Here is a 55,628-nt window from a genome sequence, read left to right as displayed (position 1 = left end):
TCCCAGATCAATGTCTGGTGTGCCCGGGCGACGACCTTGACCGCCTCGGCGATGTCGGAGTCCGCAGCGACCTGCCGCAGATGGTGCCGGCGGGTCCGCACCATGTCTGCGAGGGTGTGCGCGTCGGCCTTGTCGCTCTTGGCACCGGAGATCGACACGAGCTCCCGATGCCGGGCGGCCTGCTTCGGGTTGACCCCATACACCTGGTAGCCGGCCGCGACCAGGGCACGGACCCACGGCCCGCGATCGGTCTCGATACACACCAGCACCTGCGCCGGCGTGGCATCCTCGGGCAGGAACCCGGCCACGAGGTCATGGAAACGGGCCATACCCTCCACACCCTCAGGCAGCCGGACGGTCCGCAGCGTCCGACCGTGCTGGTCCTGCACCTCCACATCGTGATGATCTTCTGCCCAGTCGTCACCGACGAACAGCACACCCGCCTCCGCTCTACCACAGGGACACCGTCGGCAGCCCGCGGAAGAGCCCGGCGGCCTAATGGACCAGTGCTCACGCAACGTCAGCGGGCACGACACCCCATCAGCGGTTCCTCTCCCGACCACGGGCGGGGGCACGTTCTGACCCCAGGACTCACCAAGTCCAGGCGGGGAGAGTGCTCACCCGCCCGCGGCTACCGCTGTCGAGGCTGCCAACGGCTCACCCGACAGCTCCCATTAGGCGGGGGTCAGCCGGGCGTCGGTCAGCATCACGACCCCGGCCGGTTCGCCACAGTCCACCCGTATGGTCAGCTTTTCGGCCTTCTCCACGACGGCGGTGAGCGTGCGGGGTGCACCTGGCCGCGACCGCTGCTGCGCGCCGGCCTCGATGGTGGTCAGGCTCCCGTCCCGCTGCCGATCGCCACGGATCGCGGTGACATAGGTGGCCGCTTGGACGTCAGAGTCGGGCGGGTAATAGGGGTGCACGGTCGCGTCGAACTGCTGGTAGTGCCGGGAGAGCAGGTAGGTCACCTCCGTGACCGGCTCGTCGCTGGCGTTGCTCGGGCACCGGATCGCGATGGCGTGGCTGTTGTAGTCGGGGCGACCCCGGACCGCGCGTGGGATCTCTACCAGCTTGTCGCCGCCGGCCTCGGGGGTGAGGTCGTCGGTCAGGAATACCCCCGGCCCGGCGGGGGCGCTCGGCGTCGGCTGCGGCGTGCTCGTCGGGCCGTTCGGCGGGCTGGCCATCGTCTCGGCCGGCGGGCTGGTGTTGGCGCTCGGTGGGGCCGGCGTGGCATCGGTCGCAGGGTCCCTGGGCCACTGCCACGCCAGGATCGACACCAACAGCCCCGCCGCACCGATGATCGTGCCGACCGTGGTCGCGCGGTCACCCCGGCGTCGACCGTCGGACACCGCGCCGGAACCGGCCGGATCGTGTTGGGACGATGTGCTCACCGCTCGCCACCTGAGTCAACGAAGCGCCGTTGCGCGGCGACATTCTGCCGGACCATGACAAGGTACAAGGGACGTTCGACCTCCGGATCTCGCACAACCTATCGGATGCTCCCGTGCGATACGGTGTCGGGCGACCACAGTGGATGATCCAAAGGATACGGATAGGCGATGAGCACACCGGATTCCTTCGCCGCGCCGAACGACGGCGCTGCGGGCCCGTCGACCAGCGGCGGCCCGGGCCGGCCCCACTCCGGTGCCGGCCTGGTGGCCATGGCGGCCGCCGGGGTGGCGCTGGTGCTCGCCGTCATCTCGATGCTGCTGTCCTGGCGGGCCGCGGACCGGGCGAACGAGGCGCTCGACAAGCTTTCCGCCGTGGCGTCGCCACCCGGCGCGGGGGCCGCGCCGAGCCAGCCGACGACGTCGGACTCGCCCAGCGCGGACCAGACGGCCGATGCGCCGGCGCCCACCGAGTCCGGTGCCGTGCCCGAGCTGAACGACCGCACCCGGTACGAGGACAAGTACACGGGGGAGACCCTGCGGGTGCCCGTCGGTTCCAGCTGTAGCGACACGGTCTACATCGACCTGGACGAGCCGCGTGTGCAGACCGCGGCGGGCGTCGCGGAGTTGGAGTTCCACCGGCCGTGCGGTTCGGGATCCCCGTACCTCAACCTCACGTCCGGCGTCGACGCCAGCGAGGTGAGTTCGACGACCGTGAAGCCGAGCGAGTGCGCGGACCAGATCCGCACCAGCCCCATCGCGGGCGAGGAGCAGCCGCTGCGGCGTGGCCAGGTCTACTGCATCACCACCTCGTACGACGACGCGCGTTCCTCGGCTAACACCTGGAAGATGGTGGTCCTCTCGGTGACCGCCACCCCCCAGGACGGTTCGGTCACCTTCACCGCGTCCGCCTGGAACATCCCAGACTGACCCTCACCGGGCCGGGAACGGCTCGTCAGGGCTGCGGGGCGGCGTCGCGCCGGACCCGGTAGCGCAGGTGGGTGACGTACGGCGAGTCCACCGTGGCGAGCCGCTCCAGCTCGATGGGCGCGTCGCCGAGGTGCTCGAACAGGCGGCGGCCGGTGCCGAGCAGCACGGGGGCGAGCTGGACGCGGATCTCGTCGACCAGGCCTGCGGCCAGGAACTGCTGGCCGACCTCCGCGCCCATGAGGCGTACGTCGCGGTCGCCGGCGGCGGCGGTGGCCCGGGCGCAGGCGTCCCGGACGTCGGTGACGAAGGTGAAGGTGCCGCTCTTCTCGACCCGCTTGGCCAGGGGGGCGTGGGTCAGCACGAAGCAGGGCGCCGGGAACGGGGTGTCGTTCCAGACGTCGATGCCGACGTCGAACGTCCGCCGGCCGAGCACCACCGCGCCCGTGCCCGCCTGCATCCCGCGGAGGATTTCCGCGTCTACCTCGTGGGACGAGGCGTTGAAGATCCACTCGTGTAGGCGGAGCCCACCCACGCCCATCGGGTGGGCAACGCTGACGTCAGGGCCGGCCATGAAGCCGTCCAGCGACATGGTGACATCCAGCAACACTCTCGCCATTCCAGCCCTTTCTGCGTGGTGGCGTGTGGGCACCGGCATGTGGTGGAACCGTACCCTGCACGCGCCTACGAACTTGATGACGTGGATGGATCGCGGATGCCGTCGCCAGGGCGGTGCGATCAAGGTGAATCGTTCACGTCATCAAGTTCGTAGCGGTCGGCAAGCTACCTGGGTCACGTCAGGGCGGCGGGGTCGAAGCGGTGGCGTTCCACCAGGACCAGCCAGTTGCCGGAGTTGTCGCGGGCGACCGCCTCCACCCCGTACGGTCGCTCGGCCGGCTCCTGGATGAACTCGACGCCCTTGGCGCGCAGCTCCTCGTGGGTCTTGCGGCAGTCGTCCACGTCCAGCCCGAGGCCGAACAGGCTGGCCTCGTCCTGAGCGCGCCGCAGGGTGGCCGCCACCTCCGGCGAGTACGGCGGCCCGGGCAGGGTCAGTTGCACCTGCAACTCCGGCTGGTTCGGATGCGTGATCGTGCACCAGCGGTAGGAGCCGTCACCGACGGTGATGTCGGTGTGCTCGACGAACCCGAGCACGTCGAGGTAGAACGCCTTGGCCACGTCGATGTCCTTGACCAGCACGCTGATGATCGAGATGTTGGTAATCATGCGACCAGGCTAGAAACTGGCTGGTCAGCCGGCCTTCTCCTCGCTTGCGGAGCGGCGTCGCTCGGTGAGCCCCCACATCAGCAGGAAGCATCCCGGGATGTGCGGTGCCCCGGTCTCCGCCCAGCGGCGCTGGAACTCGCTCGGCGCCTCCCCGACCAGATCACGGAACCGGCTGCTGAACGAGCCGAGGCTGGTGAAGCCGACGGCGTGGCACACCTCGGTGACCGTGAGGTTGGTGCTGCGCAGCAGGTCCTGGGCCCGTTCGATCCGTCGCTGGGACAGGTGCGCGGCGGGGGACAGACCGTACGTGACGGTGAAGAGCCGGTGGAAGTGGTACTTGCTTACCCCGGCCACCGCGGCGACCGCCGCCAGGTCCAGCGGCTCGGCGTAGTGCCGGTCCATGTGATCGCGCGCGCGGCGCAGGTGGACCAGCAGGTCGGCCGGGGCCCGACGGGGCGCGTTGCTCATCAGGACCGAGGGTAGGCGGTCCGACGGCCGAGGGCGCCGGGTCCGCCCCCTCAGTCGACCGCGGGCGGGGTCGGCGGCACAGCCAGGGCCAGCATGAGGTCGAGGACGGTGGCCGGGTGGTGGAGTCGCTCGCCGTACAGCTCGCGCAGCTTGCCCATCCGGTAGCGGACGGTCTGCGGGTGCACGAACAGGTCGGCTGCCACGTCGTCGCGCCGGCCCTGGTGCAGCAGCCAGGAGCGCAGCGTCTCGGCGAGCCGGTGCGCGGTGGCCGGGGGCAGCGCGGCCAGCGGGCGCAGTGCCTGGGCGCGCAGGTCCGCCAGCCCCTCCGGGTCCATGCTGAGCAGCAGTTCGGCCAGGTGCTGTTCGGTGTCGACCGGGCCGGCGTCCGGCTCGCCGAGGCCGAGGGCGAGCGCCCGGGTGGCCCGCTGGTAGGAGGCGGCGACCCGGTGCCAGGGCCGGGCCGGCCCGAGCACCGCCCGGTGGCCGGGCAGCAGCCGGGCGAGCTGGCGGCGTCGGCCGCCGTGCATGTCCGGCACCAGCAGCACGGCCAGTTCCTCGGCCGGGTCCATCCCGGGCAGGTCCTCGCCGCTCTCCAGGGTGTGCGGGCTGAGCAGGGCGAGCACCGCGCGCAGGTCGCGGCGGGGCAGCAGGACGACGGTGAGGGTCTGTGGCAGCGGCCAGTCGGCCCGCTCGGCGCTGCGGCGCAGGATCTCCTCCGGCTCCCCGGCCAGGAGTTGCTGGGTGAGGCGTTCCAGGTTGCGGCGGCGGGCCCGGCCGGCGCTGGCCAGCTCGTCGGCGTGCCCAGCCACGCTGGCCGCCGACAGCTCGTCGATGTACGCGAACATCAGCTCGGCGAACTCGGCCACCGTCTCGGCGGCCAGCCCGCTGCGTACGGTGGTGGCGGACACCTCCCGCCAGGCCACCCGGGCGCCCACCCGGTACGCGGCCAGCAGCGCGTCCATGCTCCGCCCGGAGCGGGCCTCGCCGCTGCCCAGCGCGTACGCGGCTTCCAGCGCGGGGGCGAGTGGGGTGCTCGGGTCGGCGGCCTGCGCCCCCTCGATGAGCTGCAGGAACGTGCCCAGCGCGATGCGTACCGCGTTCTCGATCTTCGCCCGCATCGTGCCGGTGAGGGCGCCGGAGTAGGCGGTCACCTCGGCGGTGATCGCGCTGACCGTCCGCTCGGCCACCACGGGCAGACGGTCGCGGAGTCGGGAGGCGACCCGTTCGTCCAGTTCGAGGTGGGTGGCGTGGCGCGCCTCGTCCGACATCTTGTTCACCCCGCACAAAAACCCGTGGTCAATTCACCTTTGTCGGACAAGATGTTATGCGATCGGGTAGCCACCCTGGTCACATGACCACAATCGCCCGCCCGAAGGCCAGCTTCCGGCACCGGCTGCTGCGGCTGGCCGAGACGGTCACCACCCCGCTGCTGCCGGCGGACTACCTCGACCTGGTCGCGCCGCTGCGGGCCGGCGCCGCCCTGCGCGGCCGGATCGTCGAGGTGCGTCCCGAGACCCCGGACGCGGCGACCGTGGTCATCCAGCCGGGTCGGGGCTGGCGTGGCCACCTGCCCGGACAGTACGTGCGCCTCGGGGTGGACGTCGACGGGGTGCGTCAGTGGCGGGCGTACTCGCTCACCTCGGTGCCGGGCGGCGCCGATCGCCGGATCACGGTCACCGTGAAGGCGATCCCGGACGGCAAGGTCAGCAACCATCTCGTCCGCCGGGTTAGGCCCGGCACGATCGTCCAGCTCGACCAGGCGCAGGGCGACTTCGTGCTGCCCGCGGCGACCCCCGAGCGGGTTCTCTTCCTCACCGCCGGCAGTGGCATCACCCCGGTCATGGCGATGCTCCGCGCCGGCCTGCCAGCCTGGGCCGACGTCGTGCTGGTGCACTCGGCGCCCCGCCGGGACGACGTCATCTTCGGCGCCGAACTGCGGGCGCTCGCCGCCACCGGCGCGCTGCGGCTCATCGAGCGGCACACCGAGACCGACGGGCTGCTCGGCATACCCGAGCTGGACGAGCTCGTGCCCGACCACGCCGAGCGGCAGACCTGGGCCTGCGGCCCGGTCGGCCTGCTCGACGCCGTCGAGCGGCACTGGGCCGACCGCGGTGTGGCCGACCGGTTGCACACCGAGCGGTTCCGGCCCACGGTGATCGCCCCTGGGCAGGGCGGGGCGGTGACCTTCACCGGCGCCGGCGTGACGGTCGAGGCGGACGGGGCCACCCCGATCCTGGACGCCGGTGAGAACGCGGGGGTGCTCATGCCATCGGGCTGCCGGATGGGGATCTGCTTCGGCTGCGTGGTGCCGCTGCGGCAGGGCGCGGTCCGGGACCTGCGCAACGGCGACCTCACCACCGCCGTCCCCGGGGACGGCGTGCTCATCCAGACCTGCGTGTCGGCGGCCGCCGGTACCTGCGACATCGAACTCTGACAGGAGGCCCCCGACGTGACCGCGATCCAGAAGAAGGCCGTCAACCCGATCGCCCACCTCACCGCCGAGGACATCGAGATCCTCGGCAAGGAGCTGGACGCCATCCGGGACCGGGTGATCGCCGACCGGGGGGAGCGGGACGCCCGCTACATCCGGCGGGTGGTCAAGACCCAGCGGACGCTGGAGATGAGCAGCCGCGCCGTGCTGCTCTTCTCGCTGTTCCCGCCGGCCTGGATCGTCGGTACCGCAGGCCTGGCGGTGGCCAAGATCCTGGAGAACATGGAGATCGGCCACAACGTCCTGCACGGCCAGTGGGACTGGATGCGCGACCCCAAGATCCACTCGACCACCTGGGAGTGGGACCACGTCACCCCGGCCGAGCAGTGGAAGCATTCGCACAACGAGCTGCACCACCGGTACACCAACGTGCTGGGCAAGGACAACGACCTCGGCTACGGCATCATGCGGGTCGACGAGGACCAGCCGTGGAGCAAGGGCCACCTGGGCCAGCCGTTCTACAACCTCATCAACGCCTGCTTCTTCGAGTACGGCATCGCCGCGTACGACCTGGAGCTGGGGAAGAATCTGAGCGACGGCGGGCACAAGACCCCCGAGTTCCGGGCCCGGGCCCGGGCGGTCGGCCGCAAGATCCGCCGCCAGGTGCTCAAGGACTACGTGGTGCACCCGCTGCTGTCCGGCCCGTCGTTCCTGAGCACTTTGGCCGCCACGTTCACCGCGAACCTGATCCGCAACGTGTGGAGCCACTCGGTGATCATGTGCGGCCACTTCCCCAGTGGGGTGGAGACCTTCGAGAAGACCTCCATCGAGGGCGAGACGAAGGGCGAGTGGTACCTGCGGCAGATGCTCGGCTCGGCCAACATCAGCGGCAGCCGGCTGCTGCACATCATGACCGGCAACCTGTCACACCAGATCGAGCACCACCTCTTCCCCGACCTGCCGAGCAACCGCTACGGAGAGATCGCCCCCCAGGTCCGGGCGCTGTTCGACCGGTACGGGCTGAAGTACACCACCGGGTCGATGCCCAAGCAGGTGGCCTCCGCGTGGTGGAAGGTCATCCGGCTGTCGTTCCCCAACCGGCGCCGCAAGAGTGTCGAGCCCGTGGTGCCGGCGTCGCTCGTCTCCGCCAGCGCCTGACGAATCCGTCTGACGGCCTCACGACCCGACCCGCGTAGCGCCGGCGGAACGGCCGGAGCGCGCCTCGTCGTACAGCTCCTCCAGCAGCCGGGTCTGCCGTTGCAGGTCGAAGTGCGCCTCGACGTGCGTGCGGGCGGCGGCGCCGAGGCGGGACCGCAGCACCTCGTCGCCGAGCAGCGTATCGAGGTGCGCGGCGAGCGCGGCCCGGTCCCGTTCGGCGCTGAGCAGCCCGGTCTCGCCGTGCCGCACCGCCTCCGGGATGCCGCTGTGGTAGGTCGCCACCGCCGGCAGGCCGGCGCTGCCCGCCTCCAGGATGGTGGTGGGCAGCCCCTCGCAGTCGCCGTCCGGGGCGGTCCGCGACGGCGCCGCCAGGATCCGCGACTCGGCGAGGTGACGGCGGACCACGTCGGGGCTCTGCGCGCCGAGGAAGGTGGCGTCCAGGCCGAGTTCGGCGGCCCGGCGCCGGACCGGCGCCTCGAGCGGACCGCTGCCCACGAGGAGCAGCCGGGGCCGGCGCGCGGCGGGCAGCATCCCCACCGCCTCCACCAGGTCGTCGACGCCCTTCTTGGCCACGAACCGGCCGACGAAGATGACGTCCCACCGCTTCGGCGTCGCCGCCGGCGGGGGCGGGATCGGCACGCCGATGTGGTGCACCCGGACCTTCGCCGGGTCGGCGCCGAGGGCGACCGCCCGGTCGCGGATGAACTCCGACACCGCGATGACCAGCGCCGCCCGGTCGAACGCCTGGCGCAGGTGGCGCCGGTTGCGGGCGCCGCGCGCCCCGGGCAGCGCGGGCTGCCGGGTCACGTCCTGCCCGTGCAGGGTCACCACCAGGGGTACGCCGAGCCGCCGCGTGCTGCCGCTGACCAGCCAGCCGTCGCCGCCGAAGTGGGCGTGCACCAGATCCGGCGCGAGTCGCGCCAGCGCCGCGTCGAGCCGGGCCGACCGGCCGGTGAGCTTGAGCCGCAGCAGTTCGGCCCGGCCGCGCGGGTCGTCCGGAAACGCGATGGCGTCGCCGTCCCGGGCCAGCGGGGAAGCCACCTTGACCGCGCCCAGGTAGTGGGGCGCCCAGCGGGTCAGCGCGTCACCCTGGTTGCGGACGAAGGTCTCCGATCCGGGCAGCAGGTGACTGCGCCAGATCACCGCCGTGGACTGGGACATGACCGCGACCCTACTGCCGTCCGCCGCCACCGGACCCGGCCACCGGCGCCGGTTCGCCGACCTCCGACGGCGTCGGCTCGGCGTGGCCGGCGCGAGGGCCGGGCACGCCGCTGTCCGGGCTCTGCGGTGCCGGCTGCGCGGTGCGGCGACGGTTGAGCACCCGGTCGCGCAGCTGGTGCCGCAGGTCCGGCGGGATCAGCCAGATCTGCAGGTAGGTCACGTAGTCGATGAGGCTCGGGCGGCCGTGCCGGCGGGCCTCGGCGAGCAGCAGCCGGAACACCCGGAAGCTGCGGGTGGTCGCCGCCATCGAGCTGATCACGCTCATCGCCAGGGCCGCGTACGCCCGAGGGGTGAGCAGCGGGCGGATCTCCTGGAGCCACTCGAACTGGGCCGCCCACGGCGACTGCAGGCTGATCCGCGGCCGGTCCTCGTCCTGGTGCCAGACGACCAGCGCCTCCTCGGTCATGACGAGGTCGACGTCCGGGTGGCTGACCGCCCGCAGGGTCCAGTCCAGCTCCTGCTGCCGGCGCAGGCCCACGGTGAACGGGACCCGGCGCAGCAGCTCGGTCGGCGCCATGATGGTCGAGGTCTGGATGAACCCGTCGCCGTGAAACAGCCCGCGCCGCACGGTGAGGTACTCGCTGATCGGCTCGCCCGGTTCGGGCAGCCGGCGGGGCAGCACGAACTCGGCCCGCGGGGTCCGGTTGAGCAGCCGGCTGGCCACGACCGGCAGGGGCGCCTCGGCGCTGCGGGCCGCCGCCAGCTGCACCGCGAGCTTCTCCGGCAGCCACTCGTCGTCGTCGTCCAGGAAGGCGGTCCACTCCGCCCGGGCCTCCTGGGCCCCGACGTTGCGGGCGTTCGGGGCGCCGCCGCGCTCGGCCAGCGGCACCACCCGTAGCCGGTCGTCCGGCACCGCGGCGAGGGCCTTCAGGGTCGCCTCGTCGGCGCCGTCGACCACGACGATGACCTCGATGGTGTCGACGGTCTGGGCCAGTGCGCTGCGGACGGCGCGGAGCACCAGGTCCGGCCGGTCGCAGGTGGGAATGACCACGCTGACGTCAGGTGTACGGGTCATGAATACCTGCCCACTCGTACGTGACTTCGGGATGTATTCGCCGCCGTCGAACCAGGCGGGGTCGGTGAATTCGCGGGACTGGCGCGCCCCGAATGGTCCTGAGCACGCTAATTGGCGCTACCTGTGCACCGGGTTAACAACGAGTGCCAATCGGCTTCCGAAACGGACTATCTTTGGTGTCTTCCCAGGTGAGAGCCCTACGGATTGGCCGGTACGGCGGCCGGCCGCATCGCAATTCGACCGGCCCCGGCCCGTCGCCTCGCCGGGCGTCGAACCTGCCGTACACTCGCCGGGCACCGGCCGGACGGAGAATGGGAGCGATCGTTCATGCAGCTCGACGCCGCAGCGCCGTCCGTCCCCCGGGGCCGGGTGGTCATGCTCGTCGACAACGCCGTCGAGGGAGACTCCCGGGTGCAGAAGGCCGCCCGGTCGGCGGCCGACGCGGGGTGGGACGTGACCCTGCTCGGCTGCGCCCGGACCGACGACGAGCGGGACTGGCGGCTCGGCCGGGCGCACGTCCGGGTGCTGCCGATGGGCGGGCCGACCGGCGACCCGGCCGGACCCCGGGGGCTGCGCCAGCGGCTGGTCAGCCGCGGCGGGCTCCCCCTGCGCGCCGCCCGGCTGGCCCGCCGGCCGGTCGAACACGGCCAGGTCCTGCTCTGGCGCACGCTGCAGGGCGACCGGGCCTGGCGGCGGCTGGAGCCCGGCCTCTGGGGGTACGAGCGGCTCTTCGGCCCGGTCATCGACGAGCTGCGGCCCGACCTGATCCACGCGCACGACTTCCGGATGCTCGGGGTGGCCGCCCGCGCCGTGCTGCGCGCCCGGGCCGCCGGCCGCCCGGTGAAGCTGGTCTGGGACGCGCACGAGTGGCTCCCCGGCGCCAAGCCCCGGCGGGACAACGCCCGCTGGCTCCCCGCCCACCTGGCGTACGTGCGGGAGTACGTCGGGCACGCCGACGCGGTGGTCACCGTCTCGGACACGCTCGCCGAGCTGCTGCAGCGCGACCACGGTCTGACCGAGCGCCCGACCGTCCTGCTCAACGCGCCGGCGACCGCCGACGAGCCGGCCGGCGACACCGAGCCCGCCCCTGACCTGCGGCGGCTCTGCGGCGTCGACCGGGACACCCCGCTGCTCGTCTACAGCGGCGCGATGGCCGTGCAGCGCGGCCTGGACACCGTGGTCGACGCGCTGCCCCGGCTGCCCGGCGTGCACCTGGCGCTGGTCGTGGGCGATCCCACGGCGGCGTACGTGCGCCAGCTCGCGGCCCGGGCCGCCCGGCTCGGCGTGGCCGACCGGGTGCACCCGGTGCCGTACGTGCCGCACCGGCAGTTGGTGGCGTTCCTGAGCGGCGCCGACGTGGGGCTGATCCCGCTGCACCACTGGCCGAACCACGAGATCGCCCTGATCACCAAGTTCTTCGAGTACTCGCACGCCCAGCTGCCGATCGTGGTCAGCGACGTGCGGACGATGGCCGACACGGTCCGGGCCACCGGCCAGGGCGAGGTGTTCCGAGCCCGCGACAGCGCCGACCTGGTCCGCGCCGTCCGCGCCGTGCTCGCCGACCCGGACCGCTACCGGGCCCCCTACGCGGCGCCGGACTCGCCGCTGCCCGGCTGGACCTGGGAGGCGCAGGCGCAAAAGCTGGACGCCCTCTACCGGCGGCTGCTGTCCCCCGAGGAGTCGACCGTGCAGGCGCAGGCGCGGTGAACGCCCCCGACGTGAGCGTGGTGGTGGCGGTCTACAACACCATGCCTTACCTGACCCGCTGCCTGGACTCGCTGGTGGCGCAGACGATCGGCCCGGACCGGCTGCAAATCGTCGCGGTGGACGACGGGTCGACCGACGCCAGCGGCGCCGAACTGGACCGGTACGCCGCCCGCCACCCCGGCCTGTTCACCGTCATCCACCAGGCCAACTCCGGCGGCCCCGCCGCCCCGTTCAACCGGGGCCTGGACGCGGCCACCGGCCGGTACGTCTTCTTCGTCGGCGCCGACGACCACCTCGGCCCCGACGCCCTGCGCCGGCTGGTCGAGGCGGCCGACGCGTGGGAATCCGACGTCGTGCTGGGCCGGGTGGTGGGGGTCAACAGCCGCCACATCTACCAGGACATCTTCGCCCGTACCCAGGTCGACGTGGACCTGTTCGACTCGCCGCTGCCGCGCTCGCTGGCCAACACGAAGCTGTTCCGGCGGGAGCTGCTGGAGAAGTACGGCATCCGCTACCGGGAGGACCTGCCGCTCGGCAGCGACCTGCCGTTCACGCTGGAGGCCTGCTACCGGGCCCGGCGCATCTCGGTGCTGGCCGACTACGACTTCTACTACGCGGTCCGCCGGCACAGCGCCACCAACATCACCTACCTGAGCCGGCACGCCGACCGGCTGCGCACGGTCGAGGCGACCACCACCTTCGTCGCCGAGCTGATCCCGGCCGGCCGGCAGCGCGACGCCGTCCTCGCCCGCCGATTCGACCACGAGATCGCCAAGCTGCTGGAGGACGACCTCCTCGGCCTCGACCGGGAGACCCAGCAGCTCGTGCACGACGGCATCGGACGGCTGGTCCGCGCCCACCTCACCGAGGGGATCGCCGCCCAGCTCAACGCCGAGACCCGGATCCGCCTGGCGCTGACCCGCGACGGGGCGCTCGACGACCTGCTCGCGGTGATCCGGCAGGACGCGCGTGCCGGCGTGCCGGCGACCGTCGTCGAGGGCGACCGGCGGTACGCCGCCTATCCCGGCTTCCGCGACCCGGCCCGCAGCCTGCCGGACGCCTGCTTCGACGTGACCACGATCCCCGACTGGTACGCCAAGCTCGACGCGACGGCGCTGGCCTGGGAGACCGACGAGCGCGGCGAGAAGGTGCTGACCGTCACCGCGGTCAGCCCGGTGCCGGACCTGGCCGCGGCGGGCGCGGAGCCGGTGACGGTCAGCGCCGAGGAGATCCCGGGCGAGGTCACCACGGTCGACCAGGGCGCGCGGGGCACCACGGTGCGGATCCGGTTCCGCGCCACCGACCTGCTCGCCGGCACCGGGTCGACCGGGCAGCGGCGGGCGGTCTCCGCCCAGGTCGGCGGCTTCGACCCGGGCCGGGCGGCGGGCGCGGCGACGGCCACCGGCGCGGCCGGCTCGGCCGCCGTGCGCGCCCCTCGGGCGAGGGTGACGATGCCGCTGGTGCGGCGGCGCGGCGCCCGGCTGTACGTGGTCACGCCGGTGCTCGACGCGTCCGGCCGGCTGATGATCTCGGTGGTGCCGGTGACCGCCGCCCGGGTGGCCGCGCAGCTGCGCCGGGTGCTGAACCGGACCAGGTAGCGCGTGCGTCAGCGGTGCTGCCGGGCAACCGCCTCCCGGCTCGCCCGGCTGGACGGCGCGGGGGCCACGCCCGGCGGGCAGTCGTCGCACTTCTCGTACGAGGTCCAGCTGTTACCGCCCGGGCCGACGTAGAAGAAGAGGAGACGGACGTGGTCGCCCTGGCGTAGGGCGGAGAGCTCGAACGACCCCTTGCCGTGCCTCGTGCCGGCCAGTTCTTCGACCGTCAACGCCACCGTAGAGCTGGGCCCCTCCGGATTCGCGAAGGACGCCCGCACCGCCCAGGTGCCCGAGCCGGTGATGTTCGCGTCCCGGCCGACGTCGACAGGCAGGAACTCGTCGAACACGTCGTAGGGCAGCCACTCCGCGGTGAAGCCGCCGTGGTCGTCGAAGGTGATGACGCGCTTTGAGCCGCTGCGCCAGGTGCCCACCACGTCCGCCGCGCGCAGGTCCACCGGGTCGCCGTAGTCGGCCAGCACCTCGCCGAGGGAACAGCCGGCGGCGACGACCGCGGCCACGAGCAGCGCGAGCACCCGTCGCATCGATACCCTCCTCGGCCGCGGATTGGAATCGACCGATCATCGCAGAGCTGCCCCCGGCCCGTCGGCCCGCCGGCGCGTCAGTTGCTGTTCACGCCCTGTTGACGCGGGTGGGGCTCTCGCAAGATCGACTGAGTTGCAATGAAATGATAAGCGCATCCTTATGTGGGTATGGTGGCGGCGGCAACACCGCGCCGTGTACCAGAACCACGTCGTCGAGATCTACAACCGCTCCTCCGCCAGCGTCAGCCTCACCGGCTGGAGCGTCCAGTACGCCTCGGTGGCCGGCCGCAACTTCCCGCATCACTTGTTCGAGGTATTGCAGGTGTTCGTTGGTGAAGACCGGCGCCTGGTGCTTCGTGACGAAATCAAATGGGCGTGAAGCAGGAAAAGCCAAGCGATGTTCCGGTGCGGGTCCTGCGGACACCAGGCCAACGCTGACGTGAACGCCGCGATCAACATCAGGGACGCCGCCGAGGCGCCGTCCTCATTCACCGGGCGGGCAGTCCGGGACAGGAGCCACTTGGCGTCCTGTCGACCACCCACCCAACGCCGGAGACGTACGGCGCTGTAAACGGGAATCTTCCGCCCTTAGGCGGAAGAGGATGTCAAGTTTACGAGGGCAACTCGCAGGTCCTCGACCACGTCCTGCTCTCCTCCTGGCTGGCCGCCCAGCCGTGCGTTTATGACGTGGTGCACGTCGACAGCGAGTTCCCGACGCAGCTCTCCGACCACGAACCCCAGGTGGTCCGGCTGACCTTCTGACCGGACAGCGCCGCCGCCCACCGCAATATCGGGTGGGCGGCGGCGCCACTGACGGGCTACCGTCGGGGCATGCAGATCAGGCGCAGCACCGTCGCGGCCGCGCGAGCTTCCCGCTCGCCGGTTGCCGCCGCCTGACCGACTCTTTCTCGCCGGCGACCGGAAACGGTCCGCCGGCGTCGTCGTGTCACACCACCGCCCGCGCGGCGGACCCTTCCGGTCGCTCCGACCCGGAAGGCCCATGCCATGACACCCGACGAGATCGTCCGCATCTTTCTCGACCACTACCACCGCCGAGATCACCGGGACGCGCCGGAGAGTTCCCTGATTCCGCCGCCCGGCGACCCGGTGCTGTTCACCACCTCCGGCATGCACCCGCTCACCCCGTACCTCCTGGGCCGGCCGCACCCGGGCGGCACGCGGCTGGTCGACGTGCAGCGCTGCCTGCGCACCACCGACCTGGACGAGGTCGGCGACCGCACCCACCTGACCGTCTTCGACATGCTCGGCTCCTGGTCGCTCGGCGACTACGACATCGCGAACAGCCTCCGCTGGGGGTATGAGCTGCTCACCGGGGGCTTCGGCATCGATCCCGGACGGCTGCACGCGACCGTCTTCGGCGGCGACGAGCAGGTCGGGCCGGACGAGACGGCCTGGGCGACCTGGACGGAGCTGGGCGTACCGGTCGAGGCGACCGGCGCGGACAACTGGTGGGACAACGGCCCGACCGGCCCGTGCGGGCCCGACTCGGAGATCTTCGTGTGGACCGGCGACGGGCCACCCATCGGCACGCCCACCACCGACGACCGGTGGCTGGAGGTCTGGAACCACGTCCAGATGCGCTACCACCGGCACGACGACGGCCGGCTGACGCCACTGCCGATGTCCAGCATCGACACCGGGATGGGACTGGAACGCCTGGAGATGGTGCTGCGCGGCCACCCGTCGGTCTTCGAGGGCGACGGGCTGCGCCCATGGGTCGACGCCGTCCGCGACCGGTGGCCGCTGGACGGGCCGGACCTGCGGATCGTCGCCGACCACCTGCGCTCCACCGTGGTGGTGCTGGGCGACGGCGTACGACCGGGCAACACCGGGCGCGGGTACGTGCTGCGCCGGCTCATCCGGCGGGCGCTCACCGTGTTGTGGCGCGACGACCCGGGGCGCGGCCTGACCGAACTGCCCGTCGAGGCGTACGCGGACACGCTGCGCCGGTTCCGGCAGCGGGCGGAGGTGGAGCCGCTGCGTGCGGTGCTCCTCGACGAGGAGCGGCGCTTCCGCGGGCTGCTGCGCCGGGGCCGCCCGCTGGTCGACCGGCTCCGCGGGCGCGGGCCGCTGAGCGAGCGCGACTACCACTGGCTGCACGACACCCACGGGCTGCCCCGCGACCTGGTCGACGGCCTGCTCACCGAGACCGGCTGACCCGGACAAAGGACACGGGAAGATAACTCGGGGTTCAAGTCCGGCGAAGATCGTTAGCCTCGATGGCTGACCGGACGACGTCGTCCGGAGATAGGTGGAGCAGGATGAACCTTCGAAGGAAGGTGGTGTCGCCCGTCGCGGCGGCCGGTGCACTGGCCATCATCACGAGCCTCACCGCGGGTTTACCCACGGCGGCACAGGCCGCTCCGGCGGCTGCGACATCTGATGCCCCGATCACCCATGAGGAGAACCCCCGGGTTCCCGTGGGGGCGGCGTGGACGGAGGCGTACTTCCCGTCCTCGGACGGTAGTGACGTCGAGCTGCACGCCGACGTGCTGCGCCCGGCAAACCTGCCGGCGGACGCGAAGACACCGGTGATCCTGTCGGTGGGTCCGTACTTCTCGCACGCCGGGCAGACCAGCCCCGAGGGATGGGACCGGGTCGGGCCGTCGGCGCGCTTCCAGGACTTCATCGACGGCGCCCGGCTCATGGAGCGCGGATACACCGTCGTGATGGTCGACCTGCGCGGCTTCGGTGGCAGCACCGGGTGCCTGGACTTCCTCGGCCCGGGGGAGCAGGCCGACATCAAGGCGGCCGTCGAGTGGGCAGCGAGCCAGCCGTGGTCGACCGGCAAGGTGGGCATGTACGGCAAGTCGTACGACGCCAACACCGGGCTGGCGGCCAACACCCTCAAGCTCAAGCCGCTGCAGGCGATCGTCTCCCAGGAACCGACGTGGAACAGGTACAACTACCTGTTCAGCAACGGGGTGCCGCGTTCCAACGCGACCAGCACCCCGCGCAGCTACTACTCGATCGCGACGATGCCGCCGCTGGCCGATGACAGCGAGCACTACAAGGCGAACGCGGCGTACGAGAAGAGCCACCCCGAGTGCGAGACCAACAACCTCACGAACACCCAGAACCCCGACCCGAAGGCGCCGTTCTGGCGTGACCGTGACTTCGCCTCCCGCGCCGCCGGGTCGCAGACGCCGCTGTTCGTCACGTCGGGCTTCATCGAGGACAACACCAAGCCCGAGGAGATGCAGAAGTACCTGGCCAACCACCAGGGTCCGGAACGCGGTTGGCTCGGCCCGTGGGAGCACGTGCGCGGCAACGAGACGAACAGCAAGGGCCAGCTCAAGATGGGACGGGCGGGCTGGTTCGACGAGGTGATGCGGTTCTACGACCAGCACCTGCGCGGCATCGAACCGTCGGTGACCGACCCGGCTTTCTCCATCGAGGACAGCCTCGGCAACTGGCGCGCCCAGCCGACCTGGCCGGTGACCAACGACGCGTACAAGGTGCGGCTGTCGCCCGGGCAGTACGTCGACAACGGCAGCAACGCGCAGGTGGCCGCCCGGTCGATGACGGCGGCAGAGGCCCCGGGCTGGGACATCGAGTACGCGCCGGAGGCCGGCTCGCTGACGACTGACCAGACGGCTCTGCTCAGCGCTGACGCACCCGGCAGCAGCTACTGGTCCTGGTCCACGCCCGCCTCAGAGCAGGTGCGGATCACGGGCTCGCCGGAGGTCACGCTGAAGACCAGGGGTCAGGGCAACGTCTGGGTACGGCTGTGGGACGTCGCACCGGACGGCAAGGCGACGATGTTCGACGAGAACGTCGCGGTGCTGGACCACAGTGGGTCGACCTCGTTCGAACTGAAGGCGACCGACTGGACCTTCGAGCCGGGGCACCAGCTGGGGGTCCAGATCGGGACCATCGCCTCAAGGGGCTGGCGGGCCGTGCCCTCGGGCGAGACGATCACCGTCACCGACGCGCGGCTCGCCGTCGAGGTGCAGGACCCGCGGTTCGACTCGCCGACCCAGGGCGACCGCTCGCCCTACCTGGACACGTACGTGCGGGCGAACACCACCACGCTCACGAACGTCGGCACCCCGACCTTCCCGCTGGGCGTTTCGAAGCAGGGTTAACCAAGCGGCTGCCCGGCACCCGCCTGTGCGGGTGCCGGGCAGTGGCGTACGCCCCCAGCTACCCGACGACATCGCCTGGCCCAGCCACGGCACACCCGGCGGCGACGGAGCGTGCGCCGGCCGCCCCGATCAGCCAGGATGACCTCCGAGAGACCGTCACCGGCCTGCGCCGCGACGGTACGACGGAAGGAGCCGCGTGTCGCCGTCCACCCTGCTGTCCCGTCGCGACCTGGCGTTCCTGCTCTACGACTGGCTGGACGTGACCCGGCTGACCGAGCGGCCCCGCTACGCCGAGCACACCAGGGACATCTTCGACGCGGCGCTGGACCTCTCCGCCCGGGTCGCCGCCGAGCAGTTCGCCACCCACAACAAGGCCGCCGACGCCACCGAACCGACCTTCGACGGGCGCCGGGTGCACACCATCCCGCAGGTCAAGGCCGCCCTGGACGTCTTCGCTCAGACCGGGCTGCTGGCCGCCACCATGGACACCTCCATCGGCGGGATGCAGCTGCCGAACGCGGTCGCCGCCGCCTGCTTCGCCTGGTTCCAGGCCGCCAACATCAGCACCGCCGCGTACCCGTTCCTCACCCTCGGCAACGCCAACCTGCTGCTCACCCACGGCAGCGCCGAGCAGATCGACACCTGGGTCCGGCCCATGGTCGAGGGCCGGTTCTTCGGCACCATGTGCCTGTCCGAGCCGCAGGCCGGCAGCTCCCTCGCGGACCTCACCACCCGCGCCGAGCCGCAGGACGACGGGACGTACCGGCTGGTCGGCACCAAGATGTGGATCTCCGGCGGGGACCACGAGCTCGCCGAGAACGTCGTTCATCTGGTCCTCGCGCGGATCCCCGGCGGGCCGCCCGGGGTGAAGGGCCTCTCGCTGTTCATCGTGCCGAAGGTGCTCCTCGACGCCGACGGCACGCTCGGCCCGCGCAACGACGTGGTGCTGATCGGGCTCAACCACAAGCTGGGCTACCGAGGCACCACGAACACGCTGCTCAATTTCGGCGAGGGGGTGCACCGGCCGTACGGGCGGCCCGGAGCGGTCGGCTACCTGATCGGCGAGCCGCACCAGGGGCTCGCGCAGATGTTCCACATGATGAACGAGGCGCGGATCGGCGTCGGCGCCGGTGCCACCGCCCTCGGCTACACCGGCTACCTCAAGTCCGTGCAGTACGCCCGCCAGCGCCCCCAGGGCCGGCCGGTCGCCGACAAGGACCCGACCGCGCCGCAGGTGCCGATCGTGGCGCACGCCGACGTCCGGCGGATGCTGCTGGCGCAGAAGAGCTACGTGGAGGGCGCGCTCGCACTGATCCTCTACTGCGGCCGGCTGCTCGACGAGGAGAAGACCGCCCCCGCCGAGGCCGACCGGAGCCGGGCCCACCTGCTGCTGGAGCTGCTCACCCCGATCGCCAAGAGTTGGCCGTCGCAATGGTGCCTGGCCGCCAACGACCTGGCGATCCAGGTGCACGGCGGCTACGGCTACACCCGGGACTACGACGTCGAGCAGCACTGGCGGGACAACCGGCTCAACGCGATCCACGAGGGCACCCACGGCATCCAGGCGCTGGACCTGCTCGGCCGGAAGGTCACCATGCGCGACGGTGCCGGTCTGGAGCTGCTGCTGGAGACGATGCGGGCGACGGTGACGCGGGCCTGGAAGGCGGAGGGGGAGGCGGCCGAGCTGGCCGGGCAGCTCGGCGCGGCGGTTGATCGGATCGCGGTGGTGACGCGGCGGTTGTGGGGGACCGGAGATCCGGAGCTGGCGCTGGCCAACGCCTCGCTCTATCTGGAGGCGGTCGGGCATGTGGTGATCGGGTGGATGTGGTTGGAGCAATTGCTAGCCGTCGAGCTGCTGGGAAGCCCGGAGGGGGCGGAGGGGGACTTTCTGGCGGGGAAGCGGCAGGCGGCGCGGTACTTCTTCCGGTACGAGCTACCGCGGACCGGGCCGCAGTTCGACCTGCTGGACAGCCTGGACCGGACCACCCTGGACACGCGGGAGAACTGGTTCTGACCTTCGGCGAAGGATGCCGACGGACAGCAGTTGTGACTACCGGCCGCGATCGTGAACGCTGCTGTGGTGGAGCACATCGAGAGGTTACTGGCCGCTGTCGCAGCGTGGGCTCAGCAGCGACACGACATCCATGCCGCGCTGGTGGTCGGGTCTCACGCCCGCGTCGAGGTTCCCGCGGACCAGTGGTCCGACATCGACATCGTCCTGATGGTCGACAATCCCATGGCCTACGTGGCCGACGCCAGCTGGCTGGCAGCTTTCGGCCGACCGTTGCTGACTTTTACCGAACCCACTGCGGTCGGCGGATTCATCGAGCGCCGGGTGCTCTTCGACACTGGGCAGGACGTCGACTTCGCGCTGCTGCCGGCAGACGCGGCGCAGCAGATCGCTACCCACCCTGAGGTCGCCCAAGTGCTCGGCCGGGGGTTCCGGGTGCTGGTCGACAAGCTCAACCTTGGCGAGATGCTCCCGCCAAGCGGTGCACCGATGCCGTCGGCTCAGCCGGATGCCGCTGCCTTCGGGCACCTGACGCACGACTTCTGGTATCACGCGCTGTGGACCGCCAAAAAGCTGCAACGCGGCGAGGTTTGGGTCGCCAAGCAGAGCTGCGACTGCTATCTCAAGGCGTTGCTGGTCAGGCTGCTCGCGTGGCACACGCAGGCATCGCATCCGCAGGTCGACACGTGGCATGAAGGGCGCTTCCTGGAGCGGTGGGCAGACAAGCGAACGCTCCTCGATCTCCGCAGCACTTTTGCCAGCTACGACGCCATCGACGTCGCCCGTGCCCTGTGGGTGACTGCCGACATGTTTGAACGACTTGAACGCGAGTGCGCCGAGCGTCTCGGGCTCAAGCTGACCGTTGCCCATGACGAGATCCGAAAGCACCTGCGGGCAGTACTGGCCCGCGCGAGTGGGGACAGGGAGTGATCTTCCCAGCGTAGACCGTGACGCGGTCCAGAGCTGTGCGGTGTACCGTCCGAATGGCGGGCGCCAGGACGCGGACCGGCTCCGCTGTCTCCAGTCCTCTCCCTGGAAGCAGGCGAAGGTATGGCTAGGAAGACCGACACGATCGGTGCCCGGATCCGGTACTGGAGGATGCGCCGTAGCGGGATGAGCCAAGCCGTCCTCGCTGGGCTCGCGGGCGTCAGCCAGTCGTACATCTCGCAGGTCGAGTCCGGTCGCAAGACCATTGACCGTCGGTCCACCCTGGTGGCCATCGCCGCCGCGCTGCAGGTCACGGTGGCTGACCTGCTCGGTCAGGGAACCGAACCCGGCGACCCGGCCCGGGAGCGTGCCGCCGAGTGCGTGCCGGCGATCTGGTCCGCGCTCATCGAGATCGAGGATGGCGAGCGCAGGCCGTTGACCCGGACCAGGGATGAGCTGGCCGCCGGCATAGCCCGCAGTGATCAGCTCCGCAACCGCTCCAACTATCCGGCGATGGCCCGGTTGCTCCCGGGCCTGCTGTTGGACGCCGCTGCGGTCGGGGGGGCTGTACTCGCTCAGGTGGCGTACCAGGCTTCGACGTGCCTGCGGCACCTCGGATACCGGCACCTGGCGCTCAACGCCGCGCGGGTCGCGGTGGCCGCCGCTGAGGACGTCGAGGAGCCGGCGTGGCTGGGGGCGTCCCGGTTCGCGTACGCGCAGAGCCTGCCGATCGAGTCTGCGGCGCTGGCCGCCAGGGCCGCCGACCGGTCGCTGGCTGAGCTTCAGGCCGCCGCCGCCGATGCGCGGGTCCGGCAGATGCTCGGTCAGCTGCACCTCTCGGCTGCGCTGGCCTCGACGGTGAGTGGGCGACCGGACGTCGCCCGCGACCATCTCTCCGAGGCGGCCCGTGAGGCGGCGAGCCTCGGGGATCCGTCGGATGGTGCCGGGTTCAACGGCTGCGGGTTCGGGCCGACGAACGTGGGGTTGTGGGAGATGTCCATCGCGGCGGAGCTGGGTGAGCCCGGCCGGGTGATCGAGTTGTCCCGGACGGTACGGCCGCAGGTCCTCACGGCGTCGATTCGCCAGATGTCGTACTGGCTCGACCTCGGCCGGGCGCTGGCCGAGTCCCGCCGCCGGGACGCCGAGGCGCTGGCGGCGTTCGTGCGGGCGGAGCAGGCCGCGCCGGTGCCGTTCGCGCTGAACCCCCTCGCCCAGGACGCCGTCGTCGCGATGGCGCAGCGGGCGAAGCGGCGGGCGGTCCCGAACGAACTTCGGTTGCTGGCCGGCCGGTTGGGCATCAGCCTGGCGTCATAACCAGCGGAATTACGCCATCACCAATCCTCCCTAGTGTCCGGTTCGGGTGAGGCGCTTGCCTCCCTTGGCCGGGCGCGGCGTCGTCACGTTCCCTCGCGGGCTGACCGTCACGCCCCTACCAGCGGGGGTGGGGATGGGCGGTCGCGACGACACCGCCAGGCAGAGCACGGGCGAGCAGATCCAGGCGGCCGAGCGGGAGGCGGCGAAGCGGCGGCTCCTTGCCCTGGCCGAGGCGGATCGGATGCCGGTCGACGAGATCACTCGGGCGGTTCCGGAGCGGCGGTGGCGCCGCTCCACCAGCAGTGCCAGGTGTGATGACCCCTCGGCACCGCACACACAACGCGTCGCGTACGAGGAGTACCTGCTCGCCGTCGCGCTGACCCTCGCTCGGCGCCACCGGCCAGTCTGGTCCTGGCGAAAGTGGCGGCGGGTCTGTCGCTGCGGAGCCGACCTGCCCTGCCGTGCCCGCCACCGGATTCCGATCGGTCGTGGCCACTGGCCGCAGGGGGAGACCAGGTGAACGACGACCACGAGCAGGTGATCCTGCCGTGCACGTGCGCGGTCTCGACGGGATGTGTGTGGGGTGCCGGGCGTGGTGGTCGCGGCTTACTCCGTACCCGTGCTGGCAGGTGGAGTGGGCGACCAGCCGGCAGGCCCGGGTTATCACCGCACGTTTCCTGGGGGTTGGCGGGTAACCACGCACGGGCCGGTGCTGCCGATCTGGACCTGCGGTGGCTGCGGGGCGCCGTGGCCGTGCGCGACCCGGCGGCGGGAGTTGCGGGCGGAGTTCGAAGATGCTCCTGTCTCCCTGGCGCTCTACCTGGGGGCGCAGCTCGTCCGCGCCACCGCGGATCTGAGCTGGGCGCCCGCCGGCACGTTGCATCGGCGCTTCCTCGGCTGGCTGCGGGAGCATCCTGTGGCCGGGCGACGAGAGGTTCCACTAGCTCGTGACGAGAAGGCCCTTGTGGTGGCTCCAAAGCCACTGTAGGTACTGCTGCACTTCCTGCGGCGTGGCGACCCATCCGTTGTCCATGTAGTCGAGGATGCGTTTGATCTCGCCGGGTACGAGGTCGTAGGCGGTCGCCCCGGTCTCCGGGACGGGTGTGTCAGGGGAGACGGCCACGGGGAGCGGGATCATGGGGAGGCGAGATCCGGCCCTGGTGAAGGCTTTGAGAACTGTGAGGTAGACGCGGGTCAGGTGGTACGGGGAGACAACGAGCGCGAGGCTAGTGATACCGCGGGCTCGGACCTGGTTGACGATCCATGCGGCCTGCAAGCCGGTGTTGGGGGCCGGCTCGGCTTGGAGGTGGACACCATCGGTGCGACGAAGGCCGAGACTCCGTAGGTAGTCGAGGGTGATCTCGACGTAGGTCTCCTCAGCCGGGTTCCCGTTCGCCACCAGGAGGTGGCGGAGCGCCGGGTTCGCCTCCCAGCTGCGGATCGCATGAGTGAGACGCCATTCTTCGCCCTGACCCGTGGCTACCACGAGCGCGTCGACCTGGTCGGCAGCAGACTGGGGCAGCGTCAGGATCACCGTGAGGGCTTTCATGACCTCCAGAAGGCGGCCGGCGGTGAAGGCGGCCAGATCCTCTTCCGCCACCACCCGAGGGGCCGGCTGGTGGGGATTCACCGAACTGCCCCGGCCGCATCGTCGTGCGGGCGGGTGCGCAAGAGCAGGGACGCCAGATCGTCGGAGGTCATGCCCGCGATCCTTCCAGCCCTCATCGAAGCCATGGGCCCAACCACTTCCCCATGCGGCGGAGGGATCGCGTTGACGTGCAGGGCCGGGGCGAGACAACGGTCGTACGACGCCGCGAGCGACCTACAACCCTGGTCGTAGGTCATCGCAACGCTGGCACGACGACCCGTGGCCATGCCGGTACATACGCTGCCGCCTGTACCCGTCATGCGAGCGAAGGGATCCTCGATGTCCGTCCGCCACCTGCTTGCCGCCGCCAACGCCGCCCTGCTCGGGGCAGTTGGGCTTGCCGAACCGGCGGCCGCGCACATCTCGCTCCAGCCGGCCGCCGTCAGTGCTTACACCCTGAGCCCCGGGCGGATCGGGGCCATCGTGGCTGCCGTGCTGGCGTTGACCGGCGTGGTCCTCGGTGGGCTGGCCATGGCCCGCTCCGCCGGTCGGATCGGCGGCGGCAGCGGGCGACGCGGGGCCATCGGGGCCCTGGCGTTGGGGCTGACCGGCATGGCCATCGGTGGGGTGGTCGTGGTCACCGCCGACGGTGGTCTCGGCACCGGCAACGGGCTTGGCGGGGGCGTCGTGGCCCTGGTGGTGGGGCTGATCGGCGTGGCCCTCGGTGGGTTGACTCTGGCCCGCTCCCGCCGCATCGGCTGACCCGCAACACCGGTTCGCCGACCGCCCGCACCGTCCGGTGCTGACCAGCCCGGCGGCCCGCGTGCACGCGTTCTGCCGTCGTGACGCCGGGCGGGTCAGCGGCGGTCAGCTCTGCTTCGTCTCCCAGAAGATCTTCGAGATCTCCTCGATCTTCGCGAGCAGCTGCTCGGCCACGGCCGGGTCCGGGGAACCCTTCGCGCCGCCGGCACCGGCCAGCTTGGTCGCCTCGTTGAACAGGCTGTGCAGCTGCGGGTACTTCTCGAAGTGCGGCGCCTTGAAGTAGTCGGTCCACAGCACCCACAGGTGGTGCTTGACGAGCTCGGCCCGCTGCTCCTTGATGATCAGAGCCCGGGTACGGAACTCCGGGTCCTCGTTCGCCTGGTACTTCTCGGCGATCGCCTTGATCGACTCGGCCTCGATGCGCGCCTGCGCCGGGTCGTAGACCCCGCACGGCAGGTCGCAGTGAGCGCTCACCACGGTGCGCGGAGTGAACAAGCGTGACAGTCGCATGGGGGCTCCCTTTCTCCGAGTGGTACCGCTGAACGCTAAAACCTCCACCCCACTTCAGGTCAACGCAAGATCAGCAGGACGTTCGTCACGTCACCTTCGGCAGACCCGGCGCGGGCGGGGGAGATACCTTGAAGGATGCTGTGACCGTTGGGGCCGTTCGGAAACCCTGCTCAGGAGAGTGCATGGCATCGCGTACCGATCTCGTCGAAGATCTGATGAGCCGTTTCCCGCACGTGCCGCGCGAGGCGGTCATCAAGGAGGACCTGCTGCGCGGCGGTCTGGCCTTCGACGACTCGGCCCTGACCGACAACGAGCACGGCGACGTCAAACCGAAGTCGTACTTCATCTTCTCCTTCGACCACCGCACGCTGCCCGAGCTGGGCACTGCCGCACTGCGCCGGCCGCCGGAGGAGATCGTGCTCACCGGCGGCCCGTACGGGCTACGCCGCACCGTGGTCTCGGTCCGCACCAACCCCGGCTCGCCGTACCGGGTCAAGAGCGACGACGAGGGACGGCTGCGCCTGTTCCTCGACGACCGGCCGATCGCCGAGGTCGGGCTCCCGCCGATGCCGGACTACTACCGGCACACCCTCGCCAACGGCAAATCGGTCATGGAGGTCGCCCCGACCATCCAGTGGGGCTACCTGATCTATCTGACCGCCTTCCGGGTCTGCCAGTACTTCGGTGCCAAGGAGGAGTGCCAGTACTGCGACATCAACCACAACTGGCGCCAGCACAAGGCGGCCGGCCGCCCGTACACCGGGGTCAAGCCGGTCGACGAGGTCCTCGAGGCCCTGGCGATCATCGACAAGCACGACACCGAGAAGGCCTCCCAGGCGTACACCCTCACCGGCGGCAGCATCACCTCCCACGTCGGGGGACTGGCCGAAGCGGACTTCTACGGCCGGTACGCCCAGGCGATCGAGGAACGCTTCCCGGGCCGGTGGATCGGCAAGGTCGTCGCCCAGGCCCTGCCCCGCGCCGACGTGCAGCGCTTCCGCGACTACGGGATCCAGATCTACCACCCCAACTACGAGGTGTGGGACAAGCGGCTGTTCGAGCTGTACTGCCCCGGCAAGGAGCGCTACGTCGGCCGCGAGGAGTGGCACCGCCGCATCCTCGACTCCGCCGAGGTCTTCGGCCCGCGCAACGTCATCCCGAACTTCGTGGCCGGCGTCGAGATGGCCGCCCCGCACGGCTTCACGACCGTGGACGAGGCGATCGACTCCACCGCCGAAGGCCTGCAGTACTTCATGTCCCGCGGCATCACGCCGCGGTTCACCACCTGGTGCCCGGAGCCGACGACGCCGCTCGGCCGGACCAACCCGCAGGGCGCGCCGCTGGAATACCACGTCCGGTTGCTGGAGGTGTACCGGGCGGTGATGGAGGCCAACGGCCTGTCCAGCCCGCCCGGTTACGGCCCGGCCGGCCCCGGGCGAGCGGTCTTCTCGGTCAGCTCGTTCATGGACAGTCTCCCCGGCGAACCCGAGGCCGACCGGGCCTAGTCCGCGATCGGCTGGTCGCGGGCCAGCGCCGCCCGGCAGTCGCGGCCGCCGTCCCCTGCTCAGGGATGGGGCCGGACGCAGTGGTCGCGATAGGTTGCACAGTGATGGCCACGATCGACGACGTCCGTCACGAACTCGCCAGCCTCGCCGACCCGGATCGGGCCGAGGGAGTGAGCCGGTATCTGCAGATGGTTCCGGGCGGCTACGGCGAGGGCGACCGGGCCATCGGCGTCTCCGTGCCGGATCAGCGCAGGGTGGCTGGCCGCTATTGGCGGGAGCTGTCCCCGGCCGAGACAGCGGTGCTGCTGACGAGCGGCGTGCATGAGGAGCGGCTGACGTCGCTTCTCATCCTGGTGCGCAAGTTCGCCAAGGGGGACGAGGCGGAACGGGGCGAGATCTTCAGCATCGTCTTGGCAAACACCGGCCGCATCAACAACTGGGACCTGGTGGACTCGTCCGCGCCGTACATCGTCGGCCCCTGGCTGATCGACAAGGACCGGAGCGTGCTGGATCGGCTGGCCGAATCGAGCCTGGTGTGGGATCGGCGGATCGCCATCATGGCAACGCTCGCCTTCATCAAAGCCGGCGACTTCCACTGGACCTTCCGGCTCAGCGACCGGCTCCTGCGCGACCCACACGACCTCGTCCACAAGGCGGTGGGCTGGATGCTGCGCGAGGTGGGCAACCGGGACCGGGCGGCGGAGGAGGAGTTCCTGGCCCGGCGTTACCGGGCCATGCCACGGGTCATGCTGCGGTACGCGATCGAAAAGTTCGAACCGCAGCGACGTCGGGAATACCTGTCCGGCCTGGTGTAGCTGATCGATGCTCGAGCGGCCGAGCGGATCGGCCGGGGGGTGTTGCCGGACGTCGGTTCAGTGGCCGGGCTGGCGCGGGCGCAGGCCGTTGAGGGCGGTGGCGACGACGCGGTTGGCGTATTCGGCGGTGAGAGGGCCGCTGCGCTGCAACCATCGGTTGAGCACCGGCCCCCAGATCATCTCCACGGCCACGTCGAGGTCGACGTCTTCGGCGAGCTGTCCAGCCTGCTGGGCGCTGCGCAGCCGTTGACGCTTGAGTTCCTTCAACGGCCCGTCCAGCCGTTCGGCGTAGGCGGCGGCCAGTTCGGGGTCGTGCGCGATCTCGGTGGCCAGCGCGCGCATCGGTTGGTCGTAGCGGGGGTCGGTCATCTCCGCGACCGTGGCGCGCAGCACCGCTGTCAGGTCGGCCTCCAGGTCGCCGGTGTCGGGCAGCGCCGCGGGTTCGCCGTCGTTGCCCTCACTGAGCATGAGGAAGGCGTCGAAGAGGATCGTGCCCTTGGACGGCCACCAGCGGTAGATGGTCTGCTTGCCGACGCCGGCCCGCGCGGCGATGCCCTCGATGCTGAGTTTGGCGTATCCGACCTCCTGCACCAGGTCGAACGCCGCGGTGAGGATGGCCCGCCGGGAGGTCTCCTTCCGGCGGGCCGCGTTGGCGGGGGCTTTGCGCTGTGTCGTCATGCGGCCAACGTACCGGAGGTGAGACGGACCGTCTCGTCTTGACCCGAAGGTTCTGATCGCTTACGGTTCCAGGAATAGCGAGACGGACCGTCTCGTCTCGTGTGAATCAGGGAGGCCTCGTCCATGCGCACCTCATCCAGCCCTGCTCCGCGTACCTGGTTCATCAGCGGCGCCAGCCGCGGTCTGGGCCAGGCGTTCACTGTGGCCGCGCTCGAACGTGGTGACCGGGTGGTCGCCGTGGCCCGGACCATCGACCGGGGCGACTTCGACGAGCGCCACGGTGACCAACTGCTGACCCTGGCGCTCGACGTGACCGACCGGGCGGCGGTCTTCGCCGCCGTGGCCACCGCGGTGGAGCACTTCGGGCGGCTCGACATCGTCGTCAACAACGCCGGCACCATGTCCATGGGCATGGTCGAAGAGTTCACCGAGGCTGAGGCGCGGGTCCAGTTCGAGGTCAACTTCTTCGGCGCGTTGTGGGTCTGCCAGGCCGTGCTGCCGCACCTACGCGCCCAACGGGCCGGCCACATCGTGCAGATTTCCAGCATCGCCGCTCTCGGCGGCTTCCCGAGCACCGGGATGTATAGCGCGAGCAAGTTCGCGCTGGAAGGCATGAGCGAGGCCCTGGCGATGGAGGCGGCGGCCTTCGGCGTCACCGTCAGCATCGTGCAGCCCGGCGGCTATTGGACCGACCTGTACACCAGCATGACGTCCACCAAGCCGCTGGCGGCGTACGGCCCGCTCCGCGCCGAGTTAGAGCGGCAGTGGGCGGACGGCTCGATCGACAGTGAGCCCCGGCTGGCCGCCGAGGCACTGCTGAAGCTGGTCGACAGCGACGACCCGCCGCTGCGGCTCCTGCTCGGCAGCATGATCTACGACCTGGCGTTCGACATCTCGCGTCGACGAATGGACACCTGGGCGGGCTGGGAGCAGGTCAGCCGGGCCGCGGAGCATGCCGTCCCGACGCCCGGCCCCGCGCGTTGACCGGTTACGCGCCGGATCGCTGCGCCTCGGGGTGCTGGCCGGCGAACGCCCGGAGCAATGTCGCGATCGCGATGGCCAGGTCCGTTCGGTTCGCGGCTGTTCCGGGTGGTGGGGCGGTGCGGGCGCCCGCACCGATCAGACGGTCGAACAGCAGGCCGTCGATGCAGGCGACGAGGTGGTCGCCGGCCTGCGCCGGATTCCGGGCGCCGGCGGCCGCCAGCATCGCCCTCGATTGCGCGCGTGAGGCGTCGCCGTATTCCAGGATGGTCCGTAGCTCGGGATGGTGCGTGGCTTCGAGCAGGCAGGCGTAGCGGGCCAGCGTGCGATGGCGTGCGGTGCTCATCCACTGGTCGAGGAGGGCGGCGATGCCGGCGGCTGTCCGGTCGATGTCGGTCAACGCGACTGCCGCCGAGTCGGCCACGGCCGGCAGTTCGCGGGCATCCAGGTCCGCCCGGTCGAGGTCGGCGAGCCGGCGTACGACCGCTTCGATGAGCGCCTTGCGGGTGCGGAAGTAGGCGGACGTGGTGCCCTGGGGCAGTCCGGCCCGAGCATCGACGGCGCGGTGGGTGAGGCCGCGCATGCCGAGTTCGGCGAGTACGTCGATCGCGGCATCGGTCAGGACCGCGAACCGGTCGGTCGTCATGGTGTTGCGTCTCCCTTCTACGGCTGCAGTATGGCTTTCTACAGCTGTAGAAGGACGGTGCACGGATGGACCGGACGGCCGTGGTGATCGGTGCAGGTATCGGCGGGTTGAGTACGGCCGTGGGTCTGCTTCGCAAGGGCTGGCACGTGACCGTGCTCGAACGTGTCGCCACCTTCGGGCCGGTCGGGGCCGGCCTGGTGCTCCAGGCCAACGGGCTGCGCTGTCTCGACGCCCTCGGTCTCGGCGCGGCCGTTCGGGACCTGGGGCGTGCCGGCATGTCCGGTGGCACCCGCAGGCCCGACGGCCGGTGGCTTGCCCGCATCGGCGCTGACGAGATGGAGCACCTGCTCGGCACCGCGGCGGTCGGTGTCCACCGCGCCACCCTGCACGAGATCCTGCTCGGCGCCTTGCCGGAGGGCACCGTCGTGACCGGCGCCGAGGTCAGTGCCGTCACCGCCGACGGGGACGTCACGTATCGAAGCCGGGACGGACTCGTCCGGATGCGAGCCGATCTGGTGGTCGGGGCGGACGGGATCCACAGCACCGTGCGGGCACTGCTGTGGCCGGATGCCGCCGGCCCGGTGCGCGTCGGCGTGACCGCATGGCGCGGAGTGACGCCGGCCTGGGACGAGGACCTCGTCGTCGCGATCACTTGGGACCGTGGCGCCGAGTTCGGGATGGTGCCGCTCGCCGACGGACGGGTGTACTGGTTCGCCGCCGTCAACACCGCGCCCACGCAGCCGGACGTTGACGAGCTGGCCCAGGTGCACGCCCGGTTCGGCAGTTGGCACGACCCGATCCCCGCCCTCATCGGCGCGACCGACACCGTCCTGCGCGACGAACTTGCCTGCCTCGACGAGCCACTCCCCACGTACGTCAAGGGCCGGGTCGTCCTGCTCGGCGACGCCGCTCACGCCATGACACCCAACCTTGGCCAGGGTGCCAACCAGGCGCTCGAGGACGCCGTCGTCCTCGCCGCCGTCGCCGATCGGCCGGACGGCCTGGTTGCCTACGACCGGCAACGCCGCCCACGGAGCCAGCAGGTGGCGAAGGCGTCCCGCGTGATCGGCCGCTTCGGCCAGCAACTGCACAGCCCGGTCGCCGTGGCCGTCCGCAACATCATCATGCGGGTGACCCCGCCGCGGTTGGCTCTCCGCTCGATGGCCCGCTACGCCGACTGGCGCCCGCCGTCACTCGAGTAGGGACGGCTCCCCGCGCGGCGGCAGCCATTGCGCGGGCACCCGGCTTCGGCTGACACCTCACCCCTGATCCGCCTTGACTGCGCGGACTATGGCGTGGCGCGTTTCCGCACGAGTGGCAGGTATACCTCGTCGACGATGTCGATGAGAACCTCGTCGGGTGCGGTCGGCACGCCTCGGGTGACGAACTCGTTCCGGAGCAGGACGATCGCCACCGTGGCGACCCGGGGGTGGAGGGATTCAGGGGAGGCCTCCCCGCGGGCGACGGCGCGTCCCAGGATCGTCAGCCACATGGCGGTCATGGCGTCGGCGGATTGCTCCGGTAGTTGCGCCGCCAGGTTCTTCGCGCTGCCGGCTGCCGCCAGCAGTTCCCGCAGGATGGCGCCGAGTGGCGAGCTCCAGTGCCGATTGGCTCGGCGCAGCAGTTCCAGGGCATCCTCGCGCAGCTGACCGGTGTCGGGGGCTTGGATCGTCGTGGCCAACTGCTTGTAGGCGGCGATGCCGAGAGTGAGGCGGTCTGGCCAGCGGCGGTAGATGGCGTTCTTGTTGGTGCCGGCCCGCTTGGCGACCCGGTCCATGGACAGCCCCGCGTACCCGGACTCGGTGAGTTCATCGGCCGCGGCGCGCAGGATCGCCTCCTCCAGTGCCGCGCCCCGTCGTCGGGTCTGCCCAGCACGGGCCTGGGTCATCGGGTCGTCCGGCATGCTCTTCCTCGCGATCGGTACTGCTCGTTCCTTCCAAGCATCCACTTGACGTGCGACCTCAGTCAAAATACGGTACCGCTAGTACCTTATTATGCCACGGAAGGGACCCACCCGTGCGTGCCAGAGGCATCACCTACGACACCGGATTCGTCCGCCATGGCGTGAACTCCCGCCAGCGCTTCGAGCCGGAGCTGGTCGAACGCGAACTACGCATCATCCGGGACGATCTGCACTGCACTGCCGTCCGCGTGACCGGCGGCGATCCCGAGCGGATCGAGACCGCCGCAACCTTCGCCGTCGACCTGGGCCTGGAGGTCTGGTTCTCGCCGTATCCGCTCGAGATGACTGCCGACGAGATGCTGTCGCTGTTCGCCGACTGCGCCGAGCGGGCGGAGCAGCTGCGGCGGCGCGGCGGTGAGGTCGTGTTCGTCACCGGCGCCGAGCTGAGCCTGATGAACCCGGGATTCCTGCCCGGCGACACCACCGAGGAACGGATCGGGCTGCTGAGCCAGCCGCACCGCGTGCGGGAACTGATTGCCGAGGCCGGCGTCCGGGTCAACGACTTCCTTGGCAAAGCCGTAGCCCTGGTCCGCGAGCGGTTCGGTGGCAAACTCACCTACGCCTCGGTGCCAATTGACCGCGTCGACTGGACGCCCTTCGACATCGTGTCCATGGACGTCTACCGGTCGGCCGCGACCGCCGAGACGTTCGCCGAGATGTTCGCCGAGGGCATGCGCAGCCCGGCATTTCAAGGAAAGCCGGTCGCGATCACCGAATTCGGCTCGGCCACGTACCAGGGCGCGGGCGACCGGGGCGCGCAAGGACTGGAGATCGTCGAGTACGACCAGGACACCGGGCCGGTCCGACTCAACGGGAAGTACGTCCGCGACGAGGCCGGCCAGGCGGCCTATCTACGCGAGCTGCTGGAGGTCTTCGACGCCGAGGGCGTCGACACCGCCTTCGTGTTCCTCTTCGCGCTCTACGACCACCCGCACCGCCCCGACGGCGATCCCCGCGACGACCTCGATCTGGCCAGCTACGGCATCGTCAAGGTCTTCGACGACCGCCACGGAGACACCTACCCCGACCTGCCGTGGGAACCCAAAGCCGCGTTCACCACCATCGCCGAGCATTACGGAAGGCGATGAGAGCGGCGCGCTGCCGCGGGCGGTCGCAGCGACTCGCCGTCTCCTCGTCGTCGGTGGTGGCCGGGCGCGCTGTGCCGGCCACCACCGACCCGCCAGTCGATCACGCCGGCGTGGCTGCCTCGTCGGTCTCCGGCGACAGCAGCGCCAGGTAGCTCTCCGGGCGCCAACCGGCGATCACCTTGGTGAACAGCCCCGCGCCGAGCCGCCGGTAGAAGCGCTGCGCCCCGGCGTTCTCCGGCTTGACCTCCCAGCGGATGACGAGCCCGTCGTCCGCCGCGGTACGCGCCAGCGCGAGCATCAGCGCCCGACCGACCCCGGCGTCCCGGGCGGATGCCCGGACCCACAGGTCGTCCAGTGCGAGGATGTCCCGCCCGGACCACAGGTGCACGCGGCGGAGCGCGGAGACGTAGCCGAGCGGCTCGCCGGCCCGCTCGGCGAGCAGCACGGTGACGTCGCTGCGGCCGAGCAGGATGCGCCATCCGTCCACGGTGACGGTGACGTGCGCGGCGTCGCCCTCGTGGGCGGCGATCTCCCGGACCAGGGTGTCCACGGTGGCGGCGTCGGCGGGACCGGCCGGGCGGATGGTGACGGTGTCGAGCATGTTCTGCTCCTTTTGAGAAACGGTGGCGGCCCGGGACGGGTCAGGGCGTGCCGATGGCGGCGAGGACGTCCAGCCGGGCGGCGCGGCGAGCCGGCAGCAGACCGGCCAGCAGGCTGGCGACCAGGGCGACGGCCAGCACGAGCAGCAGCCGGCCGGTCGGCACGGCCAGCACGGTCGGGGCGTCCCGGCCCAGCGCGCGGACCGTGGCGGCGGCGAAGCCGGCCCCCAGCACGATCCCCAGGACGCTGGCCAGCGCGGCGACCAGCACCGCCTCGGCGCGGATCATCCAGCCCAGCTGCCGGCGGGTCATCCCCACCGCGCGCAGCAGCCCGATCTCCGCGGTGCGCTCGGTGATGGACAGGGCGAGGGTGTTGGTGATGCCCAGCAGGGCGATCAGCACGGCCAGCATGAGCAGCACCGTCACCAGGCCGAGCACCTGGTCGATCATCTGGGTGCGGCCGGCGACCGCGGCGGCCTGGTCGCGTAGCTGCGCGGTCGGGGTGTCGGCCAGCGCGGCCTTGATCGCCCGCTCGGCGGCGGCCCGGTCTGTCCCGTCGGCGGTGCGGATGAGGACGCTGGCGTCCATCTCCTCGCTGTAGTGCCGGGCGAAGGTGTCCAGCGAGATGAGGTAGTCGGTGGACAATGCCCGGGCATCCCCGTCGCGCAGCAGGCCGACCACGGGCAGGGTGTGGGTGCCGGTGCGGGAGAACGTCATCGGCAGGTCGTCCCCGACGGCCAGGCCCCGGTCCCGGGCCACGTGCTCGGCCAGCACGATCCCGCCGCCGTCCAGCGCCGCCAGGTTGCCGGCGGTGAAGCGTAGCTTCGTCACCCGGGGCAGGGTCGCCGGGTCCACGGCGGTGAGCGCGTTGGTGGCGTCCCCGTCGCGCCAGTGGCCGTAGCGCAGCCGGGACGCCACAGCGACCTCGGGCAGCCGGCTGACCCGGTCGTACACGGCGGGGGAGAGGCCACCGAGCATCTCGTTGCGGGCGCTCTCCACCACATGGTCGGCGCTGATCACCTCGGCGTAGGACTGCCGGACCGAGCTGTTGACCGAGGTGCCGAGGACGGCCATGAAGCTGATCAGCGCGAGCCCGAGGGCCAGCGCCAGGGCGGTCGCCGCGGTCCGCCGCGGGGTGCGGGCCGCCGAGTCGGTGGCCAGCCGGCCGGTCACGCCGGCGGCGGCCAGCGGCCGGCCGACGAGGCGTACCAGGGCGGGGGTGAGGGCCGGCCCGAGCAGCGCGAGCCCGCCGACGGCGCCCAGCGCGGCCACGCCGAGCAGCGGGACCGGCGCGTCCGCGGCGAGCACCGCCGCCGTGGCGGCCAGGCCCGCGACGGCGGCCAGCGCGCCGGCCACGACTCGGACCCGGCCGGTGCGGGCGGCGGCCGCTTCGCGTAGCGCCGCCACCGGCGCCACCGCCGCCGCGCGCCGCGCCGGCCCGACTGCCGAGCCGACCGTGACGAGGACGCCGACCGCGAAGGCCACCAGCACGGTACGGCCGGTCAGCACCAGCCCGCCCGCCGGCAGCGGTACGCCGAACGCCCGGGCCAGCCCCCGGATGCCGGTGGCGGCGGCGACACCGAGGGCGAGCCCGGCCGCCGAGGCGGTGAGCCCGACCAGCAGCGCTTCGCCGAGCACCGAGCGCAGCACCTGCCCGCCCGTCGCGCCGGCGGCCCGGAGCAGGGCGAGTTCCCGGGTCCGCTGGGTGACCACGATGGAGAACGTGTTGGCGATCAGGAACGCGCCGACCAGCAGGGCGGCGCCCGCCAGGGCGAGCAGCACCAGTTGCAGCCAGCTCAGCTGGTCCCGGGCCGCCGCCGCGCCGGCCGCCGCGATGTCGCGGCTCGCCGCGACCTCGTAGTCGGCGCCGAGCGCGGCGGTGATCCGGCTGCGCAGCTCGTCGGGGGCGACGCCGGGCGCGGCCACGACCGCCACCTCGGAGACGCCGGCGCCGAGCCGGAGCAGCCGCTGTGCCGACGGGAGGGTGACCAGGGCGACCGTGCTGTTCGGCAGGCCGCCCCGGTCACCGAACCCGGCCAGCCCGACCACCCGCAACGGTGCGGTGTCGGTCGCCCGGACGGTGACGGTGTCGCCGAGCCGGACGCGGTGACCGCGCGCGGTGTCCTCGTCGAGGACCACCTCGTCGTCGGCGGCCGGGGGTCGGCCGCTGCGGATGGTGAACGAGCCCGCCGGGGCCGGCGCCCAGGAGGCCAGCACGGACGCCCCGGACGGCACGACCGGCGTGCCGGCCACCTCCAGCAGGCCCTGGCCGCGGACCAGCGGCTGGGCGGTGGCCACCCCGGACACCGCGGCGATCCGCGCCGGTAGGTCGGCCGGGAGCGGGTCCCGGGCCACCTCGACGCCCATCGCGGAGTCGAAGGCGACCGCGTCCCGCACGGTCAGGTCGACGCCGGCGGTCGCGGTGCGGAACTGGTCGTCGAGCAGCCGGGTGGAGGTGTCGGTGAGGACCAGGCCGCCGGTGGCGAACGTGACGCCGAGGACGACCGCGAGCAGCGTCAGGGCCAGCCGGGCCCGGCGGGCCAGGGTGGTACGCAGAGTCAGGCGCCACATGTCAGTTCGCTCCCGTGGTGGCGGGCGCGGCCAGGCGCGCCATGCGGGACAGGATGGCCGGCACGGTCGGTGCGTCGAGTTCGCCGTCGATCCGGCCGTCGGCGAGGAACACCACCCGGTCGGCGTACGCGGCGGCGTGCGGGTCGTGGGTGACCATCACGATGCTCTGCCCGAGGTCGTCGACGGCCTGCCGCAGGAAGCCGAGCAGCGCCTCGGCCGCCGACGAGTCCAGGTTGCCGGTCGGCTCGTCGGCGAACACGATCTCGGGACGGGTGATCAGCGCGCGGGCCACCGCGACCCGCTGCTGCTGCCCGCCGGACAGCTCACCGGGCCGGTGCCGTAGCCGGTCGGCCAGACCGAGCGTGGCGACCAGGTGGGCCAGGCGCTCGGGGTCGGGTCGGCGGCCGGCCAGGGTGAGCGGCAGGAGGATGTTCTCCCGCGCGGTCAGGGTCGGCACCAGGTTGAAGGACTGGAAGACGAAGCCGACCCGGTCCCGGCGCAGCAGGGTGCGCTGCCGTTCGCTGAGCCGGCCGAGGTCCGTCCCGCCGAGCAGGATCTGCCCGGCGTCGACGGTGTCCAGGCCGGCCAGCGCGTGCATGAGCGTCGACTTGCCGGACCCGGACGGGCCCATGATCGCGGTGAACCGGCCGGCCGGGATTGACACCGTGGCGCCGTCGAGGGCGCGGACGGCGGCGGCGCCGCGACCGTAGGTGCGTACGACGTCCCGGGCCTGCACGGCGACCGCGGTCGAGGTGGGGCGGGGCGACATCACAGTGCTCGTGGTCATGGTAGATCTCCTGTTTGTGGGGGGGTGGGTGGCTCAGCGGGCGGCCCGGCGGCGCGCCTCGGTGCGGATGGCGCGGACGGTGGCGACGTGCCGGTCGCGGCGCAGCCGGCGGACCAGCTCGGCGCGCTCCAGCTCGATCAGGTCGGCGGCGAGCAGGTGGTTCATGGCGACTCCTCGGTCAGGTGCGGATCGGTGACAGGAGGAGATTGGCCGGCCGCGCTGTCCGGACGCTGGCTGTCGATTCCGCCGGGGCGGACAGCGGATGGACAGGCCGCCGCCAGCGGCCACGGCCAGGCTGGCGGGCATGGTGGAACGGAACGACCCGGCGGCGCCCGCCGCGGACCCGACGTGGGTGGTGACGGTGGCCCTGCCGTCCGGCATCTGCCGGCGCTGCGTACGCGCGGTCAGCCGGCGGGTGAGTGACCTGCCCGGCGTGGTGTCGCTGGACTTCGACGGCGACGCCGGCCTGCTGCGCGTGGGCGGCGAGGTCGACCCGGCCGCCCTGCAGCGCGCCGGCCTGGCGGTCTGCCCCGCCGGCCCGGAGTGTCGCCGTCCCGGCTAGCGCCCGGCCGCCGTGGTCAGCGCCCCGTCACCGCCCGAGCCGGCGTCCGTGCGCAACGGCCCGCCGCCAGGGGCCGGCGCCTCCGTCAGCGGGCCGTCGGTGCCAGGGCCGCCGCCGCCCGCCGGGCCGCCTCGGCCTCCGGTTCCCGGCCGTCGGCGGCCGCCGCCTCGGCCGTCAACGACCAGAGCCGGCGCCGGGCCCACGGGAACTCACGCTCCTCGAGCAGCTCCACAGCCCGGCGGCACTCGTCCGACGCGGTGGCCGCGTCGCCGTCGGCGTACGCCATCCGGGCCCGGCCCCAGGCCGCCCAGGCCTGGCAGCGCGGGTTGCCGCTGCGGCGGGCGGTGTCGGCCGCCTCGGCGAGCATCGCCGGCACGCCCGCGACCTCGCGGCGATCCAGCCGGGTGTGCGCCAGCTGCACGAGGGTGAAGGCCAGCGCGTGCGGGGAGGGGTTGACCCGGGCCTCCGTCGCCGCCTCCTCGAGGACGGCGATCGCCTCGTCGGGCCGGCCGGCCTCGCGCAGCGCGATGCCGAGGTGCGCCAGGATCCCGGCGGGCAGGAGACGGTCCCCGGCCTGCCGGGTGAGGTCCAGGGTGCGCCGCCACTGCTCGGCGGACCGCGCGAAGTTGCCCGTGCGCAGGTCCAGCAGGGCCTCGACGTAGCAGACCGTCCCGTGCCACCAGGGGTCGTCGGTGTCGCCCCGCTCGCCGCGGGCCTGCGCGACCATCGCCCGGTATTCGTCCGGGTCGCCGTCGTACTGGCCCTCCCAGGCCACCACGAGCCGGGAGACCGCCGTGTTGGCCGGGTCTCCCAGCTGCTCGAACTCCGCCAGGCTCGCCCGTGCGGCGGCCCGGGTCTGTGCGGTGGGGTAGTAGACGCCCAGCAGGCCGATCCGCTGCAGGGCGGTGGCGCGGGCGGCCGGGGCGGCCCCGCCGGCGGCCAGCAGCGCGGTCAGGGCTCGGATCCCCTCGTACCGGGGTCCGTAGTTCCAGAACAGGAAGAGCGCGTCGGCCAGCCGCAGGCCGGCGTCGACCCCGTCCGACCGGTCGAGGCAGCGGTCGACCGCGGCCCGGAAGTTGTCGTGCTCCTCGGTCAGGCGCGCCCAGGCGTCGGCGTCGGTCCGGGCATGCGGCCCGTACCGTTCGGCCAGCTCGGTGAAGTGGGTGAGGTGCCGGTCGCGGGCCGCCGCGGTCTCGCCGGCCTCGGCGAGCTGGGCGGCGGCGTACTCCCGGATGGTGACCAGCAGCCGGAACCGCCCGGTGGTCGGGTCCGGCACCACGAGGGAGCGGTCGACCAGCCGGAAGAGCAGGTCGAGCACCTCGTCGGTGGCCAGGCCGTCGAACGCGCAGACCCGCTCGGCGGCGGTCAGGTCCCAGCCGCCCCGGAACACGGCCAGCCGGCGCAGCAGCCGCCGCTCGGCCTCGGTCAGCAGGTCGTGGCTCCAGTCGAGGGTGGCCCGCAGTGTCCGGTGCCGGGCCTCGCTGGTCCGCGCCCCCGTCGTGAGCAGCGCGAAGCGGTCGTGCAGCCGGGCCGCGATCTCCGCCGGCGGCAGCGCCTTCACTCGCGCGGCGGCCAGCTCGATGGCCAGCGGCATGCCGTCGAGCTGGCGGCAGATGTCCGCGATCACCGGCGCGGTCGCCTCGTCGAGGACGAAGCCGGGGCGGACCGCCCGCGCCCGGTCGACGAACAGGGCCACGGCCGGGCTGTCGCCGAGCCGCGCGAGATCGGCCGGCCCGTCCGGTACGCCCAGCGGCGCCACCGCGAGCTGGGTCTCCCCGGGTACCGCGAGGGCCTCCCGGCTGGTGGTCAGCACGGTCAGCGCCGGGCAGGCGGCGACCAGTTGCTCGACCAGCTCGGCCACCTCGTCGATGACGTGCTCGCAGTTGTCGACCACCAGCAGCGCCCGGCCGGCGCCGAGCCAGGCGACGAGCGCCGCGGTGGCGGCCGGTCCCGGACCGCCGGCGGCCACGCCGAGCTGGCCGGCGACCGCCTCGGGAAGGTCGGTCCCGCTGGCCACGGCGGACAGGCGGACCAGGTGCAGCCGGTCGGCCAGGGTGGCGTCGGCGTGGCGTGCCGCCTCCAGCGCCAGGGTGGTCTTGCCGACGCCGCCCGGGCCGGTCAGGGTCACCACCCGCGCCTCGCGCAGCCGGTCCAGCACGCGCTGCACGTCGTCCTGCCGGCCGATGACCGAGGAGAGCCGGCGGGGCAGGTCGCCGCGCTCGGCTGCGCGGGGGGCGGGAATCCGCGCGGCCGGGGCCGTGGTCTGCGGCGTGGCGGCCGGGTCAGCCGCACGGGCGAGGGACGGGGCGGCCGGAGCCGCCGGGGCCGGGGCTGGCACCTGCTGCCGCAGGATCGCCCCGGCGAGGGCCTGCAGTTCGGGCGCCGGGTCGATGCCCAGCTCGTCGGCGAGGCGGTGCCGCAGCGCGTGGTACGCGGTGATCGCCGCCGCCTGCCGCCCGCCCCGGTAGAGCGCCAGCATCAGCAGCCGGTGCAGCCGCTCGCGCAGCGGGTGGGCGACGACCAGGCGTTCCAGGTCGGCGACCGCCTCGGCCTGCCGCCCGGCGTCCAGCAGCAGTTCCAGCCGGTCCTCCACCGCGCCGAGGCGCAGTTCGGCCAGGCGGGCGGTCTCGGCCAGCGCCCAGTCGGCGTCGCCGACGTCGGCCAGGGCCGGCCCGCGCCACAGCCCCAGCGCCTCGTCGAAGCAGGCCAGGGCGGCGGCGGGTCCGTCGCCGGTGGTCGCGGTGCGGGCCCGCTCCAGCAGCCGTTCGAAGCGGTACGCGTCAACCGCATCGGGGGCGACGGCGAGCTGGTAGCCGGGGGCGCGGGTGACCAGCAGGTCCCCGCCCGCCCCGGCGGCGGCCAGGGCCCGGCGCAGCTTGGACACCCGCAACTGCAGCGCGTTCGTGGCGTCGGCCGGGAGCTGGTCGCCCCAGAGCGCGTCGGCCAGCGCGTCGGCGGAGACCACCCGACCCGCGGCGAGCACCAGCCGGGCCAGCAGGGCCCGGACCGCCGGGGCGAGCGGAGCGGCGGCGCGGCCGGCCACCCGGAGCTCCATGGTGCCGAGCACCCCGAAGCTCACCGTGGGCCCACTGTCCCCGCTCATCGCACTCCCGTCCGCTGCGGCGTCGGCCCTGGGGCCCGCCCCGATCGCCGGGTGGCTGCCCCCGGGCGGGCCCCATGCTACGTCCCGGCCGGCCCTCGGCCGATCGGCCGAAAGGCGATGCGCCGCCCGCCGCCGGGCGTGCCCGCCGGGTGGGGGAGCCGCCTGCCGACCCGGCCGGACAGCCGGAAGCCGGTCGGGTTGGCCCGGACGGCTGGCCGGCCGGGTGGCGGCCGGTCGGCCCGGGACAGCCGGATGCGGCGCGGTGAGGGGGACGGTCGGGTTGTTGCACGGTCAGGCCGGGACGGCTGGCGCCGGCCGGGGCGGCAGGGCCAGCCGCCGGTCCGCCACCAGCCGGGCGGCCAGCACCTCGGCGTCCCGGCCCACCCAGCCGAGCACGGCCGAGCCGCGGGCGCGTTGCCAGGGCATGCCGAGGAAGTACAGGCCGGGCCAGTCGGTCACCCCCTGCCGCTGCACGGGTTCGCCGGACGGGTCGGTCACCGGCACCGCCAGCCACGGGTAGCGGGGGCGGAAGCCGGTGGCCCAGACCACCGCGTCCACCCGCCGGCGCCCGCCGTCGGCCAGCAGCAGCATGTCCCCCGCGGCGTCCACCACCCGGCCGACCCGGTCGACCCGCCGCAGCAGCCCGGCCACGTCGCTGCCGATGATCGGGTTCTGGGCCGCGATCCGCCCGCCGAGCCGGCTCTCGGCGCTCAGCCGCATGGTGCCCAGCCGGGAGAACCACCAGAAGATGTCCCGGCCGAGCCAGCGTTGCGGCAGCACCGGGCCGATGGCCGGTGCGGAAAGCACCACCCGCCGGCCGTGGTCGGCGAGCTCGGCGGCGATCTGCACCCCGGTGTTCCCGCCGCCGACCACCGCCACGACCCGGCCGGGCAGCTGCGTCGGGTTGCGGTACGCGCTGCTGTGCAGCTGGGTGACGCCGGCCGCGAGCCGGCCGCTCACCTCCGGTACCCAGGCCGTGTGGAACGCCCCGGCGGCGACCACCACGCGCTGGGCGTGTAGGGGCCCGGTCGACGTGTCGACGGTGAAGCCGCCCGCCGTACCGGGGCGGACCGAGGTGACCCGGCAGCAGAGCCGGACCGGCAGGTCGAAGTGCGCGGCGTAGCCGGCGAGGTAGTCGGCGACCTCGTCCTTGCCGGGGTGCCCGTCCGGGTCGCCGGGGAACGGCAGGCCCGGCAGGGCGGAGAACCGGCGCGGGGTGAACAGGGTCAGTGAGTCCCAGCGCTGCCGCCAGGCGTCGCCCACCTGGCCATGCGCGTCGAGGATCGCGAAGGGCACGCCGGCGCGGCGCAGGTGGTGGCCGAGCGCCAGCCCGGCCTGCCCGCCGCCGACGATCACGGTGTCCAGGTCCATCGGTCCGTCTCTCCTGCGGTCAGGCGACCTGGTGGCCGGCTTCGCCGATGGCGGCCACCACGGCGGCCCGGTCGGCGTCGCCGTCGACCCGGACGGTGCGGGTGGCCAGGTCCACCGCCACGGCGTGGACGCCGGCGACCAGGCCGACCTCCTCCCGGATGGCCTCGACGCAGCGGCCGCAGCTGATCTTCGGCACGGAGAGCACGAGCTGGTGCACGGGTTGCTCCTTCGTTCGGTGGGCCGCCCTGTGGCGGCCCGGCAGCTCGAACCGTGCCGGCGGGCGCTGTCCAAGCCCTGTCGCGCACGCCCGGACCGGCCGACGGGTCGCGGACAGCGGGCGGACAGCGGCGGCCGGGAGCGTGGCGACACCGACCGCACGACGGGCGGCAACCAGCCAGGGCGCCTGCGGCGCCCGGTACGAGAGGAGCAGTGCGATGACGACACCGACGGTCGTCTCCGGCACGCTGGACATCGGCGGGATGACCTGTGCGTCCTGCGTCAGGCGGGTGGAGCGGGCGCTCAGCCGGGTCGAGGGCGTGGCGCGGGCCGAGGTCAACCTGGCGACCGAGACGGCGACCGTGGCCTACGACCCGGCCCGGGTGAGCCCGCCAGCGCTGACCGCGGCGGTGCAGCGGGCCGGCTACACGGCCACCGTCCCCGCCGACGAGCCCTGCTCAACGGGCGGCGCGCTGGGGCTCCCCGACGCGGCCGAGGAGGACGCCGAGCGGGCCGAGGAGCGGGAGGTCACCCGCCTCAAGCGGATCTGGCAACTCACCCTGGCCACCGGCCTGACCATGATGGTGCTGATGTACCTGCCGCTGTCCATCGACGCGATGGACTGGCTGATGCCGGCGCTGCTGGTCGTCGCGACCGTGGTGCAGTTCGGGGCGGGCCGGCCGTTCTACCGGGCGGCCTGGGCGGCGGCCCGGCATGGCGGGGTCAACATGCACACCCTGGTCGCCCTCGGCACCACCGTCGCGTACGCCTACAGCGCCTTCGTCACGCTCTGGCCGGCGGCGGCCGAACGGCTCGGCCTGCCGCTGCACGTCTACTTCGAGATCTCCGTGGTGGTCATCGCGCTGGTGCTGACCGGCCGCTGGATGGAGGCCCGGGCGCGGCGGCAGACCGGCGCGGCGATCGGCGCGCTGCTCGGGCTGCGCCCGCGCACCGCCCGGGTGCTGCGCGACGGCGTGGAGACCGAGGTGCCGGTGGACGAGGTCGTGGTCGGCGACCTGGTCCGGGTCCGCCCCGGCGAGCAGGTGCCCGTGGACGGCACGGTCACCGAGGGCGCCTCCACGGTGGACGAGAGCATGCTGACCGGCGAGAGCATGCCGGTGTCGAAGACGGTCGGGGACGTGGTCATCGGCTCGACCGTCAACCGGACCGGCTCGGTGGTGCTGCGGGCCACCGCCGTGGGCCAGGACACCACTCTCGCCCAGATCGTCCGGCTGGTCCAGGAGGCCCAGGGCGCCAAGGCGCCGATGCAACGGCTGGTCGACACGGTCTCCGCCTGGTTCGTCCCGGCGGTGATCGGGCTGGCCCTGCTCACCTTCGGCGTCTGGGCGGTCGCCGGACCCGACGACGGGCGGCTGACCTTCGGCATCGGCACCGCGATCGCGGTGCTCATCATCGCCTGCCCGTGCGCCCTCGGCCTGGCCACCCCGACCGCGATCATGGTCGGCACCGGCAAGGCCGCCGAACTGGGCATCCTCATCTCCGGAGGCGACGCGCTGGAGCAGGCCCGGCGGATCACCACGGTGGTGCTGGACAAGACCGGCACGCTCACCCGCGGCCGGCCCGACGTCACCGCCGTGCACGCCGCCGACGGCGTCGACGTCGACCAGCTGCTGGCGTACGCGGCCGCGGCCGAGACCGGCTCCGAGCACCCGCTCGGGGAGGCGATCGTCCGGCACGCCCTTGCCCGCGACCTCGCCGTACCGGCGGCGGACTCCTTCGAGGCGGTGCCCGGGCACGGCGTCGAGGCGCGGGTCGACAGCCGGCACGTGCTCATCGGCAACCCGGCCCTGATGCGGGCCCACGACGTCGACGTCGACCCGCTGTCCGGTGCGGCCGCCGCGGTGGCGGCGCGCGGCGGCACCCCGGTGCTCGTGGCCCTCGACGGCCGGCTCGCCGGCGTCATCGGGGTGGCCGACACCCTGCGCCCCGAGTCCCGCGACGCGGTCGACCAGCTGCGGGCGCTGGGCCTGGAGGTGTGGATGCTGACCGGCGACAACCGGGTCACCGCCGAGGTGGTCGCCCGCGAGGTCGGCATCGCGCAGGTGATCGCCGACGTCCGGCCCGAGGAGAAGGCCGCCCGGGTCGCCGCCCTGCAGGAGCGGGGCGCGGTGGTGGCGATGGTCGGCGACGGCATCAACGACGCGCCGGCGCTGGCCCGCGCCGACCTGGGCATCGCCATCGGCACCGGCACCGACGTGGCCATCGCCGCCTCCGACATCACCCTGGTCGGCGGGGACCTGCGCGGCATCGTCTCGGCCATCGCCCTGTCCCGGCGTACGGTCACCACGATCAAGCAGGGGCTGGGCTGGGCGTTCGGCTACAACGTGCTGCTCATCCCGGTGGCCGCCGGGGTGCTCTACCCGGCCTGGGGGATCCTGCTGGACCCGTCCCTCGCCGCCGCCGCGATGGCGATGAGCTCGGTCAGCGTGGTCACCAACGCGCTGCGACTGCGCCGCTTCCGCCGACCGGACACCGCCGCCGCGCTGCAGTCCCGGCTCGGTGCCCGGCTCGGCGAGTGGGCGTACCTGGCCGGGGTGGCCGCGCTCGCGCTCGCCGTCGGCGCCGGCTTCACCGCGCTGAGCCGTACCGACGCCGCCGCGCGTGGCATGAACGAGGTGCTCGCCTGGACGCAGGGCACCGGCATGCCGATGCGGCCGGCGATGAGCACCATGATGACCGCCGAGACCGAACCGGTGCCCGCCACGGACGCCGGGCTCCGGGTCGACCTCCGGCTGCCCGCCGACGTGGCGCCCGGCCGACCCACCACCGTGCGGGTCCGGGTCACCGACGCCGGAACCGGCCGGCCGATCCGCGACGTGGGGCGCAGCCACGAGGCGTGGATGCACCTGATCGCCGTCCGCGACGACCTGGCCAGCTTCGCGCACGTCCACCCGCAGCCGGCGGGCCGGCCGGGTGAGTTCGACGTCACCCTCACCTTCCCCACCCCCGGCCGGTACATCGTGCACACCGAGTTCCGCCGCAAGGGCGAGCTGACCGATGTGGTGCAGCGGCACGACGTGGCGGTCGGCGACCCGGCCGAGGTCATCCACGAGCCGGCGAGGGTGTCCGGGCGGCAGCAGGTCGTCGACGGCGTGCAGGTGACGCTGGACGGGACCGCGAAGGTCGGCGGCAGCCGCTTCACCTACCGCTTCGCCGACGCGGCCACCGGCCGGCCGCTGACCGGGCTGCGGCCGTACCTCGCCGCCGCCGGGCACGTCGTGGTCATGTCGGCGGCGGGCGACAGCTTCGCCCACGAGCACGCCGAGACCGAGGACGCCGACGGCCGGCCGGTGTTCGCCCTGCCCGGGCAGACCTACGGGCCGGACCTCGACCTGCACGTCGACTTCCCCCGCCCGGGCCGTTACCGGCTCTGGGGCCAGTTCCGCCGCGCCGACGGCCAGGTGATCACCGTCCCGTTCACCGTCGACGCCCGCTGACCGTCCGTCCCGCCCGAAAGGAAACCTCCCATGCAGATCGCCATCCTGCTCTTCGACCGGTTCACCGCCCTGGACGCCGTCGGCCCGTACGAGGTGCTCGGCCGGCTACCCGGCGCCCGTACCGTCTTCGTCGCCTCCGACGACGCCAGCTCAGCACGGCCGGCGCCGCGCACCGACCTGGAGCCGTCGCCGGCCGGGCTGGTCACCACCGACGTGGGCAGTCTCGCCCTGGCGGCGACCGCCACCCTGGCCGAGGTGACCCGCCCGGACGTGCTGGTGGTCCCCGGCGGCCCCGGGCAGATCGCCCGGATGACCGACGCCCGGCTGCTCGACTGGCTGCGCACTGTCGACGCCACCACCACCTGGACCACCTCGGTGTGCACCGGCTCGCTGCTGCTGGCCGCGGCCGGGCTGCTCACCGGCCGCCGGGCCACCTCGCACTGGCTGGCCCTGGACCAGCTGCCCGCGTTCGGCGCCGAGCCGACCGCCGAGCGGGTGGTCGTCGACGGCAAGTACGTCACCGCGGCCGGCGTCTCGGCCGGCGTCGACATGGCGCTCACCCTGGCCGGCCGGATCGCCGGCGACGGGGTCGCCCAGTCCCTCCAGCTCGGCATCGAGTACGACCCGCAGCCCCCGTACGCCGCCGGGTCGCCGAGGACCGCGCCGGCCCCCGTGGTAGCCGCGCTGCGGGCGAACCCCGCGCTGGTGCTCGGCTGAGATCTCCCACCGCGGGTGGCTCCCGGCGTGCCGGCCGGGAGCCGCCCGCACGACCTGGGCCGGTCAGTGCCGGGCCACGTAGACGGTGTTCGCGGACTCCCGGCGCTGCAGCGGGTTGGGGAAACGGACGACGTGCGCCACCGAGGTCGGAAACACCTCGGTGAGCACCCGCTGGAACGCCGGATCGGGCGGGTCGTTCGACCACAGCGCGAAGACCCCGTCGCGGTGCAGCAGCGCGGCGAGCCGGCGCAGCCCGTCCACCGTGTAGAAGCCGGCGTGGCTGGGGTGCAGCACCTGACGCGGCGAGTGGTCCACGTCGAGCAGCACCGCGTGGAACCGCCGGCCCGGCGACTCCGGGTCGAAGCCGGCCCCGCTGTCCACCGCCGCGAAGAAGTCCGCCCGGACGAACCGGGTACGCGGGTCGGCGGCCAGCCCGGCGGCGAACGGCAGCAGGTCCTGCCGATGCCAGTCGATCACGTCCTCGATCGCCTCGACCACCAGCAGCGACCGGACCCGCGGGTCCTCCAGCGCGGTCCGCGCGGTGTAGCCGAGCCCGAGGCCGCCCACCACCACGTCCAAGGCGTCCCCGGCCAGGGTGGCCAACCCGAGCCGGGCGAGTTCGATCTCCGCGACCGGGAACAGGCTGGACATCAGGTACTCGTCGTCGAGCTTCACCTCGTACACGTCGACGTCGAGCGAGGGCTCGCGGCGCCGGCGCAGGCTCAACTCACCGATCGGCGTCTCCCGCCAGGCCAGTTCTTCGAATCGCGCGCCCACCGGGTGGTCCTCTCCGCCGGTTCCGTGAGGCGGATGTTACCGGCCTGTCCGGCCCGGCCCGGCCGTCCGCCGGGCTCGGGCCCCCTTTTTCCGCCGCTGGTGGCATCGCCCGGGCCACCCCGGGTACGCCCACGACGACTCCAGCTCGGCTGGCGGCCAGGACGCGGCCTGCGCGCCGCCAGGCGGCGCTCCGGACCGGATACCGGTCTGTCGCCGCGCAGCGACCTGGAGCCGTCGGGATCGAGGACGGCTAAGGAAGGAGCCGAGCGTGGCGGACATGCTGGCCGGACGGCTGCACCTGACCGAGCGGGCCCTGCGGATGGAACGGGTCCCGGTGCCCGAGCCGGGACGCGGCGAGGTCCGGATCCGGGTCGCCGCCGCCGGGGTATGCCTGTCGGACGTGCATCTGATCGACGGCACCCTCACCCCGCTGTACCTGCCCGGCGACGTGGTGACCCTCGGCCACGAGGTCGCGGGCACCGTGGACGCGCTCGGTGAGGGGGTGCGGGGCTGGGAACCGGGCCAGCGGGTGCTGCTCCAGGCGGGGGAGCGGGACCGCTTCGGCCTGGTGCTCACCCGCGGCGTGGACTACGACGGCGGCTGGGCCGAGTACACCCTGGCCCGCGAGGACACCCTGGTCCCCGTCCCGGACCTGCTCCCGTTCGAGCAGGCATGCATCATTCCGGACGCGGTCTCCACGCCCTGGGCCGCGGTGACCGACACCGGGCGGGTCCGACCGGCGGAGGCGACCGCGGTGTGGGGCGTCGGTGGCCTCGGCGCGCACGCGGTGCAGTTGCTGCTGCTGGTCGGCGCGGCACCGGTGATCGCCGTGGACCCGCTGCCGGCGGCCCGGGACCGGGCGCTCGCCCTCGGCGCGGACCTGGCCCTCGACCCGAAGGACGGCGGCTTCAAGGACGCCATGCTGGAGCTGGTCGGCACCCGGGGGCTCGACGTCGCGTTCGACTTCGCCGGCGTCCCCGCGGTCCGCGAACAGGCCCTGACCGTGCTCGGCCGGCACGGCCGGCTCGTGCTCGCCGGCATCGCCAACCAGCCGATCAGCATCCCGTCGGACAGCCGGTTCACCTACAACCGGCAGGCGGTGCTCGGCCACTACGGTTCCGAGGCCGAGCACGTCGGGCAGTTGGTGACACTCACCGGGCTGGGCCGGCTCGACCTGTCCGCGTCGGTCAGCGACGTGCTGTCGCTGGCCGACGCGCCGGAGGCGGTGCGCCGGGTCCAGGAGAAGCAGGGCAACCCGATCCGCCTGATCCTGCGCCCGTGAACCCGGGAGACGCCGCCCTCACGCCGTCAACCGCAGGAGGAAGAGCCCGACCACGCCGGCGATCACGAGCGCGCAGAGAGCGGCCGCGACGCGGTTCGACCCGCGCGCGTACAGGGCGACCGCCGCGACGGTCGTGGCCCCCACGGCCACCATGCCGGAGAGCATGAGCATGACGTACGCGGCCAGCCCGGCCATGCCCTCGGGGCTGTTCCACGCGTCCACGGCCATCCAGCCACCACAGGCGACGCCGATCAAGCCCAGCACGGCGAACACGGCCGCCAGCAGCGCCACTGCGTCCACGACGAGACGTGGTCGCCGCCAGGACGCCGGTCGGCCGTCGTTCGGCTGGGCCTCCGAGGGGGCACGGGTAGTGCCGGCTTCCCTCGGCGCCGGGCCGCCCGGCATGGGGCCGTCGGTCGTCCCAGCCGCGGCCGGGGCGCCCGCCGGGCGGACCTGATCGGGTAGGGCGGGCCGGATCGGCGGCCGGTCGGCGTCCATGACCCGACGCTAGCCGCCGGGCCGGCGGTGCGGATCAGGCGTCGGGTCGGGTCGCCACGACGACCGTGTCGAGGGCGTCGACGCTGCCGTCGTCGTCGGTGGGCACCGGGCGGCGGGCGGTCTCGGCCCGCTGGATGCGCAGCCCGGCCAGCCCGTCGACCACCGCCTCCGGGGTGAGCAGGATGGCCGGGTCCTGCGGGCCGCCGGTGCCGCCGGTGAGGTTGGCCCGGTCATGGCCGATCACGACCAGAGTGCCGCCGGGACGCAGCGACTGCCGCGCCGCGTCGAGCACCCGCGCCAGGTCCTCGGCGGGCAGGTGCAGGTAGCTGATCAGGACCAGGTCGTAACTGCCGGGCACCGGCCGGTACGTGGTCACGTCCGCCACCCGCCACTCGACCGGTACGCCCCGGCGGGCGGCCAGCTCGCGACCCCGCTCGACGGCCACCGGCGAGAAGTCCACCGCGGTGACCCGCCAGCCGCGCTCGGCCAGCCAGGCCGCGTTGCGTCCCTCGCCGGCTGCCAGGTCGAGCGCGCTGCCGGGGGTGAGCCCGTCGACCGACTCGACGACGAACCGGTTGGGCTCAGCGCCCCACACCAGATCCGGCGTGTCGGCGTACCGCGCGTCCCACGCGCTGCTGTCCACTGTGTCCCCTCCTTCGGCGGTGTCGCCCCACCGCCACCGTGACCGTACCGGCCAGCGTGAGCGCCCCGATCGCGGCCACCGCCGGTCCCAGCTTCGCCGGGAGCTGCTGGGCGAGCACGAAGACGCCCATCACCACGACGAACCAGCCGAAGGCCCGGCGCAGCAGGTCGGCCGGGACGCGTCCGGCGAGCCGGCCGCCGAGGACGCTGCCGAGCACGGCGGCGACGGTCACCGCGACCGCCAGCCCCCAGTCGATGCGCACGCTGGACAGGTACCCGGCCAGGCCGGCGAAGGACTTCATGGCGATCACCACCAGCGAGGTGCCGACCGCCACCGGCATCGGCAGCCCACCGAGAAGGGCCAGGACGGGCACCACCAGGAAGCCGCCGCCGGCGCCGATCAGGCCGGTGACCAGCCCGACCACGATCCCGTCGAGGACGACCCGGAGCACCGGCAGCTCGTGCGGCACCGGCCGCCCCGCGGCGGCGCGCCGGCCCTGGATCATCGCGACGGCGGTGGCCAGCATCATCAGCGCGAACCCGGTGAGCAGGAACGCCGAAGGGACGAACGCGGCCAACCGGCCGCCCGCGTAGGCGCCGGCCATCCCGGCGACACCGAAGACCAGCCCGGTCCGCCAACGGACCCGTCCCGCCCGGGCGTGCGGCAGCAGGGCCACGGCGCTGGTGGCGCCGACCACGAGCAGGGACGTGGCGATCGCCTCCTTCGCCGGCTGGCCGGCGACGTAGACCAGCAGCGGCACGGCGAGGATCGACCCGCCGCCACCGAGCAGGCCGAGGCTGACCCCGATCAGGACGGCGAGGCCGACGGTGAGGACGACGGTGCCGGTCATGACCGGGTGTCGCGCAGTTTGCCGACGATGGTGTCCAGGTCGCAGCTCGCGCCCCGGTTGTACGGCAGCTTGCTCAGCAGCATGCCCATCGCGCAGGTGTTGGTCAGCGCCGCGAAGGTCAGCCCGGCGCCGATGAACCCGGCGACCCACTTCAGACCCGGCACCAGCACCGAACCCAGGACGCTGAGCAGCACGATCGAGCCGGCGACGAGCCGGACCTGGCGCTCCAGGTCCCAGCGCTGCCTACCCTGCTTGATCGGCGCGTTCGTCGCCTGCCAGGCGAGCATGCCCCCGTTGAGGACCTTCAGGTTCGGCAGGCCGATCTCGGCGAGCGCCTGGTGGGCCTGCCCGGCGCGGGCGCCGGAGCGGCAGATCAGCACCACCTCCTCGGCCAGGTGGTTGCGCAGTTCCGCACGGTGCTCCCGGAGCAGGTCCAGCGGGACGTTGTAGGCGCCGGGGATGTGGGCGGTCTCGAACTCGGCCGGGGTGCGTACGTCGAGCAGGCGGGGAGACCGCCCGGAGTCGATCAGCTCGCGCAGCGTGGCGGCGTCCAGGGTGGCCGGGCGGGTGGTCTCGGAAGCGCTCATCTCTCCTCGTTCTGGGGCAAATCGCTATGGGTTGGCGGCAGGGTGGGGCACCGGCCGGCGCCAGGACGCGCCGGCCGGATTCGGGTACGGGTCAGGCGTTGCCGGCCATGGCCACGCCGGCCGTAGCGGCCCGGTCGAACCTGTCGTCGATCACGATGACCTCGCGGCCGGCGTTCGCCAGCAGCGACGCCGCGGCGGTGGCGCGGTAGCCGGAGCCGCAGTGCACCCAGACGACGCCGGTCGGTACGTCGGTGAGCCGCCGGGGCAGGTCGGGCAGCGGGATGTGCACCGCGCCGTCGACGTGGCCGGCTTGCCACTCGTAGGTCATCCGCACGTCGAGGACCACGTCCGGCGCGGGCAGGCCGGCGGGCGTGTTGCCCGCGTGGGCCGCGGCCAATGCCGAGAAGTCGGCCGTCCGCAGCGCCCGGAGCTGGTCGGGTGTGGCCGCCCACTGCTCGGGCGTGCCGGTGGCCTGGGCGGCAGGCCGGTCGATGCCGATCCGGACCAACTCGCGTTGGGCGTCAGCGACCTGCTCCGGCGTCTCCGCGAGCAGCGTGATCGGCACTCCCCAGTCGATCAGCCAGCCGAGCCAGGTCGACATCGGCCCGTCCAGCCCGAGGCTGACCGTGCCGGCCAGGTGCGAGGCGGCGTACGCCTTGCGGTGCCGCAGGTCCACCACCCACTGGCCGGCGGCGATCCGCTCGCGCAACTGTGCCGGGTCGGCCCGGGTCACCGGGGTGAGGTCCACCGGGGCCGGCCCGGCGAGGTTGGCCACCCCCATGTGGGCGTAGTACGCCGGGTAGGCGTCGAGTCCGGCCAGGGTCTCGGTGACGAACTGGTCCGCGGCGAGCCGCAGCACCGGGTTCGCCTGCTTCTCTCGGCCGATGGTCGAGTCGGGTGCGTCGGCCTGGGCGGCCGAGCAGAAGCTGCCGAAGCCGTGCGTGGGCCACACCTGGGCGCCGTCGGGCAGCAGGTCGGCCAGCCGCTTCGCCGAGGCGTGCTGGTGGTGGGCCAGTTCGTGGGCGTGCTCCGGGCCGAGCAGGTCGGTGCGCCCGGTCGTGCCGAACAGTAGGGAACCACCGGTGAAGACCCCCGCCGGTTGCCAACCGCCGTCGGTGGCCTCGTCGAGGACGTACGACAGGTGGTGGAAGGTGTGGCCGGGCGTGGCTACCACTCGGAGGCGCAGGGCGTCCGAGATGGGCACCACGTCGCCGTCGGAGGCCGGCACCCGGTCGAAGCCGACCTCGTCGGCCGCGGCCACCAGATAGCGGGCGCCGGTCAACCGGGCCAGTTCGAGCCCGCCGGAGACGTAGTCGTTGTGGATGTGCGTCTCGATCACGTGGGTGATCCGCACCCCCTTCGCCCCGGCCAGGTACAGGATCCGGTCGATGTCCCGTTGCGGGTCGACCGCGATTGCGACCCGTCCGTCGGAGGCCAGGTAGCTGCGGTCGCCGAGCGAGGACGTCGCCACGACGGACACCTCGACTGCCATTTGCCGTTCTCCTTCCCCATCCTCTTATACCCCCGGGGGTATATGGGAGGCAGACTTCGGCCCGGGTTACGGGCGCGATTACCCGCCCACGCCGCGCTGAGGCGGCGTGGGCGTCGAATTCTTTTGTCAGGCCAGGGCGAGGAAGAGTTTCTCTAGCTCCTCCTCGGTCATCTCCGGCTGCTCGCCCCGGTCGCGGGCGGTGCCGCAGTGCCGCATCCCGGAGGCGATGAGCTTGAAGCCGGCCCGGTCGATCGCCTTGGACACGGCGGCGAGCTGGGTCAACGCCGCTCGGCAGTCCTCGCCGTTCTCCATCATCTCGATGACGGCGTTGAGCTGGCCCCGGGCCCGCTTGAGCCGGGTCAGAGCCTCACTGGTCATCTCGGGCCGAAGCTTCATCGCGTTACCTCCCGGCTCCCAACATACCCCCGGGGGTACCCGCTTGCCACCGCGCGGTCGTGTGGTCGCTCACCCGGTCGGTGGCCCGCCCCGGGTCCGCGGGGTCCTGCGGCGCGATTCACTGGCGGAAATCGACCGGCCGTCCCGGGACGGGGCCGGTGCCGGATTCGACCGGGTCTGCGGCCACCGTAGCCACGGAGGGTCCCGAGGCATCAACGGAGCGCTGTGCCCCGACGATCCACCCGGAGGGGCCCGATGCCGTTGCGGCAGGACCAGCTCGTACCAGTTCATCGTCCAGTTGGGCGTCGCCGCGCTGGTGATGTGGAAGACGGGCCCGCGCGGTCGCCGTTCCGGCGGTTGGCCGGCGCCGGCCTCGCCTGTGTGCTGGTCGCCGTGATCGCGCTCGGTGGCGTCGCCCTGCACGGCCTATTCGCTGGCTGGGGCGGTTCCTGGCGCGACCCCACCGTTCACACCGAAGAGGTTACTGGTTCGATCCAAGTATTGCCCATTCAACTTAAGCAGGTAGGAGGCCCGCCGGCGGTGAAGCCGGTAACGGGCTTCTCCGCGGATCCGTCGGTTCGCAACGTCCACACGCGACCGGCGTGATCGCCTCTCTCGGCGACCCGCAGCAACTGGGGTTCGACCCAGCCGTCTGCTCGAGGTGCAGGTTCCGATGGTCAAGCCAGCGTTGACACCTGAGACCACTCGTTCCGACCGGCCCGACTACCGGTTGTGCGCGTCGTGCCAGCTTGCGCCGCGCAGAATAGGGATGTTGTCTAGCTGATCTTGACGGAGGTCTCTTCCGATGATGCCTGCCGGTCGATCTCGATCAGTCGTGCAGGTGAGCACCTCGGTGGGGGTGATCGCGAGATCGACGTTGAAGTCGTGGCTTGCGTGGGGTAGTTGCTCGTCGAGGAGTTGGGTGTGGTGGATGGTGGTGGCGATGGCGGTGCCCTTGGTGACGAGTCCGGCCTCGGTGAGGAGTGCGATCTCGAGGTCGGAGTAGCCGGCACCCTTGCCGATCCGTACGCCGTCCCGCCGGCTGACAGCGACGCTGCCGCAGATGATCAGGTCTACGGGGCGCATGTCGTCGGGGGCGACTGTGGGGGTGTTGTCCGGTGCGCTGGTGCCGGTGGCGGCAGTCTCGAACGGGACCGTCAGAACGGCCGGGTCAAGCAGGTAGAAGGGCTTCGGTGTGGCGAGTCGCGGGACCGCCATGTAGAGCAGCTTGCCCTCTTGGAGGGCGCGTACTCGGACGGGTAGCTGGGCTCGGTCCGGGTTGCACTTGATGACTCGTGCCTGCTTCCAGACATCCAACGTGGCAAGTTGGGTGGCGGCGTCTTCCTTGCCGGTGAAGTCGGGGATGTGGCCATGAACGCCGGGTGGTGCGGCGCTTTCGCGTTCAAGGAGGTCCCAGACGCGCCGCCGAACGGACTGCTTGGCATGGTCGATGCTGGTCACGCTGCTGCTCCTATGGCGTCATGAGGGTAAGCAGTCGGTCGTTGACGTCCTGGACCGAGGGCAGGTCGCGCCAGGGACGCAGCTGGCGGGCCGCGGCGAAGGCGAGGTTGAGGCCACCACCCGCGCGCGTTCGCTCGATGACCTCGATGGTCTGGTGCAGGTAGGACGTGGCGGCATCGACGTCACGATGAAGGATGCTGGCGAGGGCGAGATTGCCGAGGACGACAGCGGTCGACTTGCGGCGTGCGGCGATGAGTTGTCGGGCCTTCTCCAAGGCTGTGATGGCGTCCGCCGGCTTGCTCAGCGACAGCCAGCAAGAGCCCGCGAGCCGCGCATGATGGCTGGGACAGAAAAGGGCAGAGGCGGGATCCTGACGATCTACCGAGGCGAAGTGGTCTTCAGCGGCACCAAGGGCATCGGAGAATTCCCGGGTCTGGCCGAGCATCGCGTGTGCCTCGGCACGGTGTAGCTGGGCGAGGCCCGCGACCACGTGGCTGTCGTTGCGGCTTACGGCGGCGGCGCGCGCGGTCAGTGCAATGCCAGCGGTCGGCTGCTTGGTGCCGTATAGAGCGAGGTAGCTCTTGCGGAGCAGCGCGTTGGCCTCGGTGACCGCGTCGTGGGTGTCCTGCGCGGCGCGCATGGCCTGGTCGAAGTATGCGGCGCTGGCGGCGTGGTCATGACGCTGAGAGGCGTCCCACACGAGCTGACCCATCAGCGTGGCGGACTCGGCGACTGCAGCGGCCAGTTCACGCTGAACCAAGCCATCGCTGGCGTGCTGACGGAGGAAGGTTGCCTGACCGTGCAGTTGCCCCGCTTCGGCGAGTAGAAGCGTCGAAGGTGTCCGGTCGTAGCGCTCGTCAAGGTGCTGTACGCGCTCCCGTAGGTACGCGACGGTGATCAGGTCGACGCGGCGGGGGTTCCGCAGCACATAGTTGAGACGCTCGTTGGGCGGCGACGGCGGCTGGCCGACATCGACCAACAGGTCAGCCAACTCCTCAACCGACAGTTTGAGAGACGCAGCCAAGCGCGGTCGATGCCAAGGCTGCGGATCAGTTTCTGCCCGCTCCCACCGCACGATAGTGGAGCGGTCGACGCCAAGAACTTCGGCAAGGCGTTCCTGGCTCAAGCCGATCGCCTTGCGGCGCTCGGCCAGCCGATACCGGCGCTTGCCGACGCGCTGCCCTCCTCCGCCGCTCACCATCACGAATCCATTCATCCAGCTCACGCGGCGTAGCGCAATGAGGATGCGTCAGTTCTGCGTCATTGCCGCCCTGGGAACCGCCTGCCCTCGCCGGTTGGTTGGAGACGCGGGCGGCGACTAAGGGCGCATCTCATTTGGTGAGGCGGCGGTAGCAGATCAGGGTGCTGGCGATGGTGGCGAAGGCTTCGAAGTGATCGCCCTTGCGGTCATAGCGGCGAACGAGGCGTCGGTAGCGCATTAGCCAGGACATGCAGGCTTCAACGACCCAGCGGTGCCGGCCCAGACGGGTGGAGGACTCGATGCCCTTCCGGGCGATGCGTACCTTGATCCCTCGTCGCCGGACCTCGCGGCGCAGTTCGCGGCGTCGTACGCCTTGTCGGCGTGCAATTTGTCCGGCCGCCAGCGGCGGCGCCCGTTGGGTGTGCGGATCCCCGGAACGCTGTCGAGCATGGGCAGCAGCAGTTGGCTGTCGTGGACGTTCGCG

Annotated in this window: 52 protein-coding genes and 3 pseudogenes (1 of these 55 running past the window's edge); 24 read left to right on the top strand and 31 right to left on the bottom strand. The window is 72.4% G+C overall.

All coding sequences use genetic code 11. The features are described from left to right. Nucleotides 1–437 (bottom strand): annotated as a pseudogene (locus ABZ783_RS22775) (IS110 family transposase); it reaches 792 nt to the left of the window's first position. 237 nt (nt 438–674) lie between these two features. Beyond that, nucleotides 675–1,391, bottom strand: a complete 717-nt coding sequence (locus ABZ783_RS22770; protein ID WP_357441505.1) for a hypothetical protein — start codon at nt 1,389–1,391, stop codon at nt 675–677. A gap of 168 nt (nt 1,392–1,559) precedes the next feature. Between ABZ783_RS22770 and ABZ783_RS22765 the strand changes: the two genes are divergently transcribed. Continuing rightward, a complete protein-coding gene (locus ABZ783_RS22765; RefSeq protein ID WP_357441504.1) occupies nt 1,560–2,318 on the top strand; it encodes a hypothetical protein in 759 nt (252 codons plus the stop codon). Nucleotides 2,319–2,343: 25 nt separating this feature from the next. On the opposite strand, the gene ABZ783_RS22760 is transcribed toward ABZ783_RS22765, so the two are convergent. From ABZ783_RS22760 to ABZ783_RS22745, 4 genes are all read right to left on the bottom strand, one after another. Then, nucleotides 2,344–2,934 (bottom strand): dihydrofolate reductase family protein, encoded by a 591-nt coding sequence (locus ABZ783_RS22760; protein ID WP_357441503.1) that lies wholly within the window; start codon nt 2,932–2,934, stop codon nt 2,344–2,346. 173 nt (nt 2,935–3,107) lie between these two features. Next, nucleotides 3,108–3,539: a VOC family protein gene (locus ABZ783_RS22755; RefSeq protein WP_357441501.1), complete on the bottom strand. Its 432-nt coding sequence runs from the start codon at nt 3,537–3,539 to the stop codon at nt 3,108–3,110. Between the two features lie 24 nt (nt 3,540–3,563). Further along, entirely contained in the window at nt 3,564–4,007 is a 444-nt protein-coding gene (locus ABZ783_RS22750) for an AraC family transcriptional regulator (protein WP_357441500.1), read from the bottom strand. Between the two features lie 50 nt (nt 4,008–4,057). After that, entirely contained in the window at nt 4,058–5,275 is a 1,218-nt protein-coding gene (locus ABZ783_RS22745; protein ID WP_357441499.1) for a helix-turn-helix domain-containing protein, read from the bottom strand. A gap of 83 nt (nt 5,276–5,358) precedes the next feature. On the opposite strand from ABZ783_RS22745, the gene ABZ783_RS22740 reads away from it, so the two are divergent. Next, on the top strand, nt 5,359–6,441 hold the full coding sequence (locus tag ABZ783_RS22740) for a ferredoxin reductase (protein ID WP_357441498.1): 1,083 nt from the start codon (nt 5,359–5,361) through the stop codon (nt 6,439–6,441). Between the two features lie 15 nt (nt 6,442–6,456). Continuing rightward, entirely contained in the window at nt 6,457–7,596 is a 1,140-nt protein-coding gene (locus ABZ783_RS22735) for an acyl-CoA desaturase (protein ID WP_357441496.1), read from the top strand. Between the two features lie 18 nt (nt 7,597–7,614). Here the strand turns inward: ABZ783_RS22735 and ABZ783_RS22730 are convergent, their stop codons facing one another. Continuing rightward, nucleotides 7,615–8,757: a glycosyltransferase gene (locus tag ABZ783_RS22730; protein WP_357441494.1), complete on the bottom strand. Its 1,143-nt coding sequence runs from the start codon at nt 8,755–8,757 to the stop codon at nt 7,615–7,617. Nucleotides 8,758–8,767: 10 nt separating this feature from the next. After that, the gene (locus ABZ783_RS22725; protein ID WP_357441493.1) at nt 8,768–9,832 is read right to left on the bottom strand and encodes a glycosyltransferase family 2 protein; all 1,065 of its coding nucleotides are present in this window, start codon (nt 9,830–9,832) and stop codon (nt 8,768–8,770) included. A gap of 327 nt (nt 9,833–10,159) precedes the next feature. Between ABZ783_RS22725 and ABZ783_RS22720 the strand changes: the two genes are divergently transcribed. Beyond that, nucleotides 10,160–11,539 (top strand): glycosyltransferase, encoded by a 1,380-nt coding sequence (locus ABZ783_RS22720; protein ID WP_357441491.1) that lies wholly within the window; start codon nt 10,160–10,162, stop codon nt 11,537–11,539. Continuing rightward, nucleotides 11,536–13,137, top strand: coding sequence for a glycosyltransferase (locus ABZ783_RS22715; protein ID WP_357441490.1), 1,602 nt, complete (start codon nt 11,536–11,538; stop codon nt 13,135–13,137). Before ABZ783_RS22720 ends, ABZ783_RS22715 begins: the two co-directional genes overlap by 4 nt. Nucleotides 13,138–13,145: 8 nt before the next feature. Here the strand turns inward: ABZ783_RS22715 and ABZ783_RS22710 are convergent, their stop codons facing one another. Beyond that, complete coding sequence (locus ABZ783_RS22710; RefSeq protein ID WP_357441489.1) at nt 13,146–13,676, bottom strand: hypothetical protein; 531 nt, start codon at nt 13,674–13,676, stop codon at nt 13,146–13,148. Between the two features lie 193 nt (nt 13,677–13,869). On the opposite strand from ABZ783_RS22710, the gene ABZ783_RS22705 reads away from it, so the two are divergent. The 8 genes from ABZ783_RS22705 (at nt 13,870) to ABZ783_RS22670 (ending at nt 22,557) form a co-directional block, all read left to right on the top strand. Further along, on the top strand, nt 13,870–14,055 hold the full coding sequence (locus tag ABZ783_RS22705; RefSeq protein ID WP_357441488.1) for a hypothetical protein: 186 nt from the start codon (nt 13,870–13,872) through the stop codon (nt 14,053–14,055). 18 nt (nt 14,056–14,073) lie between these two features. After that, nucleotides 14,074–14,247, top strand: coding sequence for a zinc ribbon domain-containing protein (locus tag ABZ783_RS22700; protein ID WP_357441486.1), 174 nt, complete (start codon nt 14,074–14,076; stop codon nt 14,245–14,247). A 434-nt stretch (nt 14,248–14,681) separates the two neighbouring features. Then, on the top strand, nt 14,682–15,854 hold the full coding sequence (locus tag ABZ783_RS22695; protein ID WP_357441484.1) for an alanine--tRNA ligase-related protein: 1,173 nt from the start codon (nt 14,682–14,684) through the stop codon (nt 15,852–15,854). Nucleotides 15,855–15,958: 104 nt separating this feature from the next. Further along, nucleotides 15,959–17,785, top strand: coding sequence for a CocE/NonD family hydrolase (locus ABZ783_RS22690; protein WP_357441482.1), 1,827 nt, complete (start codon nt 15,959–15,961; stop codon nt 17,783–17,785). 196 nt (nt 17,786–17,981) lie between these two features. Further along, nucleotides 17,982–19,799 carry an acyl-CoA dehydrogenase gene (locus ABZ783_RS22685; protein ID WP_357441480.1) on the top strand — a complete coding sequence of 606 codons (1,818 nt, stop codon included), beginning with the start codon at nt 17,982–17,984 and terminating at the stop codon, nt 19,797–19,799. A 66-nt stretch (nt 19,800–19,865) separates the two neighbouring features. Beyond that, on the top strand, nt 19,866–20,726 hold the full coding sequence (locus ABZ783_RS22680; RefSeq protein WP_357441478.1) for an aminoglycoside 6-adenylyltransferase: 861 nt from the start codon (nt 19,866–19,868) through the stop codon (nt 20,724–20,726). A 120-nt stretch (nt 20,727–20,846) separates the two neighbouring features. Further along, entirely contained in the window at nt 20,847–22,037 is a 1,191-nt protein-coding gene (locus tag ABZ783_RS22675) for a helix-turn-helix domain-containing protein (RefSeq protein WP_357441476.1), read from the top strand. Between the two features lie 133 nt (nt 22,038–22,170). Beyond that, nucleotides 22,171–22,557, top strand: coding sequence for a hypothetical protein (locus ABZ783_RS22670; RefSeq protein ID WP_357441474.1), 387 nt, complete (start codon nt 22,171–22,173; stop codon nt 22,555–22,557). 420 nt (nt 22,558–22,977) lie between these two features. Here ABZ783_RS22670 and ABZ783_RS22665 read toward each other — a convergent pair whose 3' ends face one another. Then, nucleotides 22,978–23,586 carry an ElyC/SanA/YdcF family protein gene (locus tag ABZ783_RS22665; RefSeq protein WP_357441642.1) on the bottom strand — a complete coding sequence of 203 codons (609 nt, stop codon included), beginning with the start codon at nt 23,584–23,586 and terminating at the stop codon, nt 22,978–22,980. Nucleotides 23,587–23,964: 378 nt separating this feature from the next. On the opposite strand from ABZ783_RS22665, the gene ABZ783_RS22660 reads away from it, so the two are divergent. Continuing rightward, complete coding sequence (locus tag ABZ783_RS22660; protein ID WP_357441472.1) at nt 23,965–24,387, top strand: DUF6223 family protein; 423 nt, start codon at nt 23,965–23,967, stop codon at nt 24,385–24,387. Nucleotides 24,388–24,492: 105 nt separating this feature from the next. Here ABZ783_RS22660 and sodN read toward each other — a convergent pair whose 3' ends face one another. Then, the gene (gene sodN / locus ABZ783_RS22655; protein WP_148798036.1) at nt 24,493–24,897 is read right to left on the bottom strand and encodes a superoxide dismutase, Ni; all 405 of its coding nucleotides are present in this window, start codon (nt 24,895–24,897) and stop codon (nt 24,493–24,495) included. Nucleotides 24,898–25,079: 182 nt separating this feature from the next. Here sodN and ABZ783_RS22650 point away from each other — a divergent pair, with 182 nt between their 5' ends. Next, on the top strand, nt 25,080–26,402 hold the full coding sequence (locus ABZ783_RS22650) for a radical SAM protein (protein WP_357441470.1): 1,323 nt from the start codon (nt 25,080–25,082) through the stop codon (nt 26,400–26,402). A 104-nt stretch (nt 26,403–26,506) separates the two neighbouring features. Next, nucleotides 26,507–27,217, top strand: coding sequence for a DNA alkylation repair protein (locus tag ABZ783_RS22645; protein WP_357441469.1), 711 nt, complete (start codon nt 26,507–26,509; stop codon nt 27,215–27,217). A gap of 57 nt (nt 27,218–27,274) precedes the next feature. On the opposite strand, the gene ABZ783_RS22640 is transcribed toward ABZ783_RS22645, so the two are convergent. Then, a complete protein-coding gene (locus ABZ783_RS22640; RefSeq protein ID WP_357441467.1) occupies nt 27,275–27,895 on the bottom strand; it encodes a TetR/AcrR family transcriptional regulator in 621 nt (206 codons plus the stop codon). A gap of 123 nt (nt 27,896–28,018) precedes the next feature. On the opposite strand from ABZ783_RS22640, the gene ABZ783_RS22635 reads away from it, so the two are divergent. After that, nucleotides 28,019–28,879 (top strand): SDR family oxidoreductase, encoded by an 861-nt coding sequence (locus ABZ783_RS22635; protein ID WP_357441465.1) that lies wholly within the window; start codon nt 28,019–28,021, stop codon nt 28,877–28,879. A gap of 4 nt (nt 28,880–28,883) precedes the next feature. Here the strand turns inward: ABZ783_RS22635 and ABZ783_RS22630 are convergent, their stop codons facing one another. Next, nucleotides 28,884–29,522: a TetR family transcriptional regulator gene (locus tag ABZ783_RS22630; protein ID WP_357441464.1), complete on the bottom strand. Its 639-nt coding sequence runs from the start codon at nt 29,520–29,522 to the stop codon at nt 28,884–28,886. Between the two features lie 65 nt (nt 29,523–29,587). On the opposite strand from ABZ783_RS22630, the gene ABZ783_RS22625 reads away from it, so the two are divergent. Further along, nucleotides 29,588–30,724 carry an FAD-dependent monooxygenase gene (locus ABZ783_RS22625; RefSeq protein WP_357441462.1) on the top strand — a complete coding sequence of 379 codons (1,137 nt, stop codon included), beginning with the start codon at nt 29,588–29,590 and terminating at the stop codon, nt 30,722–30,724. Between the two features lie 86 nt (nt 30,725–30,810). Here the strand turns inward: ABZ783_RS22625 and ABZ783_RS22620 are convergent, their stop codons facing one another. After that, on the bottom strand, nt 30,811–31,425 hold the full coding sequence (locus tag ABZ783_RS22620; protein ID WP_357441460.1) for a TetR/AcrR family transcriptional regulator: 615 nt from the start codon (nt 31,423–31,425) through the stop codon (nt 30,811–30,813). Nucleotides 31,426–31,538: 113 nt separating this feature from the next. Between ABZ783_RS22620 and ABZ783_RS22615 the strand changes: the two genes are divergently transcribed. After that, complete coding sequence (locus tag ABZ783_RS22615) at nt 31,539–32,573, top strand: hypothetical protein (protein ID WP_357441458.1); 1,035 nt, start codon at nt 31,539–31,541, stop codon at nt 32,571–32,573. Nucleotides 32,574–32,673: 100 nt separating this feature from the next. Here ABZ783_RS22615 and ABZ783_RS22610 read toward each other — a convergent pair whose 3' ends face one another. From ABZ783_RS22610 to ABZ783_RS22595, 4 genes are read right to left on the bottom strand one after another with little or no spacing between them, the layout of a single operon-like run. Then, the gene (locus ABZ783_RS22610; RefSeq protein WP_357441457.1) at nt 32,674–33,174 is read right to left on the bottom strand and encodes a GNAT family N-acetyltransferase; all 501 of its coding nucleotides are present in this window, start codon (nt 33,172–33,174) and stop codon (nt 32,674–32,676) included. A gap of 40 nt (nt 33,175–33,214) precedes the next feature. Continuing rightward, nucleotides 33,215–35,743: an FtsX-like permease family protein gene (locus ABZ783_RS22605; protein ID WP_357441456.1), complete on the bottom strand. Its 2,529-nt coding sequence runs from the start codon at nt 35,741–35,743 to the stop codon at nt 33,215–33,217. Between the two features lies 1 nt (nt 35,744). Continuing rightward, a complete protein-coding gene (locus ABZ783_RS22600; protein WP_357441454.1) occupies nt 35,745–36,530 on the bottom strand; it encodes an ABC transporter ATP-binding protein in 786 nt (261 codons plus the stop codon). Between the two features lie 33 nt (nt 36,531–36,563). Then, the gene (locus ABZ783_RS22595; RefSeq protein WP_274534593.1) at nt 36,564–36,695 is read right to left on the bottom strand and encodes a hypothetical protein; all 132 of its coding nucleotides are present in this window, start codon (nt 36,693–36,695) and stop codon (nt 36,564–36,566) included. Between the two features lie 139 nt (nt 36,696–36,834). Between ABZ783_RS22595 and ABZ783_RS22590 the strand changes: the two genes are divergently transcribed. Next, nucleotides 36,835–37,092 carry a heavy-metal-associated domain-containing protein gene (locus ABZ783_RS22590; protein WP_357441452.1) on the top strand — a complete coding sequence of 86 codons (258 nt, stop codon included), beginning with the start codon at nt 36,835–36,837 and terminating at the stop codon, nt 37,090–37,092. 85 nt (nt 37,093–37,177) lie between these two features. Here ABZ783_RS22590 and ABZ783_RS22585 read toward each other — a convergent pair whose 3' ends face one another. The 3 genes from ABZ783_RS22585 to ABZ783_RS22575 form a co-directional block, all read right to left on the bottom strand. Beyond that, nucleotides 37,178–40,195 (bottom strand): BTAD domain-containing putative transcriptional regulator, encoded by a 3,018-nt coding sequence (locus ABZ783_RS22585; RefSeq protein WP_357441450.1) that lies wholly within the window; start codon nt 40,193–40,195, stop codon nt 37,178–37,180. Nucleotides 40,196–40,486: 291 nt separating this feature from the next. Next, nucleotides 40,487–41,566: an NAD(P)/FAD-dependent oxidoreductase gene (locus ABZ783_RS22580; protein WP_357441449.1), complete on the bottom strand. Its 1,080-nt coding sequence runs from the start codon at nt 41,564–41,566 to the stop codon at nt 40,487–40,489. A 19-nt stretch (nt 41,567–41,585) separates the two neighbouring features. After that, nucleotides 41,586–41,783, bottom strand: coding sequence for a cation transporter (locus ABZ783_RS22575; protein WP_357441447.1), 198 nt, complete (start codon nt 41,781–41,783; stop codon nt 41,586–41,588). 217 nt (nt 41,784–42,000) lie between these two features. Here ABZ783_RS22575 and ABZ783_RS22570 point away from each other — a divergent pair, with 217 nt between their 5' ends. Next, the gene (locus tag ABZ783_RS22570; protein WP_357441446.1) at nt 42,001–45,240 is read left to right on the top strand and encodes a heavy metal translocating P-type ATPase; all 3,240 of its coding nucleotides are present in this window, start codon (nt 42,001–42,003) and stop codon (nt 45,238–45,240) included. Nucleotides 45,241–45,270: 30 nt separating this feature from the next. Then, nucleotides 45,271–45,957 (top strand): DJ-1/PfpI family protein, encoded by a 687-nt coding sequence (locus ABZ783_RS22565; protein WP_357441445.1) that lies wholly within the window; start codon nt 45,271–45,273, stop codon nt 45,955–45,957. Between the two features lie 63 nt (nt 45,958–46,020). On the opposite strand, the gene ABZ783_RS22560 is transcribed toward ABZ783_RS22565, so the two are convergent. Further along, nucleotides 46,021–46,734 carry a spermidine synthase gene (locus tag ABZ783_RS22560; RefSeq protein WP_357441444.1) on the bottom strand — a complete coding sequence of 238 codons (714 nt, stop codon included), beginning with the start codon at nt 46,732–46,734 and terminating at the stop codon, nt 46,021–46,023. Nucleotides 46,735–47,011: 277 nt separating this feature from the next. Here ABZ783_RS22560 and ABZ783_RS22555 point away from each other — a divergent pair, with 277 nt between their 5' ends. Then, a complete protein-coding gene (locus ABZ783_RS22555) occupies nt 47,012–48,016 on the top strand; it encodes a zinc-binding dehydrogenase (RefSeq protein ID WP_357441640.1) in 1,005 nt (334 codons plus the stop codon). A gap of 18 nt (nt 48,017–48,034) precedes the next feature. Here ABZ783_RS22555 and ABZ783_RS22550 read toward each other — a convergent pair whose 3' ends face one another. The 6 genes from ABZ783_RS22550 to ABZ783_RS22525 all read right to left on the bottom strand — a co-directional run bounded on the left by ABZ783_RS22550 (nt 48,035) and on the right by ABZ783_RS22525 (nt 52,482). Beyond that, nucleotides 48,035–48,514, bottom strand: coding sequence for a hypothetical protein (locus tag ABZ783_RS22550; RefSeq protein ID WP_357441443.1), 480 nt, complete (start codon nt 48,512–48,514; stop codon nt 48,035–48,037). 34 nt (nt 48,515–48,548) lie between these two features. Beyond that, nucleotides 48,549–49,157: a class I SAM-dependent methyltransferase gene (locus tag ABZ783_RS22545; RefSeq protein WP_357441441.1), complete on the bottom strand. Its 609-nt coding sequence runs from the start codon at nt 49,155–49,157 to the stop codon at nt 48,549–48,551. Next, nucleotides 49,096–50,007, bottom strand: a complete 912-nt coding sequence (locus ABZ783_RS22540) for a sulfite exporter TauE/SafE family protein (RefSeq protein WP_357441439.1) — start codon at nt 50,005–50,007, stop codon at nt 49,096–49,098. Before ABZ783_RS22540 ends, ABZ783_RS22545 begins: the two co-directional genes overlap by 62 nt. Further along, the gene (locus ABZ783_RS22535) at nt 50,004–50,594 is read right to left on the bottom strand and encodes a rhodanese-like domain-containing protein (protein ID WP_357441438.1); all 591 of its coding nucleotides are present in this window, start codon (nt 50,592–50,594) and stop codon (nt 50,004–50,006) included. The genes ABZ783_RS22540 and ABZ783_RS22535 overlap by 4 nt, the downstream gene beginning before the upstream one ends. A gap of 91 nt (nt 50,595–50,685) precedes the next feature. Beyond that, entirely contained in the window at nt 50,686–52,086 is a 1,401-nt protein-coding gene (locus ABZ783_RS22530) for an MBL fold metallo-hydrolase (protein ID WP_357441437.1), read from the bottom strand. 126 nt (nt 52,087–52,212) lie between these two features. Next, nucleotides 52,213–52,482, bottom strand: coding sequence for a metal-sensitive transcriptional regulator (locus tag ABZ783_RS22525; RefSeq protein WP_357441436.1), 270 nt, complete (start codon nt 52,480–52,482; stop codon nt 52,213–52,215). Nucleotides 52,483–52,771: 289 nt separating this feature from the next. Between ABZ783_RS22525 and ABZ783_RS22520 the strand changes: the two are divergent. Then, nucleotides 52,772–52,974, top strand: a pseudogene (locus ABZ783_RS22520) (type VII secretion protein EccB); the annotation flags it as partial. A gap of 231 nt (nt 52,975–53,205) precedes the next feature. On the opposite strand, the gene ABZ783_RS22515 reads toward ABZ783_RS22520, so the two are convergent. The 3 genes and pseudogenes from ABZ783_RS22515 to ABZ783_RS22505 form a co-directional block, all read right to left on the bottom strand. After that, the gene (locus ABZ783_RS22515; RefSeq protein WP_357441435.1) at nt 53,206–53,943 is read right to left on the bottom strand and encodes a 5-formyltetrahydrofolate cyclo-ligase; all 738 of its coding nucleotides are present in this window, start codon (nt 53,941–53,943) and stop codon (nt 53,206–53,208) included. Nucleotides 53,944–53,953: 10 nt separating this feature from the next. Continuing rightward, nucleotides 53,954–55,159, bottom strand: coding sequence for a helix-turn-helix transcriptional regulator (locus tag ABZ783_RS22510; protein WP_357441638.1), 1,206 nt, complete (start codon nt 55,157–55,159; stop codon nt 53,954–53,956). 115 nt (nt 55,160–55,274) lie between these two features. Further along, a pseudogene (locus ABZ783_RS22505) lies at nt 55,275–55,628 on the bottom strand (transposase); the annotation flags it as partial.

It is taken from the genome of Micromonospora sp. NPDC047738 (assembly GCF_040642675.1).
In the GTDB taxonomy this organism is placed as follows: domain Bacteria; phylum Actinomycetota; class Actinomycetes; order Mycobacteriales; family Micromonosporaceae; genus Micromonospora.
Note: the sequence above shows the minus strand (reverse complement) of the source record. Positions and strands in the feature narration are given on the sequence as shown.

Coding starts and splice junctions, on each gene's coding strand:
- ABZ783_RS22765 (WP_357441504.1), top strand. CDS start 1,560: ATGAGCACACCGGATTCCTTCGCCGCGCCGAACGACGGCGCTGCGGGC.
- ABZ783_RS22760 (WP_357441503.1), bottom strand. CDS start 2,934: ATGGCGAGAGTGTTGCTGGATGTCACCATGTCGCTGGACGGCTTCATG.
- ABZ783_RS22755 (WP_357441501.1), bottom strand. CDS start 3,539: ATGATTACCAACATCTCGATCATCAGCGTGCTGGTCAAGGACATCGAC.
- ABZ783_RS22750 (WP_357441500.1), bottom strand. CDS start 4,007: ATGAGCAACGCGCCCCGTCGGGCCCCGGCCGACCTGCTGGTCCACCTG.
- ABZ783_RS22745 (WP_357441499.1), bottom strand. CDS start 5,275: ATGTCGGACGAGGCGCGCCACGCCACCCACCTCGAACTGGACGAACGG.
- ABZ783_RS22740 (WP_357441498.1), top strand. CDS start 5,359: ATGACCACAATCGCCCGCCCGAAGGCCAGCTTCCGGCACCGGCTGCTG.
- ABZ783_RS22730 (WP_357441494.1), bottom strand. CDS start 8,757: ATGTCCCAGTCCACGGCGGTGATCTGGCGCAGTCACCTGCTGCCCGGA.
- ABZ783_RS22725 (WP_357441493.1), bottom strand. CDS start 9,832: ATGACCCGTACACCTGACGTCAGCGTGGTCATTCCCACCTGCGACCGG.
- ABZ783_RS22720 (WP_357441491.1), top strand. CDS start 10,160: ATGCAGCTCGACGCCGCAGCGCCGTCCGTCCCCCGGGGCCGGGTGGTC.
- ABZ783_RS22710 (WP_357441489.1), bottom strand. CDS start 13,676: ATGCGACGGGTGCTCGCGCTGCTCGTGGCCGCGGTCGTCGCCGCCGGC.
- ABZ783_RS22700 (WP_357441486.1), top strand. CDS start 14,074: ATGTTCCGGTGCGGGTCCTGCGGACACCAGGCCAACGCTGACGTGAAC.
- ABZ783_RS22695 (WP_357441484.1), top strand. CDS start 14,682: ATGACACCCGACGAGATCGTCCGCATCTTTCTCGACCACTACCACCGC.
- ABZ783_RS22690 (WP_357441482.1), top strand. CDS start 15,959: ATGAACCTTCGAAGGAAGGTGGTGTCGCCCGTCGCGGCGGCCGGTGCA.
- ABZ783_RS22675 (WP_357441476.1), top strand. CDS start 20,847: ATGGCTAGGAAGACCGACACGATCGGTGCCCGGATCCGGTACTGGAGG.
- ABZ783_RS22670 (WP_357441474.1), top strand. CDS start 22,171: ATGGGCGGTCGCGACGACACCGCCAGGCAGAGCACGGGCGAGCAGATC.
- ABZ783_RS22665 (WP_357441642.1), bottom strand. CDS start 23,586: ATGAAAGCCCTCACGGTGATCCTGACGCTGCCCCAGTCTGCTGCCGAC.
- ABZ783_RS22660 (WP_357441472.1), top strand. CDS start 23,965: ATGTCCGTCCGCCACCTGCTTGCCGCCGCCAACGCCGCCCTGCTCGGG.
- sodN (WP_148798036.1), bottom strand. CDS start 24,897: ATGCGACTGTCACGCTTGTTCACTCCGCGCACCGTGGTGAGCGCTCAC.
- ABZ783_RS22650 (WP_357441470.1), top strand. CDS start 25,080: ATGGCATCGCGTACCGATCTCGTCGAAGATCTGATGAGCCGTTTCCCG.
- ABZ783_RS22645 (WP_357441469.1), top strand. CDS start 26,507: ATGGCCACGATCGACGACGTCCGTCACGAACTCGCCAGCCTCGCCGAC.
- ABZ783_RS22640 (WP_357441467.1), bottom strand. CDS start 27,895: ATGACGACACAGCGCAAAGCCCCCGCCAACGCGGCCCGCCGGAAGGAG.
- ABZ783_RS22635 (WP_357441465.1), top strand. CDS start 28,019: ATGCGCACCTCATCCAGCCCTGCTCCGCGTACCTGGTTCATCAGCGGC.
- ABZ783_RS22630 (WP_357441464.1), bottom strand. CDS start 29,522: ATGACGACCGACCGGTTCGCGGTCCTGACCGATGCCGCGATCGACGTA.
- ABZ783_RS22625 (WP_357441462.1), top strand. CDS start 29,588: ATGGACCGGACGGCCGTGGTGATCGGTGCAGGTATCGGCGGGTTGAGT.
- ABZ783_RS22620 (WP_357441460.1), bottom strand. CDS start 31,425: ATGCCGGACGACCCGATGACCCAGGCCCGTGCTGGGCAGACCCGACGA.
- ABZ783_RS22610 (WP_357441457.1), bottom strand. CDS start 33,174: ATGCTCGACACCGTCACCATCCGCCCGGCCGGTCCCGCCGACGCCGCC.
- ABZ783_RS22605 (WP_357441456.1), bottom strand. CDS start 35,743: ATGTGGCGCCTGACTCTGCGTACCACCCTGGCCCGCCGGGCCCGGCTG.
- ABZ783_RS22600 (WP_357441454.1), bottom strand. CDS start 36,530: ATGACCACGAGCACTGTGATGTCGCCCCGCCCCACCTCGACCGCGGTC.
- ABZ783_RS22595 (WP_274534593.1), bottom strand. CDS start 36,695: ATGAACCACCTGCTCGCCGCCGACCTGATCGAGCTGGAGCGCGCCGAG.
- ABZ783_RS22590 (WP_357441452.1), top strand. CDS start 36,835: ATGGTGGAACGGAACGACCCGGCGGCGCCCGCCGCGGACCCGACGTGG.
- ABZ783_RS22585 (WP_357441450.1), bottom strand. CDS start 40,195: ATGAGCGGGGACAGTGGGCCCACGGTGAGCTTCGGGGTGCTCGGCACC.
- ABZ783_RS22580 (WP_357441449.1), bottom strand. CDS start 41,566: ATGGACCTGGACACCGTGATCGTCGGCGGCGGGCAGGCCGGGCTGGCG.
- ABZ783_RS22570 (WP_357441446.1), top strand. CDS start 42,001: ATGACGACACCGACGGTCGTCTCCGGCACGCTGGACATCGGCGGGATG.
- ABZ783_RS22565 (WP_357441445.1), top strand. CDS start 45,271: ATGCAGATCGCCATCCTGCTCTTCGACCGGTTCACCGCCCTGGACGCC.
- ABZ783_RS22555 (WP_357441640.1), top strand. CDS start 47,012: ATGCTGGCCGGACGGCTGCACCTGACCGAGCGGGCCCTGCGGATGGAA.
- ABZ783_RS22550 (WP_357441443.1), bottom strand. CDS start 48,514: ATGGACGCCGACCGGCCGCCGATCCGGCCCGCCCTACCCGATCAGGTC.
- ABZ783_RS22540 (WP_357441439.1), bottom strand. CDS start 50,007: ATGACCGGCACCGTCGTCCTCACCGTCGGCCTCGCCGTCCTGATCGGG.
- ABZ783_RS22535 (WP_357441438.1), bottom strand. CDS start 50,594: ATGAGCGCTTCCGAGACCACCCGCCCGGCCACCCTGGACGCCGCCACG.
- ABZ783_RS22530 (WP_357441437.1), bottom strand. CDS start 52,086: ATGGCAGTCGAGGTGTCCGTCGTGGCGACGTCCTCGCTCGGCGACCGC.
- ABZ783_RS22525 (WP_357441436.1), bottom strand. CDS start 52,482: ATGAAGCTTCGGCCCGAGATGACCAGTGAGGCTCTGACCCGGCTCAAG.
- ABZ783_RS22510 (WP_357441638.1), bottom strand. CDS start 55,159: ATGAATGGATTCGTGATGGTGAGCGGCGGAGGAGGGCAGCGCGTCGGC.